The 57,671-nt window shown below is 34.1% G+C and carries 57 protein-coding genes and 1 pseudogene (2 of these 58 running past the window's edge); 27 read left to right on the top strand and 31 right to left on the bottom strand.

Annotation, left to right across the window (positions count from 1 at the left end):
* Window positions 1–178, top strand: the 3' portion of a protein-coding gene (locus B0A67_RS04095; protein WP_072955852.1) for a DNA gyrase/topoisomerase IV subunit A. It extends 2,543 nt beyond the left edge of the window; 178 of the gene's 2,721 nt are visible here — the last part of the coding sequence; its start codon lies beyond the left edge, outside the window; it ends in the stop codon at window positions 176–178.
* 61 nt (window positions 179–239) lie between these two features.
* Here the strand turns inward: B0A67_RS04095 and B0A67_RS04100 are convergent.
* The 9 genes and pseudogenes from B0A67_RS04100 to murQ all read right to left on the bottom strand — a co-directional run.
* Window positions 240–950, bottom strand: a pseudogene (locus B0A67_RS04100) (AAA family ATPase); the annotation flags it as partial.
* Window positions 951–1,026: 76 nt separating this feature from the next.
* Complete coding sequence (locus tag B0A67_RS04105; RefSeq protein WP_072955849.1) at window positions 1,027–1,653, bottom strand: 3'-5' exonuclease; 627 nt, start codon at window positions 1,651–1,653, stop codon at window positions 1,027–1,029.
* Window positions 1,654–1,655: 2 nt separating this feature from the next.
* On the bottom strand, window positions 1,656–3,575 hold the full coding sequence (locus B0A67_RS04110; RefSeq protein ID WP_072955846.1) for a DUF294 nucleotidyltransferase-like domain-containing protein: 1,920 nt from the start codon (window positions 3,573–3,575) through the stop codon (window positions 1,656–1,658).
* A gap of 198 nt (window positions 3,576–3,773) precedes the next feature.
* The gene (locus tag B0A67_RS04115) at window positions 3,774–4,547 is read right to left on the bottom strand and encodes a TerC family protein (protein ID WP_072955842.1); all 774 of its coding nucleotides are present in this window, start codon (window positions 4,545–4,547) and stop codon (window positions 3,774–3,776) included.
* Window positions 4,548–4,571: 24 nt separating this feature from the next.
* Window positions 4,572–4,943, bottom strand: coding sequence for a DNA topoisomerase IV (locus B0A67_RS04120; RefSeq protein ID WP_072955838.1), 372 nt, complete (start codon window positions 4,941–4,943; stop codon window positions 4,572–4,574).
* A 161-nt stretch (window positions 4,944–5,104) separates the two neighbouring features.
* A complete protein-coding gene (locus B0A67_RS04125) occupies window positions 5,105–5,680 on the bottom strand; it encodes a DUF1572 family protein (protein WP_072955835.1) in 576 nt (191 codons plus the stop codon).
* Between the two features lie 152 nt (window positions 5,681–5,832).
* A complete protein-coding gene (locus B0A67_RS04130) occupies window positions 5,833–6,405 on the bottom strand; it encodes a pentapeptide repeat-containing protein (RefSeq protein WP_072955831.1) in 573 nt (190 codons plus the stop codon).
* 95 nt (window positions 6,406–6,500) lie between these two features.
* Window positions 6,501–6,722: a DUF6095 family protein gene (locus tag B0A67_RS04135; RefSeq protein WP_072955827.1), complete on the bottom strand. Its 222-nt coding sequence runs from the start codon at window positions 6,720–6,722 to the stop codon at window positions 6,501–6,503.
* A gap of 180 nt (window positions 6,723–6,902) precedes the next feature.
* On the bottom strand, window positions 6,903–7,715 hold the full coding sequence (murQ, locus tag B0A67_RS04140) for an N-acetylmuramic acid 6-phosphate etherase (RefSeq protein WP_072955824.1): 813 nt from the start codon (window positions 7,713–7,715) through the stop codon (window positions 6,903–6,905).
* Window positions 7,716–7,896: 181 nt separating this feature from the next.
* Here murQ and B0A67_RS04145 point away from each other — a divergent pair, with 181 nt between their 5' ends.
* The gene (locus B0A67_RS04145; RefSeq protein WP_072955820.1) at window positions 7,897–9,042 is read left to right on the top strand and encodes a helix-turn-helix domain-containing protein; all 1,146 of its coding nucleotides are present in this window, start codon (window positions 7,897–7,899) and stop codon (window positions 9,040–9,042) included.
* Between the two features lie 153 nt (window positions 9,043–9,195).
* Window positions 9,196–11,580 (top strand): outer membrane beta-barrel family protein, encoded by a 2,385-nt coding sequence (locus B0A67_RS04150; RefSeq protein ID WP_072955818.1) that lies wholly within the window; start codon window positions 9,196–9,198, stop codon window positions 11,578–11,580.
* 193 nt (window positions 11,581–11,773) lie between these two features.
* On the opposite strand, the gene B0A67_RS04155 is transcribed toward B0A67_RS04150, so the two are convergent.
* Window positions 11,774–12,442, bottom strand: coding sequence for a ZIP family metal transporter (locus B0A67_RS04155; protein WP_072955816.1), 669 nt, complete (start codon window positions 12,440–12,442; stop codon window positions 11,774–11,776).
* Between the two features lie 91 nt (window positions 12,443–12,533).
* Entirely contained in the window at window positions 12,534–13,298 is a 765-nt protein-coding gene (locus B0A67_RS04160; protein ID WP_072955814.1) for a class I SAM-dependent methyltransferase, read from the bottom strand.
* 154 nt (window positions 13,299–13,452) lie between these two features.
* On the opposite strand from B0A67_RS04160, the gene B0A67_RS04165 reads away from it, so the two are divergent.
* The 3 genes from B0A67_RS04165 (at window position 13,453) to B0A67_RS04175 (ending at window position 15,656) form a co-directional block, all read left to right on the top strand.
* Entirely contained in the window at window positions 13,453–14,616 is a 1,164-nt protein-coding gene (locus tag B0A67_RS04165) for a THUMP domain-containing class I SAM-dependent RNA methyltransferase (RefSeq protein WP_072955811.1), read from the top strand.
* A 96-nt stretch (window positions 14,617–14,712) separates the two neighbouring features.
* A complete protein-coding gene (locus B0A67_RS04170; protein WP_072955808.1) occupies window positions 14,713–14,949 on the top strand; it encodes a hypothetical protein in 237 nt (78 codons plus the stop codon).
* A gap of 14 nt (window positions 14,950–14,963) precedes the next feature.
* On the top strand, window positions 14,964–15,656 hold the full coding sequence (locus B0A67_RS04175) for an aspartate/glutamate racemase family protein (RefSeq protein ID WP_072955806.1): 693 nt from the start codon (window positions 14,964–14,966) through the stop codon (window positions 15,654–15,656).
* A gap of 70 nt (window positions 15,657–15,726) precedes the next feature.
* Here B0A67_RS04175 and B0A67_RS04180 read toward each other — a convergent pair whose 3' ends face one another.
* From B0A67_RS04180 to rlmD, 3 genes are read right to left on the bottom strand one after another with little or no spacing between them, the layout of a single operon-like run.
* On the bottom strand, window positions 15,727–16,539 hold the full coding sequence (locus B0A67_RS04180) for a DUF6048 family protein (RefSeq protein WP_072955803.1): 813 nt from the start codon (window positions 16,537–16,539) through the stop codon (window positions 15,727–15,729).
* Window positions 16,511–17,068 (bottom strand): DUF6452 family protein, encoded by a 558-nt coding sequence (locus tag B0A67_RS04185; protein ID WP_072955800.1) that lies wholly within the window; start codon window positions 17,066–17,068, stop codon window positions 16,511–16,513. Before B0A67_RS04185 ends, B0A67_RS04180 begins: the two co-directional genes overlap by 29 nt.
* Before the next feature lie 10 nt (window positions 17,069–17,078).
* On the bottom strand, window positions 17,079–18,491 hold the full coding sequence (gene rlmD / locus B0A67_RS04190; RefSeq protein WP_072955796.1) for a 23S rRNA (uracil(1939)-C(5))-methyltransferase RlmD: 1,413 nt from the start codon (window positions 18,489–18,491) through the stop codon (window positions 17,079–17,081).
* A gap of 194 nt (window positions 18,492–18,685) precedes the next feature.
* Here rlmD and B0A67_RS04195 point away from each other — a divergent pair, with 194 nt between their 5' ends.
* Window positions 18,686–19,699, top strand: a complete 1,014-nt coding sequence (locus B0A67_RS04195) for a sensor histidine kinase (protein WP_242670920.1) — start codon at window positions 18,686–18,688, stop codon at window positions 19,697–19,699.
* Window positions 19,700–19,821: 122 nt separating this feature from the next.
* Here B0A67_RS04195 and B0A67_RS04200 read toward each other — a convergent pair whose 3' ends face one another.
* From B0A67_RS04200 to epsC, 3 genes are all read right to left on the bottom strand, one after another.
* The gene (locus tag B0A67_RS04200; RefSeq protein WP_072955789.1) at window positions 19,822–20,808 is read right to left on the bottom strand and encodes an aldo/keto reductase; all 987 of its coding nucleotides are present in this window, start codon (window positions 20,806–20,808) and stop codon (window positions 19,822–19,824) included.
* Between the two features lie 173 nt (window positions 20,809–20,981).
* Window positions 20,982–21,869 carry a cysteine synthase CysM gene (gene cysM / locus B0A67_RS04205; protein ID WP_072955786.1) on the bottom strand — a complete coding sequence of 296 codons (888 nt, stop codon included), beginning with the start codon at window positions 21,867–21,869 and terminating at the stop codon, window positions 20,982–20,984.
* Entirely contained in the window at window positions 21,866–22,657 is a 792-nt protein-coding gene (epsC, locus tag B0A67_RS04210; protein WP_072956817.1) for a serine O-acetyltransferase EpsC, read from the bottom strand. Before epsC ends, cysM begins: the two co-directional genes overlap by 4 nt.
* Window positions 22,658–22,847: 190 nt before the next feature.
* Between epsC and B0A67_RS04215 the strand changes: the two genes are divergently transcribed.
* The 3 genes from B0A67_RS04215 to B0A67_RS04225 all read left to right on the top strand — a co-directional run bounded on the left by B0A67_RS04215 (window position 22,848) and on the right by B0A67_RS04225 (window position 24,685).
* A complete protein-coding gene (locus B0A67_RS04215) occupies window positions 22,848–23,549 on the top strand; it encodes a DUF1003 domain-containing protein (RefSeq protein ID WP_072955783.1) in 702 nt (233 codons plus the stop codon).
* A 409-nt stretch (window positions 23,550–23,958) separates the two neighbouring features.
* Window positions 23,959–24,144, top strand: a complete 186-nt coding sequence (locus tag B0A67_RS04220; RefSeq protein WP_072955780.1) for a hypothetical protein — start codon at window positions 23,959–23,961, stop codon at window positions 24,142–24,144.
* A complete protein-coding gene (locus B0A67_RS04225) occupies window positions 24,134–24,685 on the top strand; it encodes a Smr/MutS family protein (protein WP_072955777.1) in 552 nt (183 codons plus the stop codon). The genes B0A67_RS04220 and B0A67_RS04225 overlap by 11 nt, the downstream gene beginning before the upstream one ends.
* A gap of 152 nt (window positions 24,686–24,837) precedes the next feature.
* Here the strand turns inward: B0A67_RS04225 and B0A67_RS04230 are convergent, their stop codons facing one another.
* Window positions 24,838–25,836 carry a hypothetical protein gene (locus B0A67_RS04230; RefSeq protein WP_072955775.1) on the bottom strand — a complete coding sequence of 333 codons (999 nt, stop codon included), beginning with the start codon at window positions 25,834–25,836 and terminating at the stop codon, window positions 24,838–24,840.
* 87 nt (window positions 25,837–25,923) lie between these two features.
* Between B0A67_RS04230 and B0A67_RS04235 the strand changes: the two genes are divergently transcribed.
* The gene (locus tag B0A67_RS04235) at window positions 25,924–27,048 is read left to right on the top strand and encodes a cysteine desulfurase family protein (RefSeq protein WP_072955773.1); all 1,125 of its coding nucleotides are present in this window, start codon (window positions 25,924–25,926) and stop codon (window positions 27,046–27,048) included.
* Between the two features lie 83 nt (window positions 27,049–27,131).
* Here B0A67_RS04235 and B0A67_RS04240 read toward each other — a convergent pair whose 3' ends face one another.
* The 3 genes from B0A67_RS04240 to B0A67_RS04250 form a co-directional block, all read right to left on the bottom strand.
* Window positions 27,132–27,692, bottom strand: a complete 561-nt coding sequence (locus tag B0A67_RS04240) for an L-threonylcarbamoyladenylate synthase (RefSeq protein WP_072955770.1) — start codon at window positions 27,690–27,692, stop codon at window positions 27,132–27,134.
* A 100-nt stretch (window positions 27,693–27,792) separates the two neighbouring features.
* Complete coding sequence (locus B0A67_RS04245; RefSeq protein ID WP_072955767.1) at window positions 27,793–28,950, bottom strand: acyltransferase family protein; 1,158 nt, start codon at window positions 28,948–28,950, stop codon at window positions 27,793–27,795.
* A 142-nt stretch (window positions 28,951–29,092) separates the two neighbouring features.
* Window positions 29,093–30,055, bottom strand: a complete 963-nt coding sequence (locus B0A67_RS04250) for a CgeB family protein (RefSeq protein WP_072955761.1) — start codon at window positions 30,053–30,055, stop codon at window positions 29,093–29,095.
* 60 nt (window positions 30,056–30,115) lie between these two features.
* Here B0A67_RS04250 and B0A67_RS04255 point away from each other — a divergent pair, with 60 nt between their 5' ends.
* Window positions 30,116–30,880 carry a lipopolysaccharide kinase InaA family protein gene (locus B0A67_RS04255; protein ID WP_072955758.1) on the top strand — a complete coding sequence of 255 codons (765 nt, stop codon included), beginning with the start codon at window positions 30,116–30,118 and terminating at the stop codon, window positions 30,878–30,880.
* Window positions 30,881–31,002: 122 nt separating this feature from the next.
* On the opposite strand, the gene B0A67_RS04260 is transcribed toward B0A67_RS04255, so the two are convergent.
* Window positions 31,003–32,067, bottom strand: coding sequence for a glycosyltransferase family 9 protein (locus tag B0A67_RS04260; RefSeq protein ID WP_072955756.1), 1,065 nt, complete (start codon window positions 32,065–32,067; stop codon window positions 31,003–31,005).
* Between the two features lie 116 nt (window positions 32,068–32,183).
* Between B0A67_RS04260 and B0A67_RS04265 the strand changes: the two genes are divergently transcribed.
* Window positions 32,184–32,930, top strand: a complete 747-nt coding sequence (locus B0A67_RS04265; RefSeq protein WP_072955752.1) for a glycosyltransferase family 2 protein — start codon at window positions 32,184–32,186, stop codon at window positions 32,928–32,930.
* A gap of 87 nt (window positions 32,931–33,017) precedes the next feature.
* On the opposite strand, the gene B0A67_RS04270 is transcribed toward B0A67_RS04265, so the two are convergent.
* Complete coding sequence (locus B0A67_RS04270; protein ID WP_072956813.1) at window positions 33,018–33,833, bottom strand: 2,3,4,5-tetrahydropyridine-2,6-dicarboxylate N-succinyltransferase; 816 nt, start codon at window positions 33,831–33,833, stop codon at window positions 33,018–33,020.
* Between the two features lie 284 nt (window positions 33,834–34,117).
* Here B0A67_RS04270 and B0A67_RS04275 point away from each other — a divergent pair, with 284 nt between their 5' ends.
* Entirely contained in the window at window positions 34,118–34,762 is a 645-nt protein-coding gene (locus tag B0A67_RS04275; RefSeq protein WP_072955749.1) for a PAS domain-containing protein, read from the top strand.
* 68 nt (window positions 34,763–34,830) lie between these two features.
* Here B0A67_RS04275 and B0A67_RS04280 read toward each other — a convergent pair whose 3' ends face one another.
* Entirely contained in the window at window positions 34,831–36,699 is a 1,869-nt protein-coding gene (locus B0A67_RS04280) for an LTA synthase family protein (protein WP_072955746.1), read from the bottom strand.
* Between the two features lie 370 nt (window positions 36,700–37,069).
* On the opposite strand from B0A67_RS04280, the gene ruvX reads away from it, so the two are divergent.
* Together ruvX and B0A67_RS04290 are read left to right on the top strand one after the other, a co-directional pair.
* Window positions 37,070–37,486: a Holliday junction resolvase RuvX gene (gene ruvX, locus B0A67_RS04285; protein ID WP_072955743.1), complete on the top strand. Its 417-nt coding sequence runs from the start codon at window positions 37,070–37,072 to the stop codon at window positions 37,484–37,486.
* Between the two features lie 122 nt (window positions 37,487–37,608).
* A complete protein-coding gene (locus B0A67_RS04290; protein ID WP_072955740.1) occupies window positions 37,609–39,108 on the top strand; it encodes a malate:quinone oxidoreductase in 1,500 nt (499 codons plus the stop codon).
* Between the two features lie 39 nt (window positions 39,109–39,147).
* On the opposite strand, the gene B0A67_RS04295 is transcribed toward B0A67_RS04290, so the two are convergent.
* Window positions 39,148–41,370, bottom strand: a complete 2,223-nt coding sequence (locus B0A67_RS04295; protein ID WP_072955737.1) for an FUSC family protein — start codon at window positions 41,368–41,370, stop codon at window positions 39,148–39,150.
* Between the two features lie 202 nt (window positions 41,371–41,572).
* Between B0A67_RS04295 and def the strand changes: the two genes are divergently transcribed.
* From def to mazG, 3 genes are all read left to right on the top strand, one after another.
* A complete protein-coding gene (gene def / locus B0A67_RS04300; protein WP_072955734.1) occupies window positions 41,573–42,163 on the top strand; it encodes a peptide deformylase in 591 nt (196 codons plus the stop codon).
* A 66-nt stretch (window positions 42,164–42,229) separates the two neighbouring features.
* Window positions 42,230–42,715 (top strand): DUF5606 family protein, encoded by a 486-nt coding sequence (locus B0A67_RS04305; RefSeq protein ID WP_072955731.1) that lies wholly within the window; start codon window positions 42,230–42,232, stop codon window positions 42,713–42,715.
* A 102-nt stretch (window positions 42,716–42,817) separates the two neighbouring features.
* Window positions 42,818–43,588, top strand: coding sequence for a nucleoside triphosphate pyrophosphohydrolase (mazG, locus tag B0A67_RS04310; protein ID WP_072955728.1), 771 nt, complete (start codon window positions 42,818–42,820; stop codon window positions 43,586–43,588).
* Here the strand turns inward: mazG and B0A67_RS04315 are convergent, their stop codons facing one another.
* On the bottom strand, window positions 43,589–44,269 hold the full coding sequence (locus tag B0A67_RS04315) for a Crp/Fnr family transcriptional regulator (protein WP_072955724.1): 681 nt from the start codon (window positions 44,267–44,269) through the stop codon (window positions 43,589–43,591).
* A 205-nt stretch (window positions 44,270–44,474) separates the two neighbouring features.
* Here B0A67_RS04315 and B0A67_RS04320 point away from each other — a divergent pair, with 205 nt between their 5' ends.
* The 8 genes from B0A67_RS04320 (at window position 44,475) to B0A67_RS04355 (ending at window position 53,304) form a co-directional block, all read left to right on the top strand.
* A complete protein-coding gene (locus B0A67_RS04320; protein WP_072955721.1) occupies window positions 44,475–46,862 on the top strand; it encodes a heavy metal translocating P-type ATPase in 2,388 nt (795 codons plus the stop codon).
* Window positions 46,863–46,976: 114 nt separating this feature from the next.
* Window positions 46,977–47,168: a cbb3-type cytochrome oxidase assembly protein CcoS gene (gene ccoS, locus B0A67_RS04325; RefSeq protein WP_072955718.1), complete on the top strand. Its 192-nt coding sequence runs from the start codon at window positions 46,977–46,979 to the stop codon at window positions 47,166–47,168.
* A 2-nt stretch (window positions 47,169–47,170) separates the two neighbouring features.
* On the top strand, window positions 47,171–49,357 hold the full coding sequence (gene ccoN / locus B0A67_RS04330; protein WP_072955715.1) for a cytochrome-c oxidase, cbb3-type subunit I: 2,187 nt from the start codon (window positions 47,171–47,173) through the stop codon (window positions 49,355–49,357).
* A 7-nt stretch (window positions 49,358–49,364) separates the two neighbouring features.
* Window positions 49,365–49,559, top strand: a complete 195-nt coding sequence (locus B0A67_RS04335; protein WP_072955712.1) for a cytochrome C oxidase subunit IV — start codon at window positions 49,365–49,367, stop codon at window positions 49,557–49,559.
* A gap of 1 nt (window position 49,560) precedes the next feature.
* Window positions 49,561–50,499, top strand: a complete 939-nt coding sequence (locus B0A67_RS04340; RefSeq protein WP_072955709.1) for a cbb3-type cytochrome c oxidase N-terminal domain-containing protein — start codon at window positions 49,561–49,563, stop codon at window positions 50,497–50,499.
* 12 nt (window positions 50,500–50,511) lie between these two features.
* The gene (ccoG, locus tag B0A67_RS04345; RefSeq protein ID WP_072955705.1) at window positions 50,512–51,930 is read left to right on the top strand and encodes a cytochrome c oxidase accessory protein CcoG; all 1,419 of its coding nucleotides are present in this window, start codon (window positions 50,512–50,514) and stop codon (window positions 51,928–51,930) included.
* A gap of 100 nt (window positions 51,931–52,030) precedes the next feature.
* The gene (locus B0A67_RS04350; protein WP_072955702.1) at window positions 52,031–52,480 is read left to right on the top strand and encodes a FixH family protein; all 450 of its coding nucleotides are present in this window, start codon (window positions 52,031–52,033) and stop codon (window positions 52,478–52,480) included.
* Window positions 52,481–52,602: 122 nt separating this feature from the next.
* A complete protein-coding gene (locus B0A67_RS04355; protein WP_072955699.1) occupies window positions 52,603–53,304 on the top strand; it encodes a sulfite exporter TauE/SafE family protein in 702 nt (233 codons plus the stop codon).
* Here B0A67_RS04355 and hemN read toward each other — a convergent pair.
* The 5 genes from hemN to B0A67_RS04380 all read right to left on the bottom strand — a co-directional run.
* A complete protein-coding gene (hemN, locus tag B0A67_RS04360; RefSeq protein ID WP_072955696.1) occupies window positions 53,301–54,662 on the bottom strand; it encodes an oxygen-independent coproporphyrinogen III oxidase in 1,362 nt (453 codons plus the stop codon). The two genes, B0A67_RS04355 and hemN, sit on opposite strands and share 4 nt — an antisense overlap.
* 119 nt (window positions 54,663–54,781) lie before the next feature.
* Window positions 54,782–55,258, bottom strand: a complete 477-nt coding sequence (locus B0A67_RS04365; RefSeq protein WP_072955693.1) for a hypothetical protein — start codon at window positions 55,256–55,258, stop codon at window positions 54,782–54,784.
* 113 nt (window positions 55,259–55,371) lie between these two features.
* Window positions 55,372–55,719: a hypothetical protein gene (locus B0A67_RS04370; protein WP_072955690.1), complete on the bottom strand. Its 348-nt coding sequence runs from the start codon at window positions 55,717–55,719 to the stop codon at window positions 55,372–55,374.
* Between the two features lie 121 nt (window positions 55,720–55,840).
* On the bottom strand, window positions 55,841–56,263 hold the full coding sequence (locus tag B0A67_RS04375) for a DoxX family protein (protein WP_072955688.1): 423 nt from the start codon (window positions 56,261–56,263) through the stop codon (window positions 55,841–55,843).
* Window positions 56,264–56,384: 121 nt separating this feature from the next.
* Window positions 56,385–57,671, bottom strand: the 3' portion of a protein-coding gene (locus B0A67_RS04380) for an acyl-CoA carboxylase subunit beta (RefSeq protein ID WP_072955685.1). It continues 342 nt past the right edge of the window; the window shows 1,287 of its 1,629 coding nt (coding positions 343–1,629); its start codon lies beyond the right edge, outside the window; its stop codon occupies window positions 56,385–56,387.

A 57,671-nucleotide genomic window follows, 5' to 3' on the forward strand; every position in this document is an offset into this window, starting at 1 on the left:
CTTTAAAGCTCTAGGAAATCAATTGACAACGGATAAATTAAAACAAGTTAATTTATTGGATCCGTTACCTTATGAAGAACCTGTAGAAGAGGTACCTGAAAAACCGGAACTGTCAGATGATGATTCAGTTGAAACAGAATTAGATGATGACGGCCAGATAGGTTTGGTTTTAGACTAATATAAAACAGAAACGCTAAGAAATTGATTCTTAGCGTTTTTTTTATAATACATTCGGTCAATTAATTTTCGAGAATATTTACGATTTCTTCCTTTATCCATTTTACCTCATCGTTTTCAATAATCACAGTCATTGTGTCACCATCCTTAACTTCTCCTGAGATTATTTTTTTTGCCAAAGGTCTTCTTAAATGGCTTCTTATAATACTTTTTATAGGTCTTGCTCCGTATTTGGCATTATAACCATTTTCAGCAAGATAAAGTTTCGCTTCCATAGGAATTTCAACTTTAATATTGATATTCTTTAACAAATCCATGAACTCTTTTTTGAGATGGATTTCGAATATTTTTAGCGCATTTTCTTTACTGATAGGAGCAAAAGGTACAATTTCAGTTAAACGACCTAAAAATTCAGGTCTGAAATAATTACCCATAATTTCCATTAAAGAAGTTGACGTTGGAATTTTACCACTATTAAAAGTCTCCACAATATGATCTGCACCGATATTTGAGGTAAAAAGTATGATTGCATTCGAGAAATCGCCTTCTTTTCCTAATCGATCGTGTAGCTTTCCTTCATCCATAATTTGAAGAAAAACATCATATACAGAAGTATGTGCTTTTTCGATTTCATCAAATAAAACAATAGAATAAGGTTTTTGCCTGATTTTATTCACTAACAATCCACCTTCTTCATAACCCACATATCCTGGAGGAGCTCCATTGAGTGGGAGTATTTGTGCGATAGCTTTATGAAACAGCTTAAAAACAGATCATCAAATGTATTCCCGTACCGACTTTTTATAGAAGATTAATTTCACAAATAACCCTGATCTAAAATCAGGCTTTTTACTTAAACAAAGAATTCAAATTAATATGTTTTTTCTCTTTCAGTTTTTTTACAATTTTTAAAAAAGCAATTGCGGTTATGTACGCATCGCCCAATGCCGTATGTCTGTCTTTTTTAGAAATATCAAATTTATCGGCGAGATCGTCTAAAGTGTAATGATCTTTTCGCTCAAACAAATGAGACTTAATCAGTGTTTTTTTGTATAAAATAGCAGTGTCTAATCGCTTGTTCGTCAATTCAGGAAGGCCATTTCTTTCTAGTGCTTTATTAATCATTGTAACATCAAAAATAGTATGATGTGCAATAATAATCGAATCACCCAGAAAAGCTAAAAATTGTTCTAAAGCTTCTCGCTCAGTTGGGCGTTGTATAACGAAAGCTTTTAAAATACCATGAATCTGAGCTGTCGATTTATCGTAATGATCCTGCTCGATATAGACTTCAAAACTGTTCTGAACAGAGATTACTCCATTTTGCAACACCAATGCGCCAATACATAATATGCGGTCATTTTCGTAATCTAAACCGGTAGTTTCGGTATCTAAAACAACAAAACGGGTTTCTTCGATTGTGATATTCTCATCAAAGAGATCGTCTTCTTTTTTCCAAAAATTAAATAAACTCATACTTATACCAGATTTGAGACATTAAAACGTACCGAAATTAATTCCTGAAGCTCTTTGATGGTTTTAAAAGTTCGTTTCAGTTTTATTTTCTCCATCTTAGATAATGATTCCAATGCAATAAATTGGCCGGAATCATTATGTAAAAGTCCTTGTTTGGTTCGGAATTTCAGCAAAGCTTTAAACGAATAGGAACACGAAAGATACAATTCTCTATTGTTGGGTTCCAGTTCTGCCAGTTTTTCGAATCGTTCTGCAGTATTACTAATTGATTTCACTGAATGGGATAAAATCAAAACACGTGCAGCATCCGTTAAAGGCATTAGGGCTCTTCTTTTAATATCAAAATGATCTTTATTTGCTCCGTCCTGTTCTACCAAAAATTGCCTAAAAAAGCCTGTTGGAGAAGGACTTTGCAATGCACCACTCACTAAATGAACATAGAAAATAGGATTTGCTTTTACATTTTCAAAAATAAAATCAGAAAGCTCATTCGTAATTTCGGCATCACCATAGGTTAAACTGTAATCAAAAAATATAAACGACAATAAAACCTCATTTTTCCCCGGATTCGTGATCCAGTGATGCACCTGATTTTTCCATTCATCCAGACTCATACACCATTTAGGGTTTGAGGCCATCATTTCGGCAGGGCAATAGTCATAACCAATTTCAAAAAGGCCTTTATTGACAAGTGTGGCAAATTTCAGGAAATATACTTTTGTTTCTTCTTTAAAAACATCAGAGACATTTTCATACACAATCGCGTTATCCTGATCTGTATGCAGCATTTGTTCGCTTCGTCCCTGACTTCCCAGCGCGAGCCATGCAAATTTCACAGGCGGCGGATTGCTCATTTTTTCTAATGACATTTCGATAACTCTGGTGATGCAAGCTTCATTGAGCTCTGTAATGATTTTAGAAATCAACGTCATTGGGATATTCTGATCGAGATATCCCTGAAGCAATTGCATGATTCGGGCGCGAATAGGTTTAATTTCTTTGGCTTTTTTAGCTCTTTTAAGTGCTTTTATTAATACAGCAGGATTGTTTCCTAAAGCCACCATTACGTCATGTTTAGATAAAATCCCAACAGCTTTGGTATTGGTTGTTCCGTCTTTTGTCAGGCATAAATAACTGATGTTACTTTTCATCATTGCCATTTGTGCCTCAGTAACTGTCATTTTTTTAGGATACGTAATAACGGGTTTTGTCATTATGGTTTCGGCGGTTGTCAGGATCGAATAATCTCCGGTAACAATTTTATTGCGTAAATCTTTATCGGTAATAATACCTATAGGCAGCATTTCGTCTACAATCAATATTGCACCTACTTTTTTCTTTGTCATGATTTTAGCAATATCCCGGGCTGTGGTAGAGGGGCTGCAAGTGACAATTTTCTTGGAATATTTTATGGGTTGTAAGTCAAAAGAATCCCTTTCATTATGATGATTACCATGCAGTAAATCATCGCCATATAATTTATCTTTATGAATGTCCGAGTAAGGATTTCGGGTGTTAGACGCATAACTTTCGATCAGGAAATTACCAACAGTTCTGTTTTCTAATGCATAAGGTTTAAAAACAGCAATGGGAATGGCGTAAAGAATGGTTTCTTCATAGGCAACGGCTTCCATAATATAATTTTCCTGGGCCAAAAGCGGACGTAATCCAAAAATATCGCCTTCGTCACACATGTCTAAAACAGTGTTTTTCTGACCTTTTTTAAGGGCAACAGCACCTTTATGAACGACATAAAAGGAGTCGTGAGTTGTCTCATTTTCCGCAAAAATTACTGAATCTTTATCTTTGTAAACAATAGAAATTTGTTCTGATAGTTTTTCTAAATCCTTTTGATGCAAAAAGCTAAAAGGAGGGAAGTTCTTTAAAAAGTCGGCAACTCTTTGCGAAATAGTATTTTTCATGCGTGAGATTTAGGTTCTAATGTAATACTTAAAATAGAAATGTAAAAGAAACACACTTAAACTTTTTTAGTTTTGCCACAAAGCCACGAAGTTTTGTTTATTCTTAGTGGTTTATACAACGTCATAAGTCAGTTACTGTTTCCTAAGAAATGCTGATATAAAAAAAAGTTCCATGAATGGAACTTTTTAAATTATGATTTATGAGTGTTTCTTCCGAACCCGCATATTGATAAACTCTACGGCCAATGAAAACGTAATGGCAAAATACAAATACCCTTTTGGGACAGCGCCAATGTGTTCTCCCAAAAGCGCAGCATTCGATAAATGCATACTTTCAGTAATCAGCATAAAACCAATCAGGATCAAAAACGAAAGTCCTAATATTTGAATGGAAGGGTTTTTATTGACAAAATTCCCCACCGGAACCGCAAACAGCATCATGACCAAAACAGAGATGATAACGGCTGTAATCATTATGGTTAAGGCACCGTGAACACCGTTTGTCATACCTACTGCCGTCAGAATAGAATCGACAGAAAATATTAAATCGATTAGCAAAATCTGCACAATAACATTCGAAAATGACTTTTTTGCTGCTGCACCAATTGTCTTTTCTTCATCGCCTTTATGATCTACTTTTTCGCTAATTTCCTTTGTGCTTTTATAAATCAGGAATAAACCTCCAAGAAATAAAATGAGTGCCTGACCGGTAAAATCGCCTTCAAACCAACCCCAGTGAATACTGAAAATTGTTGCTTTCATCGCAATAAGATACGAAATCCCCATCAAGAGGGCGATACGCATAAACATAGCCAGAAATAAACCAATTCGGGTTGCTTTTTTACGATCTTCTTCAGGTAATTTACCTGTTACGATCGAAATAAAAATGATATTGTCAATTCCTAAAACAATTTCAAGAAAAGTCAGTGTCAATAAAGCAATCCATGCATCGGGATTCAAAAATACTTCCATACTAAAATTATTTCGTTAGATTAATTACTCCACTTTTATAACCGTTCCGCGTTGCTTTTGATCAGAACCCACCATTCCAAATTCAAACGTATAAGAATCTTTAGAAGTGGTTAAGATCTTCATGCTAATCGCTTTTTCTTCAGCCATGTTTTTGGGGTGTTTCTTTTGCAGGATATATTCACAATCACTTACCCAACGCACTGTAGAGGTGTCTGTTTTCCCTTCAAAAGTTTCGATTTCAATACCATCTTTACGTTCAAAAACCGTTGTTTTTTTTACGCCATTTACCTCAAACTCAAATTTGAATTTTCCGTTTTTAAAATCTTTACAATTGTGTTCGGCATCATAACAAGATACTAATGCAAGTAGCGGAAGGAAGAAGAATATTTTTTTCATTTTAAATAATTTGTTTTTTAGTATCCGGATAGCTATCGGGACGGGCACAAAAGGATTTCCATTACAATCAGGGCCGGGAAAATTGTTTTCATGTTAACTTAAGAAGAGATATTTAGTTTTTATCAGGTCTTCGACTTCGCTCAGACGGACAAACGAACAAATCATTTCAATCTCTTTAGTTCATCATCGGTAAAGTTCTTGATTTCTTTTTCTTTGGCAAACTTTTCGGCATTATAATTTCCGGATTTATTTCTCGGGATCGATAAACTATCCCACTCGTTATTTTTTAGCTGCTTGGCATAAAAAACAATCTGTCCCACATGATACGGATAATGAGCTAGTTGACGATTTATGGCTTCAATAACCGTATGACCTTCATTACGGATATAGATAATATCCGACAGCTGTTCCGGTTTTAAATCGTTTAAGGTATTTAGAAAGCAATTCCAGCCATTATTCCAGACCTGTAAAACTTCTTCTTTTGATTGCAGGTCATTTTCGAATTCAGCATCACGGTTGCGCCATTCTTTTTCGCCATCAGAAGTTAGAAAATCTGTCCACCTCGAAAGCATATTACCGGAAATGTGCTTGATAATCGTTGCAATACTATTAGTGTCTTCATTTACAGCAACAAAAAGCTGATGAGGCTCTAATTGATTTATGGCTTTTTCGCCCAGCATTTTATAATACAAAAATTGCTTTTTAACGCTTTCTAAATAAGATTGAGTTGCATTCATATTTGTGTGTTTTTGTCACGAATTTGCTTCGCCAGTTGGTTATCGCTTGGAACACGAATGTAGACGAATAAAAAATCACATTTTTAGAGTTAAAAATTAGTGAATATTCGTGAAATTCGGGGCAGTATTTTTTTAAATATTAATAGTTGGTTTTAAACAATCTTAATATCATATTTGTCTAAAAGTCCCACAATTCCTTCATTAGAAAATTGTGCTTTTTTCATTGGGTTAAATTCCGGATCGATTTTATAATTGTAGGCAGTTTTAAAATTAACAGCAGCCAATTGTGTATCATTAAAAATAGCTCCTTCCAGATTGCAATTGTCAAAAACCGAACTCGTTAAATTAGTTCCTATAAAAGTAACTTCTCTAACAGAGCAATTGATGAATTTGGTTTTAGGCATTTTTTTATTTGAAAAGATGGCATAATCTAACGTGCTTTCCTCAAAATAAACCTGAAACAAAAAATCATCACATTCATTGAAAGCGATTCCAAGAAGTTTGCAGTTTTTGAAACTTACATTCTTAAGACTTGTTCCCGATAAACTCGTCATCGATAAATTGCAGTCTATAAATTCGCAGTCTAAAAAAGTATTGTAGGCAAAATTGCTATTTGAGAAATCACAATTTTTAAAAATACAATCTTCAAACTCCCTATTGTTTATTTTTTTATCAATATAAGTGACTTTCTCGAAGGTTTTCTGTATGTGAATTAGACTTTCCATATTTGTATTGGATAAAAAAATAATAATTTTTTAAAAAGAGGGAATTAAACGCGACAGGTTTTTAAAACCCGTTGGGTTTGCTTAGTAGGGACTATTTAGTCATTAAACAAACCCTTCATGATAATTTTCAATCCGTAAAAAATCAAAAACATAGCGCTCAGACAAGCCACAATTCCAATTCCTAAAACCAGGTAATGCCAATTGGTATGTTGATTCATAAAAGCATTATAAATCAGTGAAGGACCAATAAACAACAGAGGTAATGAACCTGACATATATTTAATTCCTTTTCCCAGTAATTCTTTATTTGTTGCCATAGTTTTTTTGTTTGAAGGTTTTGTAAAGTTTCAGTTATCGCATCCTGTTATTTCGACCTGAGGAGAAATCGCACAAGAAACTACATAATGTATATTTCAATCTTTGTTGATTGATTTCTCGTTCCTCGAAATGGCAAACTGTATGTTGTAAAAGGCGTCTTATATTTTACAAGAAACCCATTACTCTTTATAATTGTCGATAGCATTTCGTACGCTGCCGTATTTTTTTAATAATTCTGAACCTTTTTCATACGAAACAGGAATTTCATCCATGATCATTTTTACGCCGCGATCTACCAATTTAATATTGCTTAGTTGCATATCAACCATTTTGTTGCCCTTTACTTTTCCTATTTGAATCATTGCTGCTGTAGAAATCATATTCAAAACTAATTTTTGAGCTGTTCCGGCTTTCATTCTGGAACTTCCGGTAATAAATTCAGGACCTACAACTACTTCAACAGGAAATTGAGCTGTTAGCGCCAGCGGACTTCCTGCATTATTGGTAATACAGCCGGTAAGGATATTATTTTGATTGCAGGTTTCTAAACCGCCAATGACATAAGGAGTTGTTCCGGAAGCAGCAATACCAATAACGACATCATTTGCACCTATATTATTGTTTTGTAAATCGATCCAGGCTTGTGTGGCATTATCTTCGGCATTTTCTACGGCACGGCGAATAGCGCTGTCACCCCCGGCAATAATACCATTTACTAAATCAAAAGGAACGCCAAAAGTGGGAGGGCATTCAGAGGCATCAACAACACCTAAACGACCGGATGTTCCGGCTCCTATATAAAACAATCTCCCGCCAAGTTTTAGTTTAGCGACCACTTTTGCCACAAGTGCTTCAATTTGTGGGATTGCTTTTTCGACTGCATTTGGAACAGTTTTGTCCTCCTGATTGATGTTGGTCAGCAATTCATGCAGAGACATTATCTCTAAATGTTCGTATTTTGAAGATTGTTCTGTTGTTTTGGTAAATGCCATTTTTTTGTGTTAATTAAGCCGGCTCAAAATTAATCTTTTTTATTGCAATCCCGAAATTTAGAACGTAAAGTAGTAAAGATTAGAATATTTTTTTTCTTTGAATTCTTATACAACGATTGTTTCTAAGAATCTTATTAAAAGAACTAAAATATTATATTTGTTGAATAATCTAAAAAAATTAATGGATATAGTAAGCTTTTTAATAGGAATGTCTTGGATGTCAGCTTTTGTTGCTCTTTTGCTAGCTTTCTTTTTGTTGACTGTAGAAACAAATAATAAAATATCAAACAGATTATTTGCTGCCTATTTATTGCTTTTTGCCATTGATAATAGTGGGCTTTTTATTAATGAGAATTTTATTAAAGAACACCTCAATTTAGAATTTTTCAGATGGACTACCAGTTCCTTAATATTACCTGTTTTTTACCTATATATAGTATCCGTTTGTTTCACTGATTTTCGATTAAGCCCCAAATATCTACTTCACTTAGCTCCATTTATAGCTGAAAATCTAATTTTTGCTTTTAGACTGTACTTTGTAGATGATGTAGAAAAAATGAAGTTTTATGATCATCATAATCAAATGCCTGAATTCTACTCTTTGTTGTCTATTGGAGCAATTCAAGTCGTGTTTTATAGTATTGCAGTTTTTTCTGTTTTAAGAAAGTACAGAGCGATATATCAGGAAAATTATACCAATCCCAGGACTTCAATTTATAAATGGTTAATTCAGATATCTACTGTGCTCTTTACTTTGTATTATTTATCTATAGCAAAGAATGGTTTAAGATATGCTGATTTTGAGTTATTATGGATCTGGGCCAATGTAGTATTGCAATTTTTACTACTAGTCATAATTTGTTGGTTTGTACTAAAAGCATTAAACCATCCTGACCTTTTTAGAGGTATCGATTCTAAATTGCAATTGGCAAGAGATATTTTACCTAAGGAAACCAGTATTGCTGAAGTCAAAAATAATAAAAGCGAGGCAATTACATTACAAATCTCGGCATTGAAAGATTATATGGCAGAAAAAGAACCTTTTCTTGATCCGTCGCTTACAATTCAGGAACTTTCTAACCAGATTAATATTCCGGTTCGGGATTTATCAGTCTTGATTAATCATCATATCGACCAGCATTTTTTTGATTTTGTAAACGAATATCGCATTCAGAAAGCCATGAATATTTTGAAAGATCAATCAAAAAGTCAGCTTACGGTTTTGGAAATTTTATATGAAGTAGGTTTTAATTCAAAATCTTCGTTTAATACTTCTTTTAAAAAATATACTAATCTAACGCCTACAGCTTATAGAAATGATTCATAATTAACGGTTTGTAAAAAGTCGTACGTTAGGTTTAATAAAGTCGAACTAATTTCTGTTGAGAAAATTGGTTCGACTTTTTTTTGTCGGTCGCGTACAGAAAATTTCTAAGGCAACTTTGCTTCAAATTAATCGAACAAGTAAAAACTAGAAATTATGAAAAAACTGAACCTCTTTATCTTTTTATTATTACCTCTTTTTTGTTTAGCACAAGCATCCTTTAAATTAAACGGAAAAGTTGCCGATGAAAAAATACCATTAGCATGGACGGATGTTGTAATCTTAAATCAGGAGGGTAAAATTATAAACGGAGCAACAACAAAAGAAGATGGCAGTTTTGAACTGATTTTGAATAAAGGATTTTATAAAGTAAAAATTAGCCTTCAGGGATATGCTGAATTTGATAAAGTAATCACAATAGAAAAAAACATTGATTTGGGGTTGATTGTCGTAAAGGAAAATGTAACGAATTTGGGAGAAGTTGTCATTCAGTCCAGAAAAAATACGATCGAACAAAAAATAGATCGTGTGGTATATAATCTTGAAAATAATGTTACTAACGTTGGCGGAGATGCTTTGAGCGCTATCAATACAGCGCCGGGAGTTGTAGTGCAAAACAATGCTATAACTATATTAGGAAAAGGAACTTCTCGTGTGATGATTGATGGAAGAATGATTGAGCTAACGGCTGAAGAATTAAATGAGTTCCTGAAATCTATTTCGGCAAGTGATATTAAAAACATCGAAATTATAAGTAATCCTTCTTCAAAGTTTGAAGCCGAAGGAACAGGCGGACTGATTAATATTATAATGAAAAAAGGGGCTCGTAATTCCTGGAAAAATACAAGTACGGCATCTTATGATCAAAATAAATACGGAATTTATGCTGTAAGGAATAATTTCTTTTATAATAAAAATAAGTTTAGGTTTTCGGCCAGTATTAATGGAAAAGCAGGTGCTAAAAATATTAAGGAAGGTCTGGATATGTATTTTATAGAAGGGCTTTCGAAAATGGATGTTATAACAAAACTGAATGAGGAAAACTTTTCCGGAAAAGTAGCTCTGGATTATGATCTTTCTGAAAGAACAACCATTGGTTTTCAGCTCCTGAAAGATAAAAGCAATCCTGATTTTGACTCGGATATCAGAATCAATAAATATAATTCTAAGAATCAATTAGAGAGTTATATTATCAATGAGAGTTTTTTAGACAGGAAATCGGGTAATCAGACTTATAATTTGCATTTGATTACCAAAATTGATTCTCTCAATCGAAAATTATCATTCGACGTTGATTATTTTGATTATAATTCAAAATTCGACAGAAATTTTACTGCAAACAATTATTTGTCAGACGGAACCTTTGTCGAGGTCAACCAATCCGGAAGAAATATTTCAAATCAGGGTATTGATAATTTGAGTTTCAAGGCTGATATGGAACATCCGCTTCAAGCACTCAACTTATCGTATGGAGCAAAAGTGAGTTTTACAAAAAGTAAAAGCGATGTTATTTTTTTTAATACCATTACCGGAATTCCGGTTTTAGAGATGAATCAGACGAATCAATTTAGATATACCGAAAATAATCAGGCGTTTTATATTAGTGCAGATAAAAAAATCAATGAAAAATGGAATTTGCAGGCTGGATTGCGATTAGAGAATACACAAACAAATGGTTTTTCGGAAAATCTGAATCAGGAAACGATAAACAACTACCTTAAATTATTTCCAACTTTTTATGCATCTTATAATAGAAATGAAAATAATAATTTTAGTTTGAACTACGGAAGAAGAATCCAAAGGCCGAGTTTTTCTTTATTGAATCCGTTTCGTGTTTATATCAGTAGTAATAGTTATTCAGAAGGAAATCCGTTTTTGAAGCCTTCTTTTAGTGATAATTTTGAATTTTCGCATTCGTATAAGAAAATATGGAGAAGCAGTGTTTTTGTCAATGCAATTACAGATGGCTATGGTGTGATTTTTACTGCGAATCCGGAAAGAATGACGCAAATTGTATCGAGAGAGAATTATTTTAAAGGGATCAATTATGGAGTTGGTGAAACGTATTCAGCTAATTTTGCCGATTGGTGGCAGAGTGAGAACTCATTGTATTTTTTAGGATCTGATATAAAATTTACAAAAGATATCAATGCAATACCGGCAAATAGTCTTGAAATCAATTTTTCGACAAATAATACTTTTTCGTTGGGCAAGGCAACTAAACTGCAGGTAGATTTTAACTATACTTCGCCTTACAAAAGCGGTTTATATGAAACAGGATATACTTCAAGTTTAAATATTGGTTTTAAACAGGATTTGCTTAACAAAACATTGCAGATTGCTGTTTTGGTAAATGATATTTTTAATACATCTTATCTCAAAAATGATGTCTCGATTGTAAATGGTGTAAAACAAGTTTATAACCAAAATGAAAGTAACCGATTTGCCCGTTTGTCTGTTGTTTATAATTTTGGAAATAAAAAGATTAATGTTAGTCAACGTGATTTTGGAAATGAAGATGAGAAAAACAGAGCGAGATAATTAGAAGGAATAGGAATATCTAACGGGTTTTTGAAATCTGGTGGGTGTTTTTTTGAAAAAGATTAGTTCTTATTTTTGCGTGAGGGATAGGAGCTCACTACCGAAGTAGTGCGTATAGCCCGACCGGATTTGCGAAAGGCGCATATAAACGGTTTGCTAAACAGCGCCTTTTGTAAATATGGTCACGCCCTGATTATAACAAAAAGGCCAATATAATACCCAATATAATCATAGAAACTTTGGCGACATTGAATTTATGTCCTTCGCTGCTTTCGAAAATAATGGTTGATGAAATATGAAATAAAATCCCGATTACAATCGCGGTGATTTCAGTATAATAATCGTTTAGAAAAGGTAAGTATTCAGACGCAACTGTGCCAAGCGGTGTCATAACAGCAAAAGTAAGCATAAAAGCAAAAATAGCTTTTTTGTTCAGGTTGGCGTTGATGAAAAAAGTAGTCAAAATTACGGCAATTGGCAAGTGATGAATGGCTATTCCGAGTGCTAAATCATGATGGTGGCTTACCGGAAATCCTTCTAGAAAAGCGTGAATACACAAACTTATAAAAAGCAGCCACGGAATCTGACTCATTTGGGCATGCCCGTGAACGTGCCCGTGCTCAGCTCCTTTTGAGAAAAATTCTAATATGATCTGAAATAAAATTCCGACCATAATAAAAATACCTATATTATGATTGTGTGTTTCATAAACGTCCGGCAACAAATGCATTACGGTTAATGACAGCAAAAATGAACCGCTAAAAGCAAGCAATAGTTTTAGATTGGTTTTGTTTTTTGGTTTTAAAAACAAAGCCACTATATAACCTAAAAGTACAGAAAATAAGGGTAATAGATAATTCATCTTTTTATTGTTTAATCGTTGATTTGTTTCATCGGTTAATTGTTTTTTTGTTTACCGGTTCAACGGTCGAACAATTAAACGATTCACCAATTTATTTAAAAATCATGATTAATCGTTCGCTTTCAGTTTTATGAAATTTTTTGAGTTTATAATCTCCAAAAATATCCAACAGATAAATTCCTGCTTCGGCCATTAAATCTTCGAAATCTTTTAGCGTTAAAGCTTTTACTTTTTCTGTAAAATGATATTGATGTCCCTGATCTTCAAAATCTATTTCTTTGAAAATATGTCCGTCCTGAACATATCTTTTAATTTTAAAATCGATATCATCAACTGTTTTTACTTCTTCGGGAACTAAGGTTTCGATAACATTTGCCACATTCATAAAATCGATAACGGCAAAACCATATTCAGATAAACTTTCTTTGATGGCTTTTAGGGTTGTTAGGTTATCATCGTCGTTTTCGAAATAACCAAAACTTGTAAACAGATTAAAAATGGCATCGAACTTCTCTTCAAAAGGTTCACGCATATCGTGCACTTTGAAATGAAGGGTTTCGTTACTGTTTTTACTGGCTTCTGCAATGCTGTTTTCAGACAAATCAGCACCTAAGACATTAAATCCTAATTGATTCAGGTAAATAGAATGGCGTCCTTTTCCGCATGCTAAATCCAGAACTTTTGCTTTTTCAGGCAGGTTCAGATAATGTGTCAGATTATCCATAAAAATTTGTGCCTCGCGGTAATTTCTATCTTTATAAAGTATGTGGTAATATGGAGTGTCAAACCATGATGTAAACCAGTTTTCGGTATTACGCTCCTGATTTGGTGTTGATGAGTTTGGTGCTTCAGACATTTATTCTATTTCAATTAATTCAAAGTCCCGCAAATTTAGTGTATTTTTGCCGAAAAATAACTATTTCGCAACGATACCTGAATAATCAGTTTGATGTGTGTATATGCATTGTTGTACGTTTGCGATCGGAGTTTTTTTTAATACAAAAATAAAGATGGAAGAAAATTTTAGAATGATTGCCAAATGTTTTTTTGGTTTTGAAGAAATATTAGAAAAAGAATTAAAAGATCTTGGTGCTCAGGACGTCGAAAAAGGAGTGCGAATGGTGAGCTTTAAAGGCGATAAAGGTTTTATGTATAAAGCTAATTTATCGTTGCGTACTGCACTTAAAGTATTGAAACCTATTTACTCGTTCAGAGCCAATAATGAGCAGGCACTATACAAAGGAATTTCTGGTGTAAACTGGTCTAAATTGTTAAATGCCAATCAGACTTTTGTTATTGATGCCACTGTGCATTCGACTTATTTTAACCACTCTGAATTTGTTTCTCAAAAATGTAAAGATGCCATTGTAGATCAGTTTAGAGAAAGAACGGGACAACGCCCAAGTATTGATAAAGCTTTTCCTGATTTAAGAATCAATGTTCATATCGATAAAGACCAGGTTTCGGTTGCGTTAGACACATCCGGAAACTCTCTGCATCAGCGTGGGTACAGAACAGCAACCAATATTGCGCCAATCAACGAAGTTTTGGCAGCAGGAATATTGTTGTTATCAGGCTGGGAAGGACAAAGTCACTTTTTGGACCCAATGTGCGGTTCAGGAACTTTCCTTGCAGAAGCAGCTATGATTGCTTGTAATATTCCGGCAAATATCAACCGTAAAGAGTTTGCTTTCGAAAAATGGAAAGACTGGGATAATGATTTGTTCGAACAGATTATAAACAGTCTGATGAAAAAAACAAAGGAATTTCATTATACGATTAAAGGTTTTGACAAAGCGCCAAGTGCTGTAAACAAAGCTAAAGATAATATCAAAAATGCCAATTTAGAAGATTATGTTACCGTTCAGGAAGAAAACTTTTTTGATACTGAAAAAGCGGTAGAAGGAAAGCTGCATATGGTTTTTAATCCGCCTTATGATGAGCGTCTGGATATTCATATGGAAGAATTCTATAAAAATATTGGTGATACTTTAAAGAAAAGCTATCCGGGAACAAACGCCTGGTTTATTACAGCAAATCTTGAAGCATTGAAATTTGTTGGATTAAAACCTTCCCGTAAAATCAAATTGTTCAACGCAAGTCTTGAAGCACGTTTGGTAAAATACGAAATGTACGAAGGAAGTAAGAGAACGAAATTTCAGGTTTCTGAATAGTTTTAAATAGTTACAGAGGAACAGAGGTCCAAAGGAACAAAAGAAAAAACTTTGTTGCTTTGCATCTTTGTAACTTTGAACCTTAAAAAAGAAAAAATGACAAAATTACAAATAAGAGCTTTTTTATTCCAATTAGGATGTTTTGCAATTTTATTTATTGCAGGAAGATATTTGGTGGCTATGTATACAGGATTAACAGGACTTTGGATTCCAATGACTGCTTTTATTGTGGCAACTTTGATTTCGCCTAAATTTCAGGCCGTAAAAACTAAGGATGGTGAAAAGCTGTTTATGAAATGGATTTTTATGAAGGGGATTAGAGAAATAGGATAACTAATTTTATTTTTATGAAGATAATTGGACTTATAGGCGGAATTAGCTGGGTTTCTACGGCTGATTATTATAAACTTATAAATGAAGGTGTAAATGAGAAACTGGGTGGGCTTAACTTCTCAGAATGTCTGATTTACTCTTTTAATTATGCTGATATAAAAAAGAATAATGAGGCGAATGACTGGGATTCTACTTTCAGCATGCTTCTAAAAGGTTGTGAGTTTCTTAAACAAGGCGGAGCAAAAGCAATTGTTTTGTGTGCCAATACCATGCATCTTATTGCTGACAGGCTTCAGGAAGCGATCGATTTGCCTGTTATTCATATTGCTGCGGTTACCGCTGCAGAAATTGAAAAACAAGGATTGAAAAAAGTGGGGTTGTTAGGAACTAAGTTTACAATGGAGCTCGATTTCTTTAAGGATAAACTTATAGCAAAAGGAATTGAAGTTATAATTCCGATAAGTGAAGATGATAAAGATTTTATTCACACTACAATTTTTGAGGAACTGGGGAGAGGGCTTGTTACTGATGCAACGAAAAAACGTTATCTGGAGATTTCCAATCAATTAATACAACAAGGAGCAGAAGGAATTATTTTAGGTTGTACCGAAATTCCTTTAGTAATACAACCAGAAGATCTTTCTGTGCCAATTTTTGATACTGCCTTACTGCATTCAAAAGCAGCAGTTGATTTTCAGTTATCTTAAAATCAGCATATAACTTAAAAGCCATGAATTTATTAATTTAAATTCATGGCTTTTTTATTTTATAAAGAAACTATTTTTTAGGTGCTTCTTTTGTGAGTTCAGGAATAATTACTTTTTTCTTGTAAAGCGGTATAAAATAAGAAACGGTGTAATTGAAACCTACTCCAAAACTACCGTCATACGTTCTGTTGAAACCCGGGATATACAAATTATCAAAACCTGATGGTTTAGAATTGGCTACCAGCATTTTTAACTGAACGCCAAATCCAACAAATACATTATTAAAAACTTTTGCTTTTATCCCCATGGCAACTTCTATCCATCCGGCTGTAAGACCGGTGTATTTTTGACCATCGACAATTGGTGGCTGTTCTCCCCAATACGGATTTGCATTATAGATTTTATAACTGTTTAGTTGTTGGCTAAAAGTACTAAAACCGCCACGCATCCCTATTGTGATTAAGTTTTCCATGTCGAGCCAGTTTTCATATAAATTATAGTCAAAACCTCCTTTAATATAAGTTCCGGTAGCTGTCGAATTTAGTCTGGTGTCATCTGTAGTTTTATCTTCAAAGCCAAGTTCTGCCGCCAGATAGTACTTTTTTGTCAGACGAAAATCACCTGTAAACTCAACACCTTTATAATCTTTATCATAAAAACCACGAGTCAGTTTGTACAAATCAACTCCTACGCGAAGACCATAACGGTCTGTTTTGATACTGTCTTTTTTTATTTCCTGAATTGCAGGTTTTGCAGTTTCAGGTTTTGGTTTTTGCTGTGTGGTTTCTTTTGTTATTGTTTTAGTTGACGTTTCCTGGGCCTGACCCAAAAACATTGAAAACAATAAGCAAAGACTAAAATAATACTTTAATATGTGTTTCATTTTCAGATTCGACGTTAGATTGTAATACGATAACTCTCTGCATCCAAAGACCATCATTGGCTGGATCTGTTTGCTCGAAAGGGGTTGATACTGGATCTGCAAGGGATAGCGGGTTTAATTGAAAGATCGTTTTAAAACCACAGGCTCTGGAGACATATACATTTTGACGTGTATAATTAAATTTTATTACATCTGTATTTATTGCAGCGGGATTAGGATTTCCTGAATCCAGAATAAAACTATATGTAACTGAATCTTCATTTGTTTTTAAAGGAATAGAAATGGTATTAGCACTGGTTTGATACTTTGTAATGCTGTCGCCACTTTTATTAAAAATAATTCCATTTGGCTGATCTTTACCAATTACTTTTAAGTTGGTGACATTTTTAGCTAACGTTGGAGTTTTAATTTCATAAAACGAAATCACTAATCGGGGAGTAGTGGGTGTATTTGCATCACAAATATCATCTTTCTCACAACTGGATAAACCAAAAGTAAAGACTAATAAAAGAGAGATTATTTTTTTCATTTAAATTTTGTTAGCGAAGTTCTAAAAGTACAACATTTTCGACATGATGCGTTTGTGGGAACATGTCAACAGGTCTCACACGTGTTACTTTGTATTTTTCGTCCATTAAAGCTAAATCACGTGCTTGTGTCGCAGAATTACAACTTACATAAACCACTTTTTTAGGGGCAATTTTCAGAATTTGATCAATAACTGCTGCATGCATACCGTCTCTTGGCGGATCTGTAATGATAACATCCGGTTTTCCGTGTTGCGCGATAAAGCTTTCGTTAAAAACGACTTTCATATCACCTACAAAAAACTCACAATTCGTTATATTATTGCGTTCAGCATTAGCTTTAGCATCTATAATCGCTTCAGGAACACTTTCGACTCCTATTACTTTTTTTGCTTTTTTAGAAACAAACTGTGCAATAGTTCCGGTTCCGGTATATAAGTCATAAACGGTTTCGTCACCGGTAAGTCCGGCAAAATCACGCGTTATTTTGTAAAGCTCATAAGCCTGATCTGAATTGGTTTGGTAAAATGACTTAGCGTTAATGCTGAATTTTAAACCTTCCATTTCTTCCAGGATATAATCTCTTCCTTTATATAGTTTGATATTCTGGTCGTAAATAGTATCGTTTTGTTTTGAATTAACGACATATTGTAATGAAGTAATTTGCGGGAACTTCTCATAAAGATGATCTAAAAGAAGTTCACGGTTTTTCTTGTCATTTTCGTAAAACTGAATCAAAACCATGATTTCGCCAGTCGAAGCTGTACGAATCATAAAAGTTCTCAATAAACCGGATTGTTCTCTCGGATTAAAGAAAGCTAAATTATGCTCGTTTGCAAAATCCCTGATTTCGTTTCTAATAGCATTAGACGGATCTTCCTGCAGGTAACATTTTTGAATGTCAAGAATTTTATCCCACATTTTCGGGATATGAAAACCTAAAGCATTTCTGTTTCCTAAATCTTCTGTGCTTTCAATTTCTTTTTCTGTTAACCAACGACTGTTAGAAAACGAAAACTCCATTTTATTTCTGTAGAAAAACTGTTTTTCTGAACCTAAAATAGTTTCAAATTCAGGAAGTTCAACTTTTCCTATACGCTGCAAATGATTTTTTACTTCGTTTTGTTTGTAATACAGCTGTTGGCTGTATTTCATGTTTTGCCATTTACATCCGCCACAAACACCAAAATGATCGCAGATTGGTTCAATGCGATGTTCTGATAGTTCGTGAAATTTTACGGCTTTACCTTCATAATAGGCTTTCCTTTTTTTGAAAGTTTGTACGTCAACTACATCACCCGGAACCACGTTCGGTATAAAGATTACTTTTCCGTCAGGAGCCTTTGCTACTGATACTCCTTTTGCCCCGGCATCAAGAACCTGAATTTGATGAAAGACAACTTTGTCTGTATTTTTTCTTCCCATAGCGCAAAAATAAGTGTTTGTAAACTTTTTCAAATTTAAATTTCAAAATATTTTATCAAATTGTTTAATTTATTATTTTAATTGACTTTAAAAGTTAACTTTGTTTTTAACAATTAGCCCAAATTCACCATTTTTAACTTAGATTATTGTTGTTTTTTATGAAGTTGTATCATAATCTTTCACAAATTAGCTTTTTGAAAAAAAGTTATGCGTTCAAGTTTTTATTTGTTGCCTTCGTAGGCATCCATATCCCTTTGATCGGAATTTTATTTTTTGTGCTTTATTACAATCATAGTGTTTCGCCTACTTCAATATTGATTTTCTCTTTGGTGATGACTTTGCTGGCCACTACAATAACACTTATAGTGCTGAATCAGTTGATTAAACCAATTTCTATTGCTTCAAAAGCACTGGATGATTATAGAAATAACAGAAAATTATCTGTTTTGCCAACGGAATTTAGTGATGAAGCCGGTTTGTTAATGGCTAATATTCAGGAATCTATTTATGAAGCTGAAAGTTTTATAAATGAAAAGCAGGATTTGATTTACATGCTTTCGCACGATTTAAAAAATTTCGCTGGTAATCCTCAGGGTCTCGCTAATTTGATTATAACTGAAAATCCCTCTGAGTCTGTACGCCAATTGGCAGAATTAATTAGGGAATCGACTAATTTGCAATTCAGATACATCGAAAATTTTATAAAATTACTTCAGGAGCAGGATCGTGTTGTAAAAGGAAATCTGGAACTAAGAACGATTTTGTTTCCTGGTATTTTGCCTTTTATTAATGAGCAGGTAGAACAGCGATTGATTGATAAAAATATAAAATTGAGCGTTGATGTAGCACTTACTGAAGCTCAGCTTAGAATTGATGAAGGTTTGTTGATTCAGGTAATAGTCAACTTAATTAGTAATGCTATTAAGTTCTCTTATTTTGACAGCGAAATCAAAGTTAGGATCTATAATGACAATTCAAAGTTGGTTATAACGGTTACGGATACAGGAATTGGTTTTGATAAAAGTCAGATTGATGAACTGTTTAAGAAATTTACTAAAATGAGCCGATTGGGTACGGCAAATGAATCCTCAACCGGAATTGGATTGTATTTGTGTAAAAAAATCATCGAAAAAAACAAAGGAAGTCTTAGTGCGACCAGTGAAGGTAAAAACAAGGGCGCTGAATTCAGAATCGAGTTTGAGTTGTAAAAAAAAATAAAGGTTATAAATTAGAATTGAGCGCCTTTCTGTTTTCTCTGACTGAAATAAGGCACTGAGATTCAAAAAAAAACTTAGAACCTCAGCGCCTTAGCATCTTAGTATCTTTTAAATCACCATAGCTGATGAACAGAAGGTTTTATATATTCTTCGTAAATTTTATTCATTGCCTCAATTTTCTCCGAAGTTAATTCAGGGAAATCATAAACTGATAAATTAGATATCACATGATTTGCAGTTGAAGCTCCCGGAATGATGCAACTAATATCTTTAAAACTCAAAATCCATTGTAATGCAATAGGAGCGAGGTTCGTTGTTTCAGGAAATAATGCTTTTAGTTTTTCAACCGCTTTTAATCCCAATTCGTAATCAATACCTGAAAAAGTTTCACCTTTATCGAAAGCATCTCCGTTACGATTGAAATTACGGTGATCTTGGGCTTCAAAAGTAGTTTTTGCATCAAATTTACCAGTTAAAAGTCCGCTTGCTAAAGGAACTCTCGCAATAATTCCGATGTCTTTTTTTCTCGCTTCAGAGAAAAATAATTCAGAAGGACGCTGGCGAAACAAGTTGAAAATAATCTGAACCGTAGTTACATTCGAATATTCAATTGCTTTTAGCGCTTCTTCGACTTTTTCGACACTTACGCCCAGATTTAAAATTTTTCCCTGATCTTTTAATCGGTCAAAAAGTTCGAAAATTTCAGGTCGGTAAAAAACTTCAGTAGGAGGACAGTGCAGCTGAATCAAATCCAGAGTTTCTAATCCCGTTCTTTTCAAGCTGTCTTCAACAAATTTCTGAAGAACTTTTGGCTGGTATCCGTTACTCACATGAGGATTAATGTGACGGCCGCATTTTGTAGCTACATAAATACGTTCTGATCTTGAGCGCACGACACGTCCAACGGCAGTTTCGCTCAGTCCGTTTTCATAAACATCAGCGGTGTCAATAAAATTTACACCGTTATCGATAGCCGTATTGATAAGTTCATCGGCTGTTTTATCATTAAATCCAGATCCCCATTTTCCTCCAACTTGCCAGGTTCCAAGGGAGATTTCAGAGATCTTAAAATTGGTTTTTCCTAGTTTTCTGTAGTTCATTTCTTTTAAGGTTCAAAGGTTCTTTTCTTCAAGTTCGAGAGTTTAAAAGAGACAAAGGCACAAAGGTTTTTTGTAGAGATGCGCAGCAGTGCGTCTTTTGGGGAACTATAAAAATGTAATCAGTTTATAAAAACTTTGTCCCTATGAACCTTTGTGCCTTTGAACCTTTCTTCTCAATCAAATAAATCAGAAGACAAATAACGATCACCGCGATCGCAGATAACAGCAACAATTACTCCTGATTCTAATTCTTCGGCGATTTTTAAGGCAACAGCAACAGAACCTCCGCTGCTCATTCCTGCAAAAACACCTTCTTCGAGAGCTAAGCGTTTCGTCATAATACGTGCTTCTTCTTCGCTTACGTCAACTACAGTATCTACTTTAGATGCATCAAAGATTTTGGGTAAATATTCTTGTGGCCATTTGCGGATTCCCGGAATTTGTGATCCATCGCTCGGCTGCGCGCCAACAATCTGAATTGCGGGATTTTTTTCTTTCAAATAAGTCGAAGTTCCAATGATAGTTCCCGTTGTTCCCATTGCAGAGACAAAGTGGGTTACAGTTCCGTCAGTGTCATTCCAGATTTCAGGACCGGTAGTTTTATAATGTGCTTTCCAGTTGTCTTCATTCGCAAATTGATTTAGCATGATATAACCGCCTTCTGCTACCTTTTTGTCTGCGTAGTCGCGTGAACCAATAATTCCTTCGCTAGCGGGCGTTAAAATCACTGTAGCGCCATAAGCACGCATTGTTTGAGTTCTTTCTTTTGTAGAATCTTCCGGCAGCACCAATTCGATCTCTATTTGAAACAATTGTGCGATCATGGCAAGAGCAATTCCTGTATTGCCGCTTGTCGCTTCGATCAGCTTGTCGCCTTTTTTGATATCACCTCTTTCAAGAGCAGCAGCAATCATGTTATACGCCGCTCTGTCTTTTACACTTCCGCCCGGATTATTTCCTTCCAGCTTTAGTAAAAGTTTTACATTTTTATTTTTAACCAAATTGACAGTTTCCATCAAAGGAGTATTTCCAATCAGGTTTAGCAATTTCTGTGCATTCATTTTTTTTCTTTTATTTTAACTTCAGTTGTAGTGGTGTTGGTGACAATAGAATCTTCAGGAATCGATTTGGTTACCCATGCATTTCCTCCCACAATACTATTTTTGCCAATAATGGTTCCGCCTCCAAGAATAGTGGCATTCGCATAAATGCAAACATTCGCTTCGACAGTTGGATGTCTTTTTGCATTTTTCATTTCTTTGCTCACGCTCAAAGCGCCTAAAGTTACACCCTGATATATTTTTACGTGTTTTTTTATCACAGTCGTTTCCCCAATAACGATTCCGGTAGCATGATCAATAAAAAACGGAGAATCAATAGCGGCACCGGCATGTATATCAGTTCCGGTAATTCGGTGTGCGTATTCGCTCATTAATCTCGAGAACAGCAATAAATCCAGATGGTATAATTCGTGGCTTAATCGATAAATTGCAATGGCATAAAAACCGGGATAACCCAAATAAACCTCATCGATACTATTGGATGCGGGATCATTTTCCAGAATATATTCAGCATCCTGATTTAGTTTCTCTAATACGCCGGGCAGTTTTTCTAAAAACCGGTCCCAGATCGATTCGCATAATTTTTCAGGTTTTTTGCAAGCGAGTACCGCAATTTCTTTGAATCGTATTTCAAGCTCGTCAATACTCTGAGCTAAGGATGCGTTCGAATCAAAAAGGGTATAAAAAAGCTTTTCGGTAAAATCTTCAGTTTTGGTTTTGATACCGTAATTTATATTGGAATGGCTTTTTAAAGCTTTTATATTCTGTATGATAGTGTCTTTTGTCACAATTATAAAATTGAGTGGATATTTTAAAACGTTAAAAGTAATGTGTTTTTTGTAAATAAAGGCACGAATTATATAAAGAAATTTTGTTTTGAGAATTCGATTTGTGATAAATAAAAGAAACATACAAGCACATTTTTTATATGATTCTAAATAAGTTAAATGCGTAAATTAGCCCTTAAAATTTATAAACATGAAAAATAATTCGACTTTTAAAAGTGCTATTTCTAATGATTCTTTTCCTGAAAGTGAGAAAATTTGGGGAAAATCGATTCACGATCCAATTTTAGGACTTATCATTCAGGATTTTCCTTCTTTTAGTGAAGATGATTGTATTGCAGTAAAAGAGTTAAACGAATACCGCCAAAAATACATTTCGAATTATTTGTCTACTGAAATCGGAACACTTTCTGATCTTGAAAAAAGTGTTATTACTTCGCTCAAAGAAGATAAGTCAATAGTAAGTATTGTAGAAGACGAAGAGGAGGTAAGGAGTTTTGGTCAGAAAATAGCAGACAAAGTTGCTGACTTTGGCGGAAGCTGGACTTTTATAATTTCCTTCTTACTTTTCATCGTAGTCTGGATTGGTGCGAATGTTTATATTTTGGTCAATAAAGGTTTTGACCCGTATCCGTTTATTTTGCTTAATTTGATTTTATCCTGTATTGCCGCATTGCAGGCTCCGGTAATTATGATGAGTCAAAATCGTCAGGAAGAAAAAGACCGAAATCGTGCCAAGAAAGATTATATGATCAACCTGAAATCCGAATTAGAAATTAGAATGATTCACGACAAAATCGATCACTTAATTATGCATCAGCAACAAGAATTAATCGAAATTCAGAAAGTACAAATCGAGATGATGAATGATATTCTGAACCAGATAAAAAAATAATTTCAGCGTTTTTTCAATGCAAAAAATCAAAACAAAAGTTGATAAAAAAAAGTCACTTCTGATCTTTGAAAAAAAGAAGGATTAAGCGCTGAAAAAATAAAGTGAGGTTGCGGTAATTTAATCCTTTTTAGAAAAAGACAAAGTAAAAAAATGAAAGTGGAAAGAGTATAATTGATATTGAAATTTTGCTAAAAAAGAGCTTTGAAAAAAGTAGGAATAAAATAGTATGATCAAAGGTTAGTTATGTTTGGTTTTGGAATGTATTTTTAAATACGAATCAGATCATGTCTTGTTATAAATTGAACAGGATTTTTTTCTGTTGTTCTGAAAAAAAAGCGACGACAGAATCCTGACGGCTATATACTCCTATTTTAAAGTTTCTTACTTTTGAATTCTTATACATGAAAATATGAAAGCTTTTAAAATTTTAATAATGATTCTTGCGATTTCGGTTGCGATGTACGAGCAGGTTTCAGACAAAAAAAATATCTATATTATGGTAATTGCGATTGCAGTTTTCATGTATGGAATGATGCAGTTGAGCGCAAAAACACCAAGTAAAAATCAAGATAAAGAAGAACAGGATGTTGACTAAAGGAGATAAAGTTTCAGTCTTAGATGAAGCGATAAACGGAACAGTGGTTTCGGTGAAAAACGATGAAGTTTTGATCGAAACTGAGGATGGATTTATGATGACATTTTTTGTCAAAGAGTTAATTAAAAATCAGGAAACCAGTAATTTAATGAATTCTATCAGAAGAATTGATTTAGATGAAGTTTCGAGAGAGAAAACAGAGCCAAAACCAAGGAGTTTTGTCAAAGAAAAGAAAGATAAACGCGAAATTTCTGCTCCGGAATTTGATTTGCATATCGAAAAACTGGTTCCGAATAAACGCGGAATGTCAAATTATGATATCTTGACTTTGCAGACTGAAACGGCAAAAAGACATATTGAATTTGCAATTCGAAATAGAATTCCTAAGATCGTTTTTATTCATGGCGTTGGCGAAGGAATTCTGAAATCTGAACTTGATTTTTTATTGGGCCGTTATGACGGAATAGATTTTCAGGACGCCAATTATCAAAAATATGGCTTAGGTGCAACCGAAGTTTATTTTAGGCAAAACAACAAATAAGACTTTTTTTTATTGCTGAATTCGTTCGCTTTAAAGCATAAAAAAAACGTCCGTTTTCTTTCTAATTCTCTAGTGAGATTAGTTTGAAAACGGACGTTTGTTTTGTAAGAAAATAAGAGGTTTTTTTTAGCTATGAAAAACCTTGTTTTTTGCTAAGGCACTACAACAGTTACAGTGCCTAAAACGAAATTATCTCCCAGTTTAAAAGTAGTATTCCCTTTTTGTAGTGTTGCTTTTTTAAGAACTATTGTATGTTTAAATACCTTAAGAGAGCTCGTGGTTGTGACCTGTATTATACCACTTACATTAGCCTGTCCATCCTTGCCAAACCATGTGTCTAATATGGCAGGTGATGCAGGTGTCTGGTTGGTACAGAAGTAAGTGCTTGCGTTTACAGGCAACACCCCGGCATAGGTTCTGTAATATAATTTATTATTTAAAGAGTTTAAGTTGATTAAACTTTCTCTTGGTTGTCCTGTTGGGGTATCTACATTTTCAATTATATTGTCGGACAGACTTTCGAGGACAAGAGAAGATGTTGTGTTTTCGATGTAAACTTTATTCTGATCTGGACAATATTGAGCAGTTTGAGCACTAAAATCTACCACGACCGGAGTAACTGTTGTAGTAAAATTTCCAAAATCAAATTCGGCATTCACCTGATCTATTCCTGATGGCTTGGCAAAAGTGATATTGTTAAAAACAATATTATGGTTGTAACCTGTAACTTTACTACTTCCTGTAGTTTCATCTGTTACTTCGATTTGTGCCGTGTTTATTACAATTTTCCCTGATTTAGCTTGCCATTCTTCTGTCACGCTTGGTGATGTTGGGGGGATGCTGCCGCAAATGTTAGCTGTCTCAACTTTACCATTATATGCTCTGTAGACAACACGGTATAGGTTGTTGTCGATATCATAGGTTACTGGAGCTCCGGGTAGTGTTACATCATTTATAATTTTGTTGTCCGGTAACTGAATTAATAAAGATTCCTGACTCTTTAGTCTGTATATTAAACTGTTAGTTAATGTGTTGCAGGTTTGAGAGGCAATAGTAGGGTCGTCAAAATCAATAGTGTCAACTGTTAAGTCACCGTCATCGCAACCGTTTAATAATAGTGCGAATACTAGAAGGCATGCATATTTTTTCATCGTAATTTTATTTGACGTCAAAAATAGTGAAAAATTTGGCAAATGATATTTAAGAATAGACAATTGATATTTCATAACTTTGCATTAATGAAAAAAGTATACCTCGATAACGCCTCTACAACCGCTATGCGTCCTGAAGTTATTCAGGAAATGACAAAAATTATGACTGAAGATTTTGGTAATCCGTCTTCTACACATAGTTTTGGAAGAAACGGAAAGACTATTTTGGAGCTTTCCAGAAAGAGCATTGCCAAACATTTAAATTGTTCCGCACAGGAAATTATTTTTACTTCAGGAGGAACTGAGGCCGATAACTGGATCCTTCGTTCTGCAGTTGAAGACCTTAAAATAGAACGTATCATTACCACCAAAATAGAACATCATGCCGTTTTGCATACCGTTTTGGTGCTGGAATCTGAATATAATGTTCAGGTCGATTACGTCAATATAAATGCTGACGGAAGTATCGATTTAACGCATTTGTCTAATTTACTGGCGCAGGAAAAAAAGACAATTGTGAGTCTGATGCACGTAAACAACGAAACAGGAACAGTTTTAGACCTGAATAGAGTGGGTCTGATCTGTAAGCAATATGGTACTTTATTTCACTCAGATACCGTTCAGTCCGTTGGTAAAACTGAGATTGATTTACAGGAAACGCCAGTTGATTTTATTATTGCGAGCGCACATAAATTTCACGGACCAAAAGGTGTTGGATTTGCTTTTATTCGAAAAAACTCAGGATTACAACCTTTGATTTTTGGAGGTGAACAGGAAAAAGGACTTCGTGCCGGAACTGAAGCAGTACATCAAATTGCCGGAATGGCAAAAGCTTTGTCACTTTCGTACGAGAATTTAGATCACGAAAGGATATACATCTCTGAGCTGAAAACGTATCTTATTGATCAGCTTGAGATACATTTTCCGGGATTTAGAATCAATGGAAAAAGAGATGATTTTTATAATATTATCAATATTATTTTGCCTTTTTCTGCTGATAAAACCTCCATGTTATTGTTCAGTTTAGATATGAAAGGAATTGCCGTTTCAAGAGGAAGTGCATGCCAGTCCGGAAGTATAAAACCTTCACATGTTTTAAAAGAGATGCTCTCAGAAGAAGATTTAAAATTACCAAACCTCAGAATTTCTTTCAGTCATTATAATACCAAAGAAGATATAGATTGGCTTATCGAAAGCCTGAAAAGTATTTAAAAAATAGGTGTAAAGGTTCAGCGTTTTTAGATTTCAGGTTCCAAGTTATTTAACCTGGAACTTGAAACCTGAAACAAAAATAACTATTTTCTAATCACCCTTACCTGTGCATCATTCGTTAGTTTGATGATTGTTGAAGGTTTTCCTGCAACTCTGTCATGATATAGATTCACAACATAATCTACGCCTTTAACAATTTCAGGACTAATATCCTTGAAAGCAATAGGAGTAGGCTGTCCTGAAATATTAGCCGAAGTTGAGACCAAAGGTTTTTTCATTCGCTCTAATAATTTAAAGCAAAATGGCTCTTTTACCAAACGAATTCCAAGTGAATTATCTGCTGCAATGATGTTGGGGGCAACATTTCTGGGTTCGTCCAGAATCAAAGTAGTTGGTTTTTCAGATAAGTCTAAAATCTGCCAGGCTACTTCAGGGATGTTTTTAAAAACATTATACATCATTTTCTCCCCATTCATCAGTACGATCATGCTTTGTGTTTCAGCACGCTGTTTGAGTTTGTATATTTTGGCAACAGCTTCAGGATTTGTAGCATCACAGCCAATTCCCCAAACGGTATCAGTAGGGTAAAGTATAATGCCGCCCTCTTTGATAACCTCGTATGCTTTTAAAATTTCTTCGTTCATTCTATAAAATTATATACTTGTTTTTGTATGCTTATTTAAGCTGCAAAGGTATAAATAAAAAGAAGATGAATGATTTGTGGGGTGTGATCATAATCAACTCTTACAGCTTTTTTGTTTTGTTTCTCTTAGACATCGACATCAAAGGCAATTCGATATACTTAAAAGTAAGCTGGCAAATAAGCAACAGAGGGAAAATAGATGCAATAATAATAAGCCAAAATTCAGAATTGGTTAGCATTTTTGCTTTCTCAAAACCAATTATAAAATAGAAGATAATGAATAGTAAAATACCGTGTAACAGGTACAAACTATATGTTATTTGGCCAAATTTACGGGAGAAAGCACTAGATAAGATTCCCAAAAAGCTGTTTCCTGATGCAATAATCAAAAATACAACTGATGATATTACGATCTGAATTGGTTTTCGGCCCCCGTTAAAAAAATAAACGGAAAGTGCCAATAGCAATATGGCTAAAATAGTGTATTTTTTTTGTTTTAGAATTCCTTCAAATTTTTTGGTATTAAGCAATATGGCAACGATTATACCGCCTACAAAAGGCATAAAGTGTCTTAATGATGATTTATTAATAACCATAATGATGGCTGCCGCGGCCGTAAAAGCAAATACTGCTTTTAAGTTTACTTTTATTTTAAACCATAAAGCGATAAGTGGCAATAAAAAGTAAAACGTCCATTCGTAAGGTAACGTCCAGGTTATTCCGGAATTCAGTATAAAAGTATCTTCCAGTCCGTTTAGATCCGAGTTTTTCTTGCTTACGTTAAAAAATAACCAGGAAAGTACGCTTTTTAAATTTTCGATAAACGGAACCCTAATGGTGAATTGGGTTAAATAAGCAACCAGAAAAAAGATGATAATTACCGAGAAGAAATACATTGGGAAAAGTCTGAAAAACCTTGATTTAAGGTAATCTGGCCAATCAATTTCTCCGGTTTTATTATTGAATAACTTAGTTGTAAATAAAAAAGCGGTAATTATAAAAAAGAAAACCACTGTTGTTTCCCCAAACTGATTGAACAAATTAGAAGCAGGGTCTTCCCAGTTTTCAGTCTTCAAAAATACCTGCCAGATGTAACTGTGATGCAAAAAAACAAAAAAAGCCAAATATCCTCTTAATCCGTCAATTTCAGGATATCGAATTTCACTTAAATCTGTTTTTACAAGTTTGTTTACAAGTAAAACGGATACAATTAGTACAGCTAATATTGGAATCAGAAAGGCGTAAACGGTAAAATTCATTTTTTATAAGATTGAATAGCAGCTGGCTGTCATTGTTTTAGAAGCAGTTTAGTGACGTTTTGTTTTTTACAAACTTACTGAATGATACATTATAATTGAACGAGTAAGATTGTAAAATGGCTGTTTTTTTATAATAGACAATTTAAAACTGTTTTTTGAAAATTACGTTATCAGTCCAGCCTTCTAAAGTGTATTTGTAAAAAACAGAATCAGGGATTTTCTCGTATTCATTTTTGAAAAAATCAACCGGTACAACCGGATTTTTTTCGTCTATGATAAGAATGTTATTAGGATTGTAAAAATCATAGTTTTTTATATCAGCGTTCGTTGTGATCAGCTTTTTTTCTAAGCCCAGGCTTTCAAAAACCCTGAAGGTCAGGCCAATCTGACCAATTCTGTTAATGTCTAGTAATACTTTTGAACGGTTGATATAATCATTGACCTCCGCTAAAGGCATATGTTTATTGATATAAGTAATAATGTCATCGGTCTGCTTGTGCTTTTTATCATAAATAATAAACTTGAAATTTATTTCTTTAGATTTTAGTTCCTTAGCAATTCGCTCTAATATTGGTAATCTTTTGTCGATCGAGCTAATGTTGAAAACATCATAATCAAAAGCTTTCTCAGTATTTACAGCTGCATTTTTATTGTAGATCCAGTTAGGGGCAAATTTCAGATCGAATTTGGCACAATCGTCTTTCTCGAACGAATACACCTCATCAAAACAATGCAGCACTCTTTTGATTTTAGGACAGCGATAGGTGTTATCATTAAAAAAGCCTATTGATTTTTTAGTATATTTCTTAAATTCAAGAATACTTGCGGGATCAATAAAATCACCTTTTATAGTCAGGATAACATCTTGGATTTCTTTGTTTTTTTGTAATTGCTTTATAATTTCTTTCCCGTAATGCAAGTGTTTTAAGTTCGTCTTAAAGAAGGCCTTTAGAATAAAATTATAAGCTTTATGCAATACAGATGGATATTTGTATTTAAAAACATTAAAATCGATATGATGTACAGTATGTCCCTGCTTTTCCAGAGTAGATGCAATGTGTGTATTGAGACCCCAATTGTCGAGACTTATTAATGTTATGTGCATTATCGGCTAATTTGTTTTTATTAGTTGGTAAAACTAACTAAATTTGCTGAAACAATTTTTATGATTTTAAGATTAAATCAAGGGTATGAAAAATTTGAAAATATACTTGTTGAGTATATTCAGTTTTTTGATACCAAAGGAAAAGACTTTGTCATTGGCCAACGCAATCAGATCAAACTTTTTGATTTAAATGGTCAGACGATAAATATAAAATCGTTTAAAGTTCCTCACTTCATTAATAAAATAGCCTACAAATATTTCCGAAAATCAAAAGCAAAACGCTCGTACGAGTTTGCCAATAAATTATTAGAATTGGGAATCGGAACTCCAAAGCCTATTGCGTATGCTGAGTTTTCGACACTTTTAGGTTTAGAGAAAAGTTTTTACGTAAGCGAGCAGCTTCAGTGCGATCTGACGTATCGCGAACTTGTAGAAATTCCCGATTTTCCTGATCATGACAATATATTAAGACAGTTTACCAGATTTAGTTTTGAACTTCATGAAAAAGGAATCGAGTTTCTGGATCATTCACCCGGAAATACATTGATCAAAAAGAATGCGGATGGCAATTATGACTTCTTTCTGGTTGATCTGAACAGAATGGAATTTCACGATTCGATGACTTTCGAAATGAGAATGAAAAATCTATGTCGTTTGACTCCCGTAAAAGAAATGGTTGCTGTTATGAGCAACGAGTATGCTAAGCTGTATAAGGAACCTGAGCAAAAAACTTTTGATACTCTATGGAAATATACAGTCGATTTTCAGGAACAGTTTTATAGAAAAAAGCGTTTAAAAAAGAAACTTAAATTCTGGAAGAAGTAATTAAGAGTTAAAGTCAAATTAGGATTAAATCTTAATATCGAGATATAAAAAAGACAAAAACCATTCATTAAGAATAAGGTTTTTGTCTTTTTTTATTGTTTTTGGGTTATTATTCTGTGTTCTTAATTTTTATATTCGTGAAAATAAGTTTCCAGTTTTTCAAGCATTAAGGGTAAAGGATATTCAGCATAATATTCAAAAGTATGCTCCTTAATATATTGTTCTGTGTGTTGTTCGTATATTTCCGGCTTTAAATCTTTTAAGTGAATAGAAGCATTTTTTGCTTCATTTTCAAATAATTGCCAGGTTTCCTTTCTTACAGAAGGAGTAAAGATGGAGAAAGTTGGGATATCAAGCGCTTTGGCCATATTTACAGCTCCGCCTTCGTTCCCTATCAGCATTTCGCATTGTGAAAGCAAAGCTAAGAAAGGTCTTAGTTCAGTACAATATAGATCAAATACAATATGTTTTTTGGTTTCTTCAGTACAGTAATTGAATACCTCGAGTGCCTGCTCTTTTTGGTCCGGAATATAATTGAAGATTATGGTGGCATTAGTTTTAGCGACTGTAAAGTCTATAATTTTTGCCATTCCTTCCAGAGGATATGTTTTGTAAACCTCGCTTCCTAAAATTCCAAACATAATCAATGGCTTTTCGCTATCGATATTATAGCTTTTTAGAAGTTGTCTGGCCTCGTTTATTTCAGATTCTTTTAGGAATATCTTAGGTTTTACATCTGTGATTTTTTCTGAGATAAACGGTTTCAGAAGCAGTAATCTGTTTTCAATAGCCAATCCGTGTTCAGATGCTATAGCGTCAAAACGTTCGTAAGTATAATTATAGAAAATTTTGGTATACCACTTGCGATAAGAAACTTTGTATTTTGCTCCTGAAAACACAGTGATCAGGTTCGTCTCTAATTTCGAGTATACATCAATAATGGCATCGTATTTTTTTCTGCGGATCTGAAAGATAAATTTGAATAAAGAGGGAATTGATTTTCTTACCTTGTTGGTTAACGGAATAATAGTGTCAATATTTGGATTTTCCTGTAGTACATCGACAGAATTTGGATAGCACATATAATCTATCGCAGCATCCGGAAACTTTGTTTTTAAGTTGTTGCAAATTATAGTACTCGTTAATACGTCTCCAATTCTTTTTTGCTGAATGACTAATATCCTCATTTATTTTAAATTCAATTTGAAGGCTAAATTACAAACTATTTTATGAAGTGTGCAACGCTAAGATTAAACTAAAATAAAAAAGTTATATTTTTGCGTCTAATAAATTAAATTTTGCAATGGAAATTAGTGGTCTGGTTATTACTTTCAATGAAGAAAAAAACATTGGAAAATGTATTGATGCTTTATTAAAAGTTTGTGATGAAGTAATCATAGTAGATTCTTTTAGTAAAGATCGTACAGTTGAAATTGCCAAAGAAAAAGGAGCAATAGTAGTACAGCAGGCTTTTTTAGGAGACGGACCTCAACGTACCCATGGTTTGCCATATTGCAAAAATGACTGGATCCTAAATCTCGATGCCGATGAGTTTCTGGATAAAGATGCTGAAGCATTTATTTTAAACAAAAAATATTTAGAAGGAAACCACGATGCTTTTAGTTTTAGGGTAAAGAACTTTTTAGCAGATAAACTAATTGATTTTTCTGGATGGTATCCGGATCATAAAGTTCGTTTTTTTAACAAACAAACAGCACATCCGTCAGATTCTATTGTACATCAGAAAATAATAACTCAAAATGAGAAAAAAGTAGCGGTACATATATTGCACTATGGCTGGGAATCTTTAGATCAGATTATTGCAAAAAAGAATCAATATTCCGGTTGGCATGCGCAACAATTGTTTGATCAGGGAAAAAGAGTCAATGCTTTTAAACCGGTTCTTAACGGTACAGTTGCTTTTATACGTTGTTATTTCTTTAAGAAAGGTATTTTTAATGGTATAGATGGATTGTCTATCGCCATGATTCAGAGTTTCTTCTCTTATATGAAATATGCAAAACTTATAAAACTTCAGAAAAAACAATAAAAATTATAAAAAGGACAAATAAAAAAAATTCCAAATTCCAATCATAAGCAATTGGAATTTGGAATTTTAAATATTGTAATTTATAGATTAAACCGCTACATCATATTCACGAAGTGCATTGTTTAATGATGTTTTTAGATCTGTAGATGGTTTACGGGTACCAATAATCAAAGCACAAGGAACCTGAAACTCACCGGCAGCGAATTTTTTAGTATAACTTCCGGGAATTACCACTGAACGAGCAGGAACAACACCTTTCATTTCAACCGGCTCATCACCAGTAACATCGATAATTTTTGTTGAAGCGGTCAAACAAACATTAGCCCCAAGAACAGCTTCCTTACCAACGTGTACTCCTTCTACAACAATACAACGCGAACCAATAAAAGCTCCGTCTTCAATAATAACCGGAGCAGCCTGCAATGGTTCTAAAACACCACCAATACCAACTCCACCGCTTAAGTGAACATTTTTACCAATTTGTGCACAGCTACCAACAGTTGCCCAGGTGTCAACCATAGTTCCTTCGTCTACATAAGCACCAATGTTTACGTAACTAGGCATTAAAATTACACCGCTTGAAATATAAGCTCCGTAACGTGCAACAGCATTAGGTACAACACGAATTCCTTTTTCAGCATAACCTCTTTTTAGCAACATTTTGTCGTGGTATTCAAAAATACCAGATTCCCATGTTTCCATTTTTTGAATTGGGAAATACATTACAACAGCTTTTTTTACCCATTCGTTTACCTGCCACTTGTCGCCAACTGGTTCAGCACAACGTAATTTTCCTGCATCAACCAATTCGATAACTTCTCTAATAGCATCAGTTGTAGTAGTTTCTTGTAATAAAGCTCTGTTTTCCCAAGCTTGTTCAATTATAGTTTGTAAAGAATTCATAAGTTTTAATTTTTGGCAAAGATAGCGTATTTGTACAAATGCGAAAAGGTAAAGTCTTTTGAAAATGTTACAGAAATAACATTTTGTTTTTATTTTGATAAATAAATTTTTACTGTCATAGGGGATTTTATTATGATAAGACTCCATAAAAAGGTTTTTTAACAACACAATATGACAAAAATCAGGTTTTGGGTTTTTTGTTCTAATTAATTTTGCACCATTAATTTCAGAAAATACAAACAGAAAGAAATTAAGTACCATTCCAAACTAATAATAAGCAGCACATGAATCAGGAAAATCAGCCTCTCGGACAAAGAACTATTATCGATAAAGAAGTCTCATGGGACAAAACTCAGGTTATTATGAGTAAAACAAATGCATTTGGTATCATTGAATATGCCAATGAAAATTTTGTTAATGTCTCAGGATATGAAGATTACGAATTAATGGGACAGCCACATAATATTATTCGTCATCCTGATATGCCAAGAGTGATTTTTAAAGTGCTTTGGGAAAACCTTAAAAACGGAAAAAACTTCCATGCCATTGTAAAAAATTTAGCGAAGTCCGGAAGGTATTACTGGGTAATTACCGATTTTGAAATTTCAGTAGATGAGAACGATGTTATTGTGAATTATTTTGGTAGAAGACAAGCGGTGCCACAGGAAGTTATTGCTGTGCATATAGAGCCTTTGTATAAAAAATTATTACAAATTGAAGCTGCAAGCGGAATCGAATACAGTGAAAAATACCTTATTGGATTTTTAGAAGAAAGAAAGAAATCTTATGTGGAGTATATTAAAGAGTTAATTTACGAACATGAAAGAGGACAGGCGAAATTTGCTCAGTATGAAGAAAAAATAAACGCTGAGGAAGAGGAAGAAGAGGAAGAGGAAAGAGGTTTTTTTAGAAGACTTTTTAATAGGTAATTTTTTTTTTTTTAAGTTTTGAATATTTTGGATGAGTCCGTTTCGAGTTTCGAGACGGACTTTTTGTTTTAAAAGGCAAGTTGATTATTGGTAATTCTTTCGTTGAAAGATTGTATATACGCCTTTAGGAATTTTTCATATTCTTTGACTCTTGGTTTTTCCTGTTGCATCAGATTATTTTTTAATAAGACATCTTTTTTCCAATTGTACAAACCGTTAGTTTGATTGTCTGCAAAAACCAAATAATAATCGTCCTGTATATAATGATAGGTTCCCTGAAGATAGTATACAACAAAGTTTTTCGGAGATTTATAGCTTTTTCCAAAGCTTACCATTTCGGTTTTTATATTGAGATAGTCCAGAATACTTGGCATAATGTCAATCTGCTGAAAGTTTTTTTCGTTGATCCCCATAAATTCAGGATTGGAAGGATCGAAGAATAGAATCGGAATTCTGAATTTTCCAATATTTGTTTTGTCAATATCTATGTCACCTCCGGATGAAGTATGATCAGCAGAAATTACAAAAAGAGTATTATTGTACCAACTTTGGTTTTTGGCAGTTTTAAAAAATTCTCTCAATGCAAAATCAGTATAAGCGATGCTCTCCTGGATAGTGGTAGTTCCTTTTGGGAATTTTCCTTTGTATTTCTCAGGTATAGTATAAGGATTGTGCGAAGAAATTGTAAATAAGGAACTAAAAAAAGGCTGCTGAAATGAGCTTAGTTTTGTGGCGTAAAATTGCAAAAACTCTTCATCAAAAATCCCCCATGTTCCATCAAAAGCTTCCTTGCCGGTATATTGGTCTTTACCAAAATAATGATCAAAACCTGCGATTTTTGTGTATTGATCAAAGTTCTGGCTGCCATTAAAAGCGCCATGAAAAAAAGAGGTATTGTATCCTTCTTTCTTTAATATTTTAGGCAGGCCGTTTATTTTGTTTAAAGAGAAACTGGAGGAAATAAATGAATTGTTCATTAAACTCGGAATACTGGAAAGTATAGACGGAACGGCATCAATGGATACTTTTCCGTTTGCAAATCCATTTTTGAAATAATAGGATTTAGTAATTAATGAATCTAAAAAAGGAGTTTGTCCGCGTCCGATATTTTCATTGCCAAAACTTTCTAAAATCAAAATCACCACATTTTTTTTAGTTGCCGGTTTATCTGATTGCAGCGAAATAACCGGATTGTAAATAGATTTTAACTCTTTTGAACTATAGTAATTAACGTTATCAAGATCCTCTTTTTTTGCTATTGTTGTCAGAATAGTAAAGGGCGTATTCAGGACTAAAGCCGTATTGCCCAAAGCTCCATATTTTATTCCGTCAACAATTTTGATAGGTTTTTTTTGAAAACCTCCACGTCCCAGGATTACCAATACAGTTATGGAGAGGATGAGATAACTCGATTTTATAAAGTAATCTCTTTTGGTTAAGTGTTGCGGTGTTGGGTTTTTATTCAGATCAGGAATTAATTTCCAGAATAAGATGCTGATAATTATAAAAAGTATTCCAATGTACCAGAATTCTTTCAGGAATGAGGGGATGAGCCCAAAAACTTCATGTTCCATTCCTTTAGCAGTAATCATTTTATAAGTACTTCTTCGTCCTGTGAAACGATAATAGATAATATCAACAAAATTGGTTGCAATGAAGAGAAGATTGGCAGAATAGAAACTTATTTTTAAGATATGCTGATAGCGGTTGTTGTATTTAAAATTGCCCGGAATGAGATGGGCAATAATAAAGGGAATATTTAAATAACTAATAGCTGCAAAATCAAATAAAAGACCTCCCAAAAAAGTCTGAAACGTAAACGGTTCAAATAAATTTAGATTTAGAAAATAAAATAAAAGCCTGCTAAATTGATATATTAAAGCAATTAGAAGGAATCTTTTTAAAAATAAAACAATACATTTTTTATAATTATTCATCAGAAATTTAAAGTTATACTAAGCTTTAAATGATTTTGAATGATTAATTTAAAACTGTAATAAAATTCCGAGTAAAATAAATTGTATTTTCCTTAAAAAGTGGTCCGTAAAAAATATTATTATAATAAGATAAGACAATTTTAAATCCTGATTTCAGGATAAAAAAGATGCAATGGTTTTTGTTAAGTTTATTTATTCAGCTGAACTGAGGATTATTCAGGACGATTCTGATTTTGAAAAAGACAGGAGAGATATCAGTTTATGAAGTTGATATTGATCTTCAGACAGTTTCTGCTTTTGTATTTATAAAATACAAAGATTCTCTTTAGTTTTATGGCTTTTCCTTTCTATCTTTGACAAAAAACACAAAATGCCAAGAATTCTCTCTATAGATTACGGACAAAAACGCACCGGAATTGCTGTTACAGATGAAATGCAGATTATAGCATCCGGTCTGACAACGATTCCAACAAATACTTTAATTGATTTTCTAAAGGATTATTTTTCGAAAGAAAAAGTAGAGACGGTTTTAATTGGAGAACCCAAACAAATGAATGGCGAGCCATCTGAAAGTGCTGCTATCATTAAAGGTTTTGTAACCCATTTTTCTAATATTTTTCCGGATATGAAAGTGGTTCGTGTTGATGAGCGCTTTACTTCAAAAATGGCATTTCAAACAATGATCGATAGCGGGCTCAGTAAAAAACAGCGTCAGAACAAAGGATTGATTGATGAAATCTCAGCTACAATAATGCTTCAGGACTATCTTTCGTCAAAACGTTTTTAATTTTTTCTCCATCAATTCCATAGTCTTTAATTTTTAATAAAATCATAACTTTTATCATGTGAAATTAGTTTTTTTTTGCAATTATAAAAAGTACCTTTGCACTTTAAAAACAAATTACTGTTATGCCTGACAATACAATACGTTCCAATAGTGAAGTAGTGCTTATTGGAGCTGGAATTATGAGCGCAACTCTTGGATTAATTTTAAAAGAGCTGCAACCCGATATAAAAATTGAAATTTACGAAAGATTAGATGTTGCTGCTGCCGAAAGCTCAGATGCCTGGAATAATGCAGGAACAGGACACTCAGCTTTTTGTGAGCTAAATTATACTCCAGAAAAGGCTGACGGAAGTATCGATCCTAAAAAGGCAATAAGTATTGCAGAATCTTTCGAGATTTCACGCCAGTTTTGGTCTTACTTAGTGCAAGAAAATAAAGTACCATCTCCTGATAATTTTATTAAAAGCGTTCCTCACATGAGTTTTGTCTGGGGAGAAAAAAACGTAGAATATCTTAAAAAGAGATTTGAAGCTTTGCAAAGTAATCCAATTTTTTCTCAAATGGAATTTAGTTCTGATTTTGAAAAATTGAAAGAATGGATGCCGCTTGTAATGGAGGGAAGAGATGCTAACGAAAAATTAGCAGCAACCCACATGGAAATTGGTACTGATGTGAATTTTGGAGCTTTGACCAGAAGTATGTTCAGTTATCTGGAAAAGCTGGATGGCGTTTCTTTATTCTTTAATCATGAAGTAAAAAAGCTAAGACAGCGTGAGGACAAGTCATGGAGAATTAAAATCACTGATCTTACAACTGGTAAAACAAGAAAAGCATATACTAAATTTGTATTTATTGGTGCTGGTGGAGGTTCTTTGCCATTATTAGAAAAAGCAAATGTTGTTGAAGGAAATGGTTATGGTGGTTTCCCGGTTAGCGGTCAATGGTTAAAATGTACAAATCCTGAAGTGATCGCTAAACATCAGGCAAAAGTATACGGAAAAGCAAGTGTTGGAGCACCTCCAATGTCAGTTCCGCATATCGATACCCGCGTAATTGATGGTGAAAAAGCATTGCTTTTTGGTCCGTTCGCAGGATTTTCGACTCGTTTCCTAAAAAATGGTTCTTATTTAGATTTACCATTATCTATAAAAGCAAACAATCTGATTCCGATGTTATCAGCGGGATTTCATAATATACCATTAACCAAATATTTAATAGAGCAGGTTCGTCAGTCTCCAAAAGACAGAATGGCGGCTTTACGTGAGTATTTGCCAACAGCACGTTCTAAAGACTGGAAACTGGAGAAAGCAGGACAACGTGTTCAGGTAATCAAAAAGGATGAAAAAGAAGGCGGGGTACTGGAATTTGGTACTGAAGTCATCAATACACACGACGGAACACTAGCCGTTTTATTGGGAGCTTCTCCTGGTGCATCAACTGCAGTTGCAATTATGGTTGATTTAATCAGCAGATGTTTTACTGCTCAGGCGAAGACACCGGAATGGCAAGCGAAGATGAAAACGATGATTCCGTCTTACGGACAAACTTTAAATGATAAACCGGAGCTTTTAGCAGAACTTAGAAAACATACTTCTGATGTTTTGAAACTAAGAAACAACTAAGAGTAATTCTTATATAGAATAAACACAAATCCAGATGAATTAATCTGGATTTGTTGCTTTAAATTCTTCTGTAATCTTCAAAATCTTTTCAGCAAGATTGCTCATCCAGATCAATTGTTCGATTACCATTTGAGCTTCCTGCATTTTAGCCTGACGCGTTTCTTTGTCTAGTTCATCATCTTTGATCAGACGCGTAAAATTGACACGTTTGAGTTCTTCAAATTGCAAAGTCACATCTTCCTTATCAAAAAAAGTATCCGTTAAGATCACTTCATTTCTTAAAATAGAAATCGAATGGTCTAAGTTCGAAAGTATCGTTTTTATAATATAATTAAACGATTCTGAGGCTGAAGTTGTCTGGTGCGATTGAATATAGGTGGATAGGGAAGCTAAAGCAGACAATATCGAATGATTCAAAACGACCAGCTTATTGACCAACGGTAACGTTTTTTGTTTTGACTTTGGTTCCTGCATCATACGCTGAAAGGAAGTCATCAGATTGCCAATCTCAACAAAAGCATTTTTTCTCGCCAATCGGTATGAAGTCGGGATTTCACCTTTTTTATTATAAAAATCAGCAATTTCTTTAAGATAATTTCTATTGGCGCGAATCGAATTTTCGATATGAATGGGGGTATTGATGAATTCCCATGCCGGCCATAAAAACTGATTGGCCAAAAAGGCTAAAGTTGCTCCGGCTAAGGTGTCTAAAACACGAAACTGAATTACTTCGACAACGTCAGGAGTTAAAATTCCGTAAATAAAAACCACATACATAGTCACAAAAGTGGCACTTATTTTATAGTTGATCTGAGTAAAAGAAATTCCAAGAAGCATACATATAATAGACAATATGCTCAGGGCAACGTGATTTTGAATCACAGATACAATTCCAAAAGCCAGTAATCCTCCTAATATAGTCCCGAAAATCCTGTTATAAGAACGTTCCTTCGTCAGGCCATAACCCGGGCGCATGATGACAACAATAGTTAATAAAATCCAATAGACATTCTGAAAAGCTAAAAATTGTCCAATAGTGAAACCTATTAAAATTGTAATGGTGAGTCGTACGGAATGTCTGAAAATAGAAGAAGAAAAACTTAAATTTTCAATTAAAGTACGCAAAGGATAATATTGTGGCGTCAGGAATTTTTCAAGTTCCTTGTCTTTGTCTTTCAATTTAAAAGACTGCATGGCAAGTGAAAAAGCACGTTGGATAATTTTGATTTTCCCAACCTGATTTTTGGCGTATTTCAGCATATTGGTCAGCATCAAAACGCCTTCTGCGGCTTCCTCTTTGCCTAAGGTTTTTTCGTAGTCAAAAATGGCAAATTCAAGAGCATCGAGTTCATTTTTCAAATCGTTTTTATCAACATAAACACTAATATGGTGCACGTTTTTAGAAAGTTTCTTTAAGGTCGATGCCAGTTTATACGCTACATTTTGGTAAGTTCTGAGTACTTCAGGATGTTTGGCAAATTTTTCATGAAGTTTACTGTGATCAAATGACGTATATAAAGCAAGTTCCTGAATTTCTACCAATGTGATAAAAACAAGCAGCATTTTTCGGTTTTGGCTCGTAGTTCCGGATGCATTCTGATTGCCAATAAGCATTCTTCTTAAATCCTCATGAATCAAATTCAGGTCCACCTGAACACTTAGCTGTTTCTCGATAATTTTTTCACGATTCGCTTCCGGGCTCCATAAATCGCCTCTTAGTTTAAGATACTTTGCAGTTAATTTTATGCCTTCGGCAATCTGCAATTCGACATATTTATAAGGTTGTACAAAATGAAATACAAGAGATACAATCAGGTATAATATTCCTCCAATAAAAATAAATCCCGAATATTGAAAAGCTTCCCAACCTTCATGCAAATGTCCAAATGATAAAGAAATAGACAGTAAAGCAGAAAACGAAACCAAAGTAGCACGTTGTCCGTAAACTGAAATCATGGAACATATAAAAAGCAGGAACCCTAAGAAAGGATAAAATAGGATGGGATACGGATAAGCCAGATTTACTAATAAATTAACGCCGGATACAATAAAAGAAGCTACAATTAGTCCTTTTATTTTATGACTTAAGGAGCTTGGAATGTCACTGGGGTAGGTGTAGAAGGCTCCCAGAGCAATTATAAAACCGATATCGAAGAGATCATAATAATTCAAAACTAAAACAGGTACAACAGAAGCGATAGTAACTTTGGAGGCGTTTAAAAAAGAAGTACTGTTAGTAAATTTCGAGATACGATCAAACATATAATGAGGTTTATAAACAAAAGTACGAATTGTACGAATTAATTTGGCATAATTATGGATGAGTTTTTATGAAGCAGGCAAAAAAAACGATATAATATATCTTTAGAATTATTCATTGACTATTTTTTACTATTTTTGCCAGCTGAATTATGAGAACTAAATTCAGGAGTTTTTCAGTAGATAATACATTAAAATAATACAAATGATTTTACCAATTGTAGGATATGGAGATCCTGTTTTAAGAAAAGTGGGTGAGGTAATTACGCCGGAATATCCAAACTTAAAAGAAACAATCGCTAATATGTACGAGACGATGTACAACGCTTACGGAGTAGGACTTGCTGCGCCGCAGGTTGGTATGGCAATTCGTTTGTTTGTTATTGATACGACTCCTTTTAGTGATGATGATGATTTACCTTCAGAAGAGCAAAAAGATTTAAAAGGTTTTAAAAAGACTTTTATCAACGCTAAGATTCTTAAAGAAGAGGGAGAAGAATGGAGTTTTAATGAAGGATGCCTTAGTATTCCTGATGTTCGTGAGGATGTTTACAGAAAACCAACCGTTACTATAGAATATTGTGAGGAAGATTTTGTAATGAAAACAGAAGTTTTTGATGGTTTGATTGCAAGAGTTATCCAACATGAATACGACCATATCGAAGGTGTTTTATTTACGGATAAAATATCATCTTTGAAAAAACGTTTGATTCAGAAGAAATTAAAAAACATTACAGAAGGCAAAACATTTCAGGAATATAGAATGAAATTTGCTGCTGCTAAAAAAGGGAGATAATTGAACTAAGAAATTAGCATCAATAAAATATAATAAATCAAATTCTTAATACTAATTTTAATAAACATGAATTTAGAGAAAATTTTAGCCATTTCTGGGAAACCAGGTTTATATGTATTGAAAGTGCAAACTCGTACAGGTTTTGTGGCAGAATCATTAACAGACGGAAAAAAAATTACTGTAAACTTAAAAAGTAACGTAAGTTTATTATCTGAAATTTCAATTTATACTTACGAAGGAGAAAAACCATTGACAGAAGTAATGCAGCGTATTGCTGTTAAAGAGAACAAAGGTCAGGCGATTTCTCATAAAGAAGATAATGCTACATTAGCAGCTTACTTCAAAGAAATTTTACCTGAGTATGATGAGGAGAGAGTGTATCCTTCTGATATTAAAAAAGTATTAAACTGGTACAATACACTTCAGGCAAAAGGTTTAGTAACTGATTTAGCACCAGCTGCTGCTGAAGCTGCAGAGGAAACTCCGGTAGTGGAAGAAAAGCCAAAAAAAGCTCCGGCTGCTAAAAAAGAAAAAGCAAAGAAAGAAGAATAGCAGTTTACTGCTTTCAAATATATTGATCCTGTTAAGATGTTTTCTTAGCAGGATTTTTTACTTTTACAGCTATTAGATTACAACCCGATAAAACTTCATAAAATGAGCAAGGAACTTCAGCTTAAGGCTTTCGAAAGATTATTAATCATCATGGATGAACTTCGTGAACAATGTCCTTGGGATAAAAAGCAGACTTTACAGACACTGAGACATCTGACTATTGAAGAAACCTATGAATTAGGTGATGCTATTTTAGATAATGATCTTAATGAAGTAAAAAAAGAATTAGGCGATTTGTTACTGCACATTGTTTTTTATGCCAAAATAGGTTCTGAAACGAATGATTTTGATATGGCGGATGTTTGTAATGAAATTTGTGAAAAGCTAATTCATCGTCATCCTCATATTTATAGTGACACTGTAGTAAAAGACGAAGAAGAAGTAAAACAAAACTGGGAAAAATTAAAACTTAAAGAAGGTAAAAAATCAGTTTTGGAGGGAGTTCCAAGAAGTTTACCGGCGCTGGTAAAAGCAAGCCGAATTCAGGATAAAGTAAAAGGCGTAGGTTTTGACTGGGAAGAACCACATCAGGTTTGGGATAAAGTGCAGGAAGAATTAGAAGAGTTACAAATAGAAGTACAGTCAGGCGATCAGGATAAAATTGAGGCTGAATTTGGAGACGTCTTATTTTCTATGATCAATTATGCCCGTTTTTTAAACGTAAATCCTGAAGATGCCTTAGAACGTACCAATAAAAAATTTATTAAGCGTTTTCAGTATCTTGAAAGTAAAGCAGGTGAATTAGGTAAACCGCTAATGGATATGACCCTGGCAGAAATGGATGTATTTTGGAACGAAGCTAAAAAACTGTAATTATTCAGCCATTTTTTTTAATGCCCTGATATCTTTAAGCATGATTTTTTTACCTACCAACTCAATTAATCCCAGTTTGTTAAAGTCAGATAATAATCGGATGCAACTTTCTGTAGCAGTACCAATAATACCTGCCAATTCTTCTCTTGTAAGTTGAACTTTTAAGGTTTTATCAGCATTTTCTCCAAAAGCATCATCCAGATGAAGCAAAGTTTCTGCTAAACGTTGTTTTACCGTTTTTTGAACTAAAGCAATTTTATTGTTTTCAGATTCTTTCAGATCTTCGCAAACAGATTGCATCAAATTCATAGAGAACTGATTGTTGTTATTGAAAAAGTGTAAGATTTCAGTTTTAGGAATAAAGCAAACTTCCATGTCCGCAACTGCTTTTGCTGATAAGTTTGCAGGTTCATTGCTAATCATAGAGCGCTGACCCAATAGTTCACCTGATTGTACCAGCTTTACGATCTGATCTTTTCCGTTAGCACTAAGTTTAGAAAGTTTTCCAACGCCATCTTTGATACAAAAAACGCCATTGGTCACTTCTCCTTCTTCAAAAATGGCTTCTCCCTTTTTTATCTTATAGGTAGTTTTGCTATTAGCCAATTTTACAACTTCATCTTTATTGAGTGCTTTAAGAGAAGAAAGTTGTCGTACGATGCATTGGTCACATTTATTCATGGCAAAAATATTTAACTGCAAAATTAACCAATATTCGCATGGAAAAGCGTTATTATTCCTGAAAAAAACGCAGAAAAAAACTATTATTTCAATTTGCCTGTTTTATTTCGCTAATTTTAGAATTCGATTTCATTATAACATGATAAATATCATTTTTATAATCCCTTGATTTTTTAACATTTGTTACATCAAAAAAACAAATTTTATGAGTGAGCAGAATTGTTTTCATTGCGGGTTAACGATTGCTAAAAATGAAGAAATCAAATTTGATGAAAAAGAGTTTTGCTGTAATGGATGTAAGACCGTTTACGAAATTTTTAGCCTTCATGATTTAACAAGTTATTACGATTTTGAAAAATCGCCGGGTGCCACTCCACAAGACATTCACGGAAAATATGATTTTTTGGATAATGACGCTATTTTGTCAAAAGTTCTAGAATTTCAGGAAGGAAATACCTCAATTGTTTCGTTGAATATACCACATATCCATTGTAGTTCCTGTATTTGGATTCTTGAAAACCTTAATAAAATTCAGCCCGGAATCAGTATTTCACAAGTTAATTTCCCTGAGAAAAGAGTCCGAATCACATTCAATTCAGATCTTGTTTCGCTGAAAACGATTGTTTATATATTAAGTTCAATTGGTTATGAGCCTTATATCAGCTTAGAAAACTACGAAACAGGCAAAACAAACGTAGATCGAACTTTAACCTATAAATTAGGTGTTGCATTTTTCTGTTTCGGAAATATCATGCTGCTGTCTTTTCCTGAATACTTCGAAATAAAGGAATTTTGGCTAGACAATTATAAACCATTTTTTAGAATTTTAATTTTTATTCTGGCATTGCCTAGCTTTTTATATTCAGCAAGCGGCTATTATGTTTCAGCTTATAAAAGTATAAAATCCGGCATGCTGAATATTGATATTCCCATTGCTTTAGGGATTATAGTGATGTTTGTTCGCAGTACTTTTGATATTGTAATGAACTACGGATCAGGTTTTTTTGATAGCCTTACAGGTTTGGTTTTCTTTATGCTGCTTGGAAAAATGTTTCAGATAAAAACCTATAGTTTTTTAAGTTTTGAAAGAGATTTTAAATCTTATTTTCCTATTGCCGTTACCAGAATCAATTCAGATACATCAGAAGAAAGTGTTCCTGTTTATGATGTTTTAAAAGGAGACCGATTACTCATCAGAAATCAGGAATTGATTCCAGTAGATGGTATACTGATTAGTGAAAAAGCTGAAATTGATTATAGTTTTGTTACCGGAGAAGCTGTTCCTATTACTAAAAAGTCAGGAGACAAGGTATTTGCCGGTGGTAAACAAATTGGTAAAGTGATCGAGATGGAGGTGCTGCATTCCGTTTCGCAAAGTTACCTGACACAATTGTGGAGTAATGAAATCTTCCAGAAAAAAGTACTGCAGAAACATAAGACAATTACAGATGCGATAAGCCGTTATTTTACTCCTATATTATTATTGATTGCTTTTGCAGGTTTTGGATATTGGATCTTTTTTGATGCCAATACAGCTTTTAATGTTTTTACGGCAGTTTTAATTGTTGCTTGCCCTTGTGCGTTAGCGTTGACGGCGCCATTTACTTTCGGAAATATTCTGAGAATTATGGGCAAACAAAAGATGTATCTTAAAAATGCACTGGTAATCGAACAATTGGCGAAAGTTGACACCATCGTTTTTGATAAGACCGGTACAATTACCACAAATAAAAAATCTAATATACTATACGAAGGAAATCCTCTTTTTGATGAGAATTATATTCTGATAAAAAATGTCCTGCGGGGTTCAAATCATCCTTTAAGCCGAATGTTATATGACTTTTTGAAAGAAACAAAGAAAATTAAAATTGATGATTTTCAGGAAATAACAGGAAAAGGAATTCAGGCTTCAGTTGAAAATCGTACAATCAAAATAGGCTCGGGAGAATTCGTTGGCAATGAGATTTCTGATTCATCAGATATCGAAAAGACGGCACTTCATATTAAAATTGATGATCAGTATTTAGGCAAGTTTGTTTTTCAGAACCAATACAGAGAAGGGCTTGAAAAGTTATTTGTCACGCTGAGCAAAAATTACGAGATCAAAATACTTTCCGGTGATAATGATGGAGAAAGAGCAAATCTTGAAAGTATTTTACCAAAAGGTGTAGAATTGATTTTTAACCAGAAGCCGGAACAAAAACTTGATTTTATCAAAAGTCTTCAGGAAAAAGGCCAGAACGTGATGATGGTAGGAGATGGCTTGAATGATGCCGGAGCTTTGGCACAAAGTAATGTCGGAATCTCTATTTCTGAGAATGTCAATGTTTTCTCACCCGCGTGTGATGCAATTCTCGATGCTTCTGAATTCTCGCGTTTGGATTATTTTTTAAAACTTTCACAGAAATCAATTACAATAATCAAAATGAGTTTTGTTTTGTCACTCCTATACAATATTGTAGGGCTGTCTTTTGCGGTTACAGGCAATTTACTTCCTTTAGTGGCGGCTATTATTATGCCTTTAAGTACAATTACGATCGTGAGTTTTGTCACTTTAATGTCTAACTACTTCAGTAAGAGTAATTTAAAATGATTATAAATAATAGGAGCTCTTTTTTTTATAAATTTAACATAAGTCTTCTATTATGATAATTATCATATTTTACACGCCGATTACTCACTAATTTTGTTAACATAAATTTAAGGTATGAGTGTCATTTATCTATTAATCTCAGTAAGCATTTTTGTAGCAATAGGTTTCTTCATTGCTTTCATTGTCGCCGTCAAATCCGGACAGTACGATGATGATTATACTCCCTCCGTCAGAATGCTTTTTGACGATGAGACAAAAATTACTCCCCAAAATAATAATTCAACAACAGAAGAAAAACAAGTATAATTATGGAAATGGAACAGTTTTATTACGACAACAAAATTGTAAAAAAATTCATTTACGCCACTATTCTCTTTGGAGTAGTAGGTATGTTAGTAGGGCTAACCTTAGCGGTTATGTACCTTTTTCCCAACATCACAGATGGTATTTCGTGGCTTAGCTACGGTCGGTTAAGACCCCTGCATACCAATGCTGTTATTTTTGCTTTTGTTGGAAATGCCTTTTTTGCAGGTATGTATTATTCGCTTCAGCGTTTGCTAAAAGCCAGAATGTTTAGTGATTTTTTAAGTAACTTACACTTCTGGGGTTGGCAGCTTATCATTGTTGCCGCTGCAATTACATTGCCTCTGGGATATACGTCTTCAAAGGAATATGCTGAATTAGAATGGCCTATTGATATCGCTATCGCTGTTATTTGGGTAGTGATGGGAATCAATATGATAGGTACAATGCTTCGTCGTAGAGAGCGTCACTTATATGTTGCAATTTGGTTTTACCTGGCAACATTCGTTACAGTAGCGGTTTTGCATATTTTTAATAATATCGAAATTCCGGTATCAGCGTTAAAAAGTTACTCTGTTTATGCAGGTGTTCAGGATGCCTTAGTACAATGGTGGTACGGACATAATGCGGTGGCATTTTTCCTGACAACTCCATTTTTAGGGTTGATGTATTATTTTGTACCAAAGGTAGCTAACCGTCCCGTTTACTCTTATAGATTATCAATTATTCACTTTTGGTCTTTGATTTTTATCTATATCTGGGCAGGTCCTCACCACTTATTATATTCAGCTTTACCAAACTGGGCTCAAAATTTAGGTGTTGCATTTTCAGTAATGCTTATTGCTCCATCTTGGGGAGGGATGATCAATGGACTTTTGACATTAAGAGGTGCGTGGGATAAAGTTCGTGAAGAACCAGTTCTAAAATTCTTTGTGGTAGCCATAACAGGTTATGGAATGGCAACTTTTGAAGGACCAATGCTTTCTTTGAAAAATGTAAATGCTATTGCGCATTATACAGACTGGATCGTGGCACACGTTCACGTAGGAGCTTTAGCATGGAACGGGTTTATGTCTTTTGGTATCATCTATTGGTTGATTCCCCGAATGACAAAAAGCACATTATTCTCTAAAAAACTGGCAAACTTCCATTTCTGGATCGGTACTTTAGGAATCATTTTATATACATTACCAATGTATGTTGCTGGTTTTCAACAAGCCTCAATGTGGAAACAGTTTAATCCGGACGGTACACTAACTTATGGTAACTTCCTTGAAACAGTGACTGCAATTATGCCATTATATTGGATGAGAGCTATTGGAGGTACTTTGTATTTAATTGGAATGTTTACTTTAGTATACAACATTATAATGACCGTTAGAGCAGGTGATACTATTGAAGATGAATTAGCTCAGGCTCCGGCTTTACAAAAAATAAATCCTAATCGATTAAATGGAGAAAAATTCCACACCTGGTTAGAAAGAAAACCAATTCAGTTGACCATTTTAGCAACAATCGCTATTTTAATTGGAGGTATTATTCAAATTGTACCAACCATTATGGTTAAATCGAATATTCCGACTATTTCTAGTGTTAAGCCTTACTCGCCTTTAGAACTTGAAGGACGTGATTTGTATATCAGAGAAGGCTGTGTGGGTTGTCACTCACAATCCGTTCGTCCTTTTAGAAGTGAAGTAGAACGTTACGGACCACAATCAAAAGCAGGGGAATTTGTGTACGATCATCCATTCCTTTGGGGATCAAAACGTACAGGTCCTGATTTATTAAGAGTAGGAGGAAAGTATAATGACAACTGGCACTTTAATCATATGTGGAATCCACAAAGTACTTCTGCAGGTTCAATTATGCCAGGTTACAAATGGTTATTCGACAATGAGCCAATGGATATATCCCTAACTCAGAAGAAAATGCAGGTAATGGTGACACTTGGTGTTCCTTATACAGAAGATGAAGTTGCAAATGCTCAAAAAACATTACGAGCTCAGGCAATTGCGATTGAAACAAGTTTAAAAAACGATCCTGACTTTGTAAAAAGTTATGAAGACAGTAAGAAAAAGGCAGCTGCAAAAGGCGAAAAATTCGTACCAATGAATGAGAGAGAAATTGTGGCTTTGATTGCTTACATACAAAGACTTGGAACCGATATAAAAGTAAAAGAGACTTCTAAATAACAGCACTATGTTTGAACAAATAAAACACAATATGGAGACTATTTCGGGTATAGAGATTTACCCGATACTTTCTCTCCTGATATTCTTTTTCTTCTTTGTAGGATTAGGTTTTTGGGTATTCTCATATAATAAAGAAAAAATTCAGGAAATGAGTGAAATACCTTTAGATGAAGGGTACAGTATAATTTCAAAAGATAAGTAAAATGAAAAAGTTTTTCCCAGCATATATAAGAGTACCGCTGATTTTCTTCATCGTTTTTGGTTTGATGGAATATTTCATAGATTCAGGCGACAGACCTGCTTTTATAAAGTATCCAATGGTTTCAGTCTTTTTGTTTGTATTTCTGTTTATTCTGATTGCAATCGAAATTACTTTAAGTGCTGTTAATCGTGTTATGTACCAATTGATGTCACCGGAAGAAAAGGCGAAACTCGAATACGAAAATAGTTTGAGCCTAACAGAAAGCACTTGGTACAAAGATTTGATGCAAAAGCTGACTAAAACGCAGCCTATAGAAAAAGAAGGTGACTTATTAATGGATCATGATTATGATGGTATTAAAGAGTTAGACAATAATTTACCGCCATGGTGGGTCTATTTATTCTATATCTGTATTGTTTTTGGAGTTGTTTATTTTGCCCGTTACGAAATGTTTGGAGGAGATGATCAGGAAACAGAGCTTAAAAAAGAAATGGCTCAGGCAAAAATTGATGTCGACGAATATCTTAAAACGGCACCGGACTTAATGGATGAAAAGACAGTAGTTTTACTAACAGATCCTGAAAGCCTGGCAGCAGGTAAAGAGATATTTACAACCAATTGTGCTGCATGTCACCGTGCTGATGGTGGTGGACAAATTGGACCAAACCTGACAGACGATCATTGGATTTTGGGCGGAGGAATTAAAGAATTATTCCATACAATAACCAATGGAGGTCGTGACGGAAAAGGAATGATTGCCTGGAAAGGAACTTTGAAACCAAAGGAAATTCAAAAAGTAGCGAGCTACATTTTATCCTTGCAGGGAACTAATCCTAAGGATCCAAAAGAACCGGAAGGTGAAATATGGGTAGACGAAAGTGCTCCAAAAAAAGATACCACAGCAAGTACACCAGCAGATAGTACTGAAGTTAAAAAATAATTACAATAAATCATGTCAAATTTACCAGACGAAGCTTTTAGAGATACCATTGGAACTATTGATGAAGGGGGTAATCGAAAATTTATTTTTCCTAAAAAACCGTCTGGTAAGTTCTATGAATATCGAAAAATAGTCAGCTACATTTTATTGGCCATTTTAATTGCTAATCCGTTTATAAAAGTAAACGGAAACCAATTTATGATGTTTAATGTAATGGAGCGACGTTTCAATATTTTTGGATTTCCATTTTGGCCTCAGGATTTTTATCTCTTCGTGATATCAATGCTTGTGGGGATTGTTTTTATTATCTTGTTTACGGTTGTATTTGGAAGGATTTTTTGCGGATGGATTTGTCCGCAGACTATTTTTCTGGAAATGGTTTTTCGCCGGATCGAATATTGGATTGATGGTGATCGTGGTGCACAATCCCGATTGGCCAGACAAGAATGGAATGCCGAAAAAATCCGAAAACGACTCACCAAATGGTTGATCTTTTTTCTAATTTCGTTTGGAATAGCAAATGTGTTTTTGGCTTATTTAGTAGGCAGCGATCAATTGTTTTTAATGGTTGAGGAAGGACCGATTCAGCAATCTAGTAATTTCATTGCATTATTAATTTTTACCGGAGTTTTCTATTTTGTATTTGTTTGGTTTCGTGAGCAGGTTTGTATTATTGCTTGTCCCTACGGAAGATTGCAAGGCGTTCTTTTAGATAATAAATCGATCAATGTTGCCTATGATTTTGTACGTGGCGAAAAAGAAGCCGGCCGTGCAAAATTCAATAAAAAAGAAGACAGGGCCACAACAGGAAAAGGAGATTGTATCGATTGTCATCAATGTGTACACGTTTGCCCTATGGGAATTGATATAAGAAACGGAACACAGTTAGAATGTACTAATTGTACTGCTTGTATCGACGAATGCGATACAATTATGGATAGTGTTGGTTTGCCAAAAGGTCTTATCAGATACGCTTCTGAAGATGAAATTGCGAGGAAAGAACCTTTTAAGTTTACAGCAAGAATGAAAGGTTATACGGCTGTTTTGTTTATCCTTTTAAGTGTTTTTGTTGGAATGCTGTTTTTAAGAACAGATGTTCAGGCCGTTATTCTGCGTTTGCCGGGACAGCTATTTCAGCATAAGGGAGATAAAATCAGTAATGTTTATACCTACAAGATTGTAAATAAAACAATGAAGGATTATAATGATATTCATTTTGAACTAATTGATCAGAAAGGAAGTATCGAAAATGTAGGGAAACAGCATTTCAAAGTGTTAAAAGAAGGTATTTCGCAAGGAACATTGTTTATAGAAATTGACGAAGTTCTTTTGGAAAGTGATAAAACCAAAGTAAAAATTGGAGTTTATAATGGCAAGGAATTGCTGGAAACAACCACAACAAATTTTTTAGGACCACGAAGTTTTAATTAGTAAAAAAATAACGTGAAATCGCCACGAGTACAACTTTTTGAAGCAAAACAAATAAAAAGGCGACACCGTATTTGACCAATAACAAATAAAATCTACAAATATGAAAATCAATTGGGGAACCGGAATTGTCATAGCATTTGGATTGTTTATGACTTTTATATTATATTTTGTTTTTGAAGTACAATCGAATAGTAAGTATGATAATGATTTAGTAGTAGAAGAGTACTACAAACATGATTCACATTTTCAGGATGAAATGGCCCGAATTCAAAATGCTCATGATTTACAGTACAAACCTTCTATTTCGTACAGTGATAGTGGTGTGAAAATCGCTTTTCCTTCCACTTTTGAAAGTGATAAAGTAAAGGGAAGTGTATTATTGTACCGCCCTTCAAACAAGAAATTTGATTTTGACACTCAGCTTGCTTTAACCAATTCATCTTTGCTTATTCCGCAAAAGAAATTGATTAAGGGCCGTTGGGATGTAAATATGGAATGGGAATACAATGGAACGAAGTATCTGAGTAAAGAAGTGATTTACGTAAATTAGTTACTTGAGATTGTCGAAAAAACATTCTGTATCAAATTGTATTTGATCTCTGCAAAATAATTCCAACAGGAGTTAAATATTGGTAAAAAAATACCGGTTTACCGAACAAAAAAACATCAAGAATGCTATACTCAGCTTTCATATTAGGTTTGATTAGCAGCCTGCATTGTATCGGAATGTGTGGTCCAATTGCTATGATGCTTCCTGTTGATCATCAGAATGAGGCAAAAAAAGTAACTCAGATGATAACCTATCATTTAGGAAGATTGACTGCATATGCAATAATCGGATTAATTTTCGGATTATTGGGACGAGGCTTTTTTCTGGCCGGACTGCAACAAAAAATGTCTGTTTTTATTGGGGTAGCCATGATTCTTGTGGTATTGGTCCCTGAAAAAGTTTTTTCCAAATACAATTTTTCAAAACCCGTTTATAGAATTATTTCAAAGATAAAATCAAGTCTGGGAAATCAATTCAAAAAGAAAACCTATAAATCTCTTTTTACAATAGGATTGTTAAACGGTTTTTTACCCTGCGGAATGGTTTATGTTGCCTTATTTGGTGCAATTGCAATGCAAAGTGCCGGTTTTGGGGTTTTGTATATGATACTGTTTGGGTTGGGAACGGTGCCTTTAATGACGATCGTTGTTTATGTAAATTCATTGATAAAGCTTCCTTTTAGAAATAAGATCCAAAAGGCAATTCCGTATGTAGCAGTAGTAATAGGTGTTTTGTTTATCCTTAGAGGGCTTGGTTTAGGAATTCCTTATATCTCTCCGTCAACTATGAGTTTGTTTGTACAAGGAACTCCTGATTGTCACTAAACAGTCATCGAAAACAAGTTTGTTTCCGGTGATTTTCTTTTTAAATGTAAATCAAAAGCCATACAGATATTGCGGACAAAAGGTCTTCCTGCAGCTGTGATTTTAATCTTATTTTCTTCAACGGTAATCAATTGATCTTTTTCGATTTCTTTCAGATGTTCTAAAACAGCCGGGATTTCTTTAAAATACAATTCATTATTCCAGGAAGTTTCAAATTCACATGTCAGGTTTAAGATATGTTTTCTAATAATCAAATCCTCATCGTTTAGTATATGACCTTTTACGACCGGTAATTTGTTTTCTTCCAGCAATTGATAATATTCTTCTATGCTTTTTGTGTTTTGTGCAAAACTATACCAGCTGTCGCTAATAGATGAAACACCTAAACCGATCATCAGTTGTGTTTTTGAAGCACTGTAACCCATGAAATTGCGATGCAATTCTTTGTTTGTTGTTGCTTTATACAAACTATCAGATGCTAAGGCAAAATGATCCATTCCTATTTCGTGATACCCGTTTTTAGAAAGCATTTGTTTTCCGGTTTCATACAATTTTCTTTTTTCAGCATCTTTAGGAAGATTTTCGTCATTAAATCCGCGTTGTCCGTTTCCTTTTATCCAGGGCACGTGAGCATAGCTGTAAAAGGCCAGACGGTCCGGTTTTAGAGAGTTGGTTTTTTCTATAGTATCAATTACATTTTCAATTGTTTGAAAAGGAAGACCAAATATAATATCATGACCTATAGAAGTATAACCAATTTCTTTTGCCCAAAAAGTTACTTTGGCAACATTGTGAAAAGGTTGAATTCTATGAATGGCTTTCTGAACCTTTTCAGCATAATCCTGAACACCAAAACTAACGCGGCGAAACCCTAAATCATATAATTTTTTAAGGTGTTCGTAGGTAGTGTTGTTGGGGTGGCCTTCAAAACTAAACTCATAGTTATCGGCTTTATTTGCTTTAGAAAGGATGCCGTTGATTAGAAATTCTAAATTTTGTATAGAGAAAAAGGTCGGAGTTCCTCCGCCTAAATGTATCTCTTTGATGATTGGTTTTTCCGGTAATAACTGGCAGTATAAATCCCATTCTTTTAAAACTGCATTTATGTACGTTTCTTCTACAGAGTGGTTTTTAGTGATGCGTTTATTGCAGCCGCAAAAAGTACACATGCTTTCGCAAAATGGTAAGTGTATGTATAAGCTGATTCCGTTTTGAGAATTACTTTCTAGAAATGCTTTCTGAAAAGACGCTATCCATTTTTGATCTGTGAAATCACTTTCGTTCCAGTACGGAACTGTTGGATAACTAGTGTATCTTGGACCTGGGACATTGTACTTTTGAGTCAGTGAGATTTTCATAAAGTCGGAATTTGTTTCAATCAAAATTAGAATTTATGAGCTGGAAGAAAAATGACAAATATCATGTAATACCAAATAAAAAGAGACTCACCAGGAGCCTCTTTTCTTGAATTAAATAACTAACGTGAAATAGAATCTTGGATGATTTTAAGCCATTTTTTTGCAAACTGATGATCTTGATAGGCGCTTATCTGTTTGATGCGGTCATCGTCAAAATCATAGAATGGTATTGTAGTTTTTTTAGCAGTGTCTTTGTCCTGAAATTCAAAGTCAATTTTGATAATCGTGTCCGAAGGACCTTCAGTGGTCAAAACCAATTTACTTGAGGAAACACTTTTTAGATCTAAATAAGTAGATTCTTGCTGATTTGGATTGAAATTCATCAGGATAAATCTCCTGTTTTTTTGATCCAGGGTAAGCGTTTTATTGCTTTGAGATTCTGTCAGATCAAATTCTTCCGGATGTGTGGGGTTGAATTTCTTTTTTATGCCTAAAATTTTTGATTTGTTTGCAGCGTTTGATCGTGCAGAATAATAAATAGGAATGGCTACTATGATCGCAATCACAATACCAATTATGGTTACACTTGTTTCCATTGTGTTTTAAAATTTGGTAAATTATTATGAAATAGGAAACCGTTTTCAAAATAGAAAACAGCTCAATTTGTTAGGAAAACGACTGTTTTCCTGATGAGAACTTCATAAATTGTCTACCAGAAAAAATGGAAGGGATAGAGCATCAAAAGTACTTTTTTGCTCTGTGTTGCAAATTGGTTTGCAAAATTTGATGTTGATTTTACGGCTTTATGCTGAGGAATCACCATCAATAAAGAATCAAACCATTTCCCTAAAATAGAAGGGCTGGTTTTTATGTTTGCTGCAAATTGATAACTTGCCTGTGGTTGAATAAAGGCTAATGAATCAGAATGATCTATAGAGAAATTAGTATCCGTTTTTTGACTTTCTGTAAATTGAATAGCAGACTCATTCGCCTGAACGGCAAAAAAGGCAATTATCAAAAGTGATACAAAAATAACGGTTTTACGAATCCAATTCATGGTGGCGAATTTAACTCATAAAATACAATTAAAGAAATTTTAAAGAATTAATTAACTTTAAAAATAGTGTTATTATTTTATCCTCAACATTGCTTTAGGTATTGTTGAGGATAAAACAAGATTATTTTTGCATTTTGAAGTAATAATCAGCTGAATGTTTACCGCTTCCATAAAATAAGAAGAAGATGCAAACTAGTAGCACTACTATTGCCAAAATTAAACTTTCAGAATGCATATGTCCCATAAAATTAATGAGAATTGCTCCAAAAAGTATTGGTAACTGAGCTGCAATTGCCCAACGGGTAAGTAGTCCAAAAACGATCATAATACCACCAATCATATGAGCTGGCGCGATGTAATGCACAAGAAACATACCGCCGCCAAATTGATCAATTGGCGAAATTAAATCATGCAGATACTGAATGTTGGTGATAAACCAGACACCTTTCATAAATAAAAAAACACCTAAAACAATACGTACTAAATCTACTGGTAAATAAGTGTGCGCATTGGCCCATTTATTTAAGCTTTTTACATTTTCCATGATGCTACGTGATTAGAAATTATGTATAAAGTTACTAATTTCTAATGAAGTATTCATTTTTAAAGTCTTTAAAATGAGTGTTTTGGTAATTTTTTAACGGATTTAATGAATTTATGAAAATCTAAACCTGAATAACGCCCAAATTGAAAGCTTTTTGAATAGGAGCGTGGTTGGCGGCTTCGATACCCATAGAAATCCAGGTACGCGTGTCTAAAGGATCGATAATGGCATCTGTCCATAATCTTGAAGCGGCATAATAAGGCGAAGTCTGTTCGTCATATCTTGCCTTGATTTTGTTGAATAATTCAGCTTCCTTAGCTTCATCCACAATTTCTCCTTTTGCTTTAAGCGAAGAAGCTTCAATTTGTGCCAGAACTTTTGCAGCCTGAGTTCCGCCCATAACAGCAAGTTCTGCACTTGGCCATGCAAAAATTAATCGGGGATCATAAGCTTTGCCACACATGGCATAATTTCCTGCTCCATACGAATTACCAACAATTACAGTAAATTTTGGAACAACTGAATTACTAACGGCATTCACCATTTTGGCACCGTCTTTTATGATTCCTCCATGTTCAGACTTTGATCCAACCATAAAGCCTGTGACGTCTTGTACAAATACCAAAGGAATTTTCTTTTGATTGCAATTGGCAATAAAACGAGTTGCTTTATCAGCACTGTCAGAATAGATTACACCGCCAAACTGCATTTCGCCTTTTTTGGTTTTTACTACTTTTCTTTGGTTGGCAACAATTCCTACTGCCCAGCCGTCAATTCTGGCATAACCCGTAATTATAGTTTGACCGTAACCGTCCTTATAAGCTTCGAACTCAGAATTATCAACCAAACGATTGATGATTTCCATCATATCATACTGCTCATTTCGCGCTTTTGGCAAAATTCCGTAGATGTCTTTAGGTTCTAGAGCCGGTTTTTCAGCTTTGATTCTGTTATAGCCAGCCTTATCATAATCGCCAATTTTGTCTACAATATTTTTTATTTTATCTAAAGCGTCTTTATCATCCTTTGCTTTATAATCTGTCACTCCTGAAATTTCGCAATGAGTTGTAGCGCCTCCTAAAGTTTCATTGTCTATGGTTTCGCCAATGGCTGCTTTTACGAGATAACTTCCTGCAAGGAATATACTTCCTGTTTTGTCAACAATCAGCGCTTCGTCACTCATAATAGGTAAGTAAGCACCACCGGCAACACAACTGCCCATTACAGCAGCAATCTGAGTGATTCCCATACTGCTCATTTGAGCATTGTTTCTAAAGATTCGGCCAAAATGCTCTTTATCAGGAAAAATTTCATCCTGAAGCGGTAAATAAACACCCGCACTATCTACCAGGTAAATAATTGGTAATCTATTTTCCATGGCAATTTCCTGCGCCCGAAGATTTTTTTT

Origin of the sequence: Flavobacterium aquidurense (assembly GCF_002217195.1) — a bacterium.
Lineage (GTDB): Bacteria > Bacteroidota > Bacteroidia > Flavobacteriales > Flavobacteriaceae > Flavobacterium > Flavobacterium frigidimaris.

Excerpts from the sequence above, each read along its gene's own strand:
- B0A67_RS04105 (WP_072955849.1), bottom strand. The coding sequence starts at position 1,653 with ATGAGTTTATTTAATTTTTGGAAAAAAGAAGACGATCTCTTTGATGAG.
- B0A67_RS04110 (WP_072955846.1), bottom strand. The coding sequence starts at position 3,575 with ATGAAAAATACTATTTCGCAAAGAGTTGCCGACTTTTTAAAGAACTTC.
- B0A67_RS04115 (WP_072955842.1), bottom strand. The coding sequence starts at position 4,547 with ATGGAAGTATTTTTGAATCCCGATGCATGGATTGCTTTATTGACACTG.
- B0A67_RS04120 (WP_072955838.1), bottom strand. The coding sequence starts at position 4,943 with ATGAAAAAAATATTCTTCTTCCTTCCGCTACTTGCATTAGTATCTTGT.
- B0A67_RS04125 (WP_072955835.1), bottom strand. The coding sequence starts at position 5,680 with ATGAATGCAACTCAATCTTATTTAGAAAGCGTTAAAAAGCAATTTTTG.
- B0A67_RS04130 (WP_072955831.1), bottom strand. The coding sequence starts at position 6,405 with ATGGAAAGTCTAATTCACATACAGAAAACCTTCGAGAAAGTCACTTAT.
- B0A67_RS04135 (WP_072955827.1), bottom strand. The coding sequence starts at position 6,722 with ATGGCAACAAATAAAGAATTACTGGGAAAAGGAATTAAATATATGTCA.
- murQ (WP_072955824.1), bottom strand. The coding sequence starts at position 7,715 with ATGGCATTTACCAAAACAACAGAACAATCTTCAAAATACGAACATTTA.
- B0A67_RS04145 (WP_072955820.1), top strand. The coding sequence starts at position 7,897 with ATGGATATAGTAAGCTTTTTAATAGGAATGTCTTGGATGTCAGCTTTT.
- B0A67_RS04150 (WP_072955818.1), top strand. The coding sequence starts at position 9,196 with ATGAAAAAACTGAACCTCTTTATCTTTTTATTATTACCTCTTTTTTGT.
- B0A67_RS04155 (WP_072955816.1), bottom strand. The coding sequence starts at position 12,442 with ATGAATTATCTATTACCCTTATTTTCTGTACTTTTAGGTTATATAGTG.
- B0A67_RS04160 (WP_072955814.1), bottom strand. The coding sequence starts at position 13,298 with ATGTCTGAAGCACCAAACTCATCAACACCAAATCAGGAGCGTAATACC.
- B0A67_RS04165 (WP_072955811.1), top strand. The coding sequence starts at position 13,453 with ATGGAAGAAAATTTTAGAATGATTGCCAAATGTTTTTTTGGTTTTGAA.
- B0A67_RS04170 (WP_072955808.1), top strand. The coding sequence starts at position 14,713 with ATGACAAAATTACAAATAAGAGCTTTTTTATTCCAATTAGGATGTTTT.
- B0A67_RS04175 (WP_072955806.1), top strand. The coding sequence starts at position 14,964 with ATGAAGATAATTGGACTTATAGGCGGAATTAGCTGGGTTTCTACGGCT.
- B0A67_RS04180 (WP_072955803.1), bottom strand. The coding sequence starts at position 16,539 with ATGAAACACATATTAAAGTATTATTTTAGTCTTTGCTTATTGTTTTCA.
- B0A67_RS04185 (WP_072955800.1), bottom strand. The coding sequence starts at position 17,068 with ATGAAAAAAATAATCTCTCTTTTATTAGTCTTTACTTTTGGTTTATCC.
- rlmD (WP_072955796.1), bottom strand. The coding sequence starts at position 18,491 with ATGGGAAGAAAAAATACAGACAAAGTTGTCTTTCATCAAATTCAGGTT.
- B0A67_RS04200 (WP_072955789.1), bottom strand. The coding sequence starts at position 20,808 with ATGAACTACAGAAAACTAGGAAAAACCAATTTTAAGATCTCTGAAATC.
- cysM (WP_072955786.1), bottom strand. The coding sequence starts at position 21,869 with ATGAATGCACAGAAATTGCTAAACCTGATTGGAAATACTCCTTTGATG.
- B0A67_RS04215 (WP_072955783.1), top strand. The coding sequence starts at position 22,848 with ATGAAAAATAATTCGACTTTTAAAAGTGCTATTTCTAATGATTCTTTT.
- B0A67_RS04220 (WP_072955780.1), top strand. The coding sequence starts at position 23,959 with ATGAAAGCTTTTAAAATTTTAATAATGATTCTTGCGATTTCGGTTGCG.
- B0A67_RS04225 (WP_072955777.1), top strand. The coding sequence starts at position 24,134 with ATGTTGACTAAAGGAGATAAAGTTTCAGTCTTAGATGAAGCGATAAAC.
- B0A67_RS04230 (WP_072955775.1), bottom strand. The coding sequence starts at position 25,836 with ATGAAAAAATATGCATGCCTTCTAGTATTCGCACTATTATTAAACGGT.
- B0A67_RS04235 (WP_072955773.1), top strand. The coding sequence starts at position 25,924 with ATGAAAAAAGTATACCTCGATAACGCCTCTACAACCGCTATGCGTCCT.
- B0A67_RS04240 (WP_072955770.1), bottom strand. The coding sequence starts at position 27,692 with ATGAACGAAGAAATTTTAAAAGCATACGAGGTTATCAAAGAGGGCGGC.
- B0A67_RS04245 (WP_072955767.1), bottom strand. The coding sequence starts at position 28,950 with ATGAATTTTACCGTTTACGCCTTTCTGATTCCAATATTAGCTGTACTA.
- B0A67_RS04250 (WP_072955761.1), bottom strand. The coding sequence starts at position 30,055 with ATGCACATAACATTAATAAGTCTCGACAATTGGGGTCTCAATACACAC.
- B0A67_RS04255 (WP_072955758.1), top strand. The coding sequence starts at position 30,116 with ATGATTTTAAGATTAAATCAAGGGTATGAAAAATTTGAAAATATACTT.
- B0A67_RS04260 (WP_072955756.1), bottom strand. The coding sequence starts at position 32,067 with ATGAGGATATTAGTCATTCAGCAAAAAAGAATTGGAGACGTATTAACG.
- B0A67_RS04265 (WP_072955752.1), top strand. The coding sequence starts at position 32,184 with ATGGAAATTAGTGGTCTGGTTATTACTTTCAATGAAGAAAAAAACATT.
- B0A67_RS04270 (WP_072956813.1), bottom strand. The coding sequence starts at position 33,833 with ATGAATTCTTTACAAACTATAATTGAACAAGCTTGGGAAAACAGAGCT.
- B0A67_RS04275 (WP_072955749.1), top strand. The coding sequence starts at position 34,118 with ATGAATCAGGAAAATCAGCCTCTCGGACAAAGAACTATTATCGATAAA.
- B0A67_RS04280 (WP_072955746.1), bottom strand. The coding sequence starts at position 36,699 with ATGAATAATTATAAAAAATGTATTGTTTTATTTTTAAAAAGATTCCTT.
- ruvX (WP_072955743.1), top strand. The coding sequence starts at position 37,070 with ATGCCAAGAATTCTCTCTATAGATTACGGACAAAAACGCACCGGAATT.
- B0A67_RS04290 (WP_072955740.1), top strand. The coding sequence starts at position 37,609 with ATGCCTGACAATACAATACGTTCCAATAGTGAAGTAGTGCTTATTGGA.
- B0A67_RS04295 (WP_072955737.1), bottom strand. The coding sequence starts at position 41,370 with ATGTTTGATCGTATCTCGAAATTTACTAACAGTACTTCTTTTTTAAAC.
- def (WP_072955734.1), top strand. The coding sequence starts at position 41,573 with ATGATTTTACCAATTGTAGGATATGGAGATCCTGTTTTAAGAAAAGTG.
- B0A67_RS04305 (WP_072955731.1), top strand. The coding sequence starts at position 42,230 with ATGAATTTAGAGAAAATTTTAGCCATTTCTGGGAAACCAGGTTTATAT.
- mazG (WP_072955728.1), top strand. The coding sequence starts at position 42,818 with ATGAGCAAGGAACTTCAGCTTAAGGCTTTCGAAAGATTATTAATCATC.
- B0A67_RS04315 (WP_072955724.1), bottom strand. The coding sequence starts at position 44,269 with ATGAATAAATGTGACCAATGCATCGTACGACAACTTTCTTCTCTTAAA.
- B0A67_RS04320 (WP_072955721.1), top strand. The coding sequence starts at position 44,475 with ATGAGTGAGCAGAATTGTTTTCATTGCGGGTTAACGATTGCTAAAAAT.
- ccoS (WP_072955718.1), top strand. The coding sequence starts at position 46,977 with ATGAGTGTCATTTATCTATTAATCTCAGTAAGCATTTTTGTAGCAATA.
- ccoN (WP_072955715.1), top strand. The coding sequence starts at position 47,171 with ATGGAAATGGAACAGTTTTATTACGACAACAAAATTGTAAAAAAATTC.
- B0A67_RS04335 (WP_072955712.1), top strand. The coding sequence starts at position 49,365 with ATGTTTGAACAAATAAAACACAATATGGAGACTATTTCGGGTATAGAG.
- B0A67_RS04340 (WP_072955709.1), top strand. The coding sequence starts at position 49,561 with ATGAAAAAGTTTTTCCCAGCATATATAAGAGTACCGCTGATTTTCTTC.
- ccoG (WP_072955705.1), top strand. The coding sequence starts at position 50,512 with ATGTCAAATTTACCAGACGAAGCTTTTAGAGATACCATTGGAACTATT.
- B0A67_RS04350 (WP_072955702.1), top strand. The coding sequence starts at position 52,031 with ATGAAAATCAATTGGGGAACCGGAATTGTCATAGCATTTGGATTGTTT.
- B0A67_RS04355 (WP_072955699.1), top strand. The coding sequence starts at position 52,603 with ATGCTATACTCAGCTTTCATATTAGGTTTGATTAGCAGCCTGCATTGT.
- hemN (WP_072955696.1), bottom strand. The coding sequence starts at position 54,662 with ATGAAAATCTCACTGACTCAAAAGTACAATGTCCCAGGTCCAAGATAC.
- B0A67_RS04365 (WP_072955693.1), bottom strand. The coding sequence starts at position 55,258 with ATGGAAACAAGTGTAACCATAATTGGTATTGTGATTGCGATCATAGTA.
- B0A67_RS04370 (WP_072955690.1), bottom strand. The coding sequence starts at position 55,719 with ATGAATTGGATTCGTAAAACCGTTATTTTTGTATCACTTTTGATAATT.
- B0A67_RS04375 (WP_072955688.1), bottom strand. The coding sequence starts at position 56,263 with ATGGAAAATGTAAAAAGCTTAAATAAATGGGCCAATGCGCACACTTAT.